The 42,456-nt window shown below is 37.2% G+C and carries 33 protein-coding genes and 1 pseudogene; 17 read left to right on the forward strand and 17 right to left on the reverse strand.

Annotation, left to right across the window (positions count from 1 at the left end):
- From F6K15_RS14895 to F6K15_RS14905, 3 genes are all read right to left on the reverse strand, one after another.
- A partial coding sequence (locus F6K15_RS14895; protein ID WP_293061939.1) for a Uma2 family endonuclease occupies positions 1-418 on the reverse strand: 418 nt, incomplete at its 3' end.
- A 78-nt stretch (positions 419-496) separates the two neighbouring features.
- Positions 497-1,402: a RimK family alpha-L-glutamate ligase gene (locus tag F6K15_RS14900; RefSeq protein ID WP_293061941.1), complete on the reverse strand. Its 906-nt coding sequence runs from the start codon at positions 1,400-1,402 to the stop codon at positions 497-499.
- Between the two features lie 742 nt (positions 1,403-2,144).
- Positions 2,145-3,416 (reverse strand): hypothetical protein, encoded by a 1,272-nt coding sequence (locus tag F6K15_RS14905; protein ID WP_293061943.1) that lies wholly within the window; start codon positions 3,414-3,416, stop codon positions 2,145-2,147.
- A gap of 104 nt (positions 3,417-3,520) precedes the next feature.
- Here F6K15_RS14905 and F6K15_RS14910 point away from each other — a divergent pair, with 104 nt between their 5' ends.
- The 3 genes from F6K15_RS14910 to F6K15_RS14920 all read left to right on the forward strand — a co-directional run bounded on the left by F6K15_RS14910 (position 3,521) and on the right by F6K15_RS14920 (position 7,076).
- Positions 3,521-4,285, forward strand: a complete 765-nt coding sequence (locus F6K15_RS14910; RefSeq protein WP_293061945.1) for a DUF1995 family protein — start codon at positions 3,521-3,523, stop codon at positions 4,283-4,285.
- Between the two features lie 915 nt (positions 4,286-5,200).
- Positions 5,201-5,998, forward strand: coding sequence for a metallophosphoesterase family protein (locus F6K15_RS14915; protein ID WP_293061947.1), 798 nt, complete (start codon positions 5,201-5,203; stop codon positions 5,996-5,998).
- Positions 5,999-6,386: 388 nt separating this feature from the next.
- Positions 6,387-7,076: an RNA methyltransferase gene (locus F6K15_RS14920; protein ID WP_293061949.1), complete on the forward strand. Its 690-nt coding sequence runs from the start codon at positions 6,387-6,389 to the stop codon at positions 7,074-7,076.
- 233 nt (positions 7,077-7,309) lie between these two features.
- Here the strand turns inward: F6K15_RS14920 and F6K15_RS14925 are convergent, their stop codons facing one another.
- Both F6K15_RS14925 and larC read right to left on the reverse strand, forming a co-directional pair.
- A complete protein-coding gene (locus F6K15_RS14925; RefSeq protein WP_293061951.1) occupies positions 7,310-8,491 on the reverse strand; it encodes a GNAT family N-acetyltransferase in 1,182 nt (393 codons plus the stop codon).
- A gap of 1,154 nt (positions 8,492-9,645) precedes the next feature.
- A complete protein-coding gene (gene larC, locus F6K15_RS14930; protein WP_293061953.1) occupies positions 9,646-10,959 on the reverse strand; it encodes a nickel pincer cofactor biosynthesis protein LarC in 1,314 nt (437 codons plus the stop codon).
- A gap of 369 nt (positions 10,960-11,328) precedes the next feature.
- Between larC and F6K15_RS14935 the strand changes: the two genes are divergently transcribed.
- The 3 genes from F6K15_RS14935 (at position 11,329) to F6K15_RS14945 (ending at position 15,107) form a co-directional block, all read left to right on the forward strand.
- Complete coding sequence (locus tag F6K15_RS14935; RefSeq protein ID WP_293061955.1) at positions 11,329-11,985, forward strand: L-threonylcarbamoyladenylate synthase; 657 nt, start codon at positions 11,329-11,331, stop codon at positions 11,983-11,985.
- A gap of 557 nt (positions 11,986-12,542) precedes the next feature.
- Entirely contained in the window at positions 12,543-13,784 is a 1,242-nt protein-coding gene (locus F6K15_RS14940; RefSeq protein WP_293061957.1) for a HetZ-related protein, read from the forward strand.
- Between the two features lie 609 nt (positions 13,785-14,393).
- Positions 14,394-15,107 (forward strand): PHP domain-containing protein, encoded by a 714-nt coding sequence (locus F6K15_RS14945; RefSeq protein WP_293061959.1) that lies wholly within the window; start codon positions 14,394-14,396, stop codon positions 15,105-15,107.
- A 997-nt stretch (positions 15,108-16,104) separates the two neighbouring features.
- Here the strand turns inward: F6K15_RS14945 and F6K15_RS14950 are convergent.
- The 5 genes from F6K15_RS14950 to F6K15_RS14970 form a co-directional block, all read right to left on the reverse strand.
- The gene (locus F6K15_RS14950) at positions 16,105-16,797 is read right to left on the reverse strand and encodes a response regulator (protein ID WP_375341068.1); all 693 of its coding nucleotides are present in this window, start codon (positions 16,795-16,797) and stop codon (positions 16,105-16,107) included.
- A 518-nt stretch (positions 16,798-17,315) separates the two neighbouring features.
- The gene (gene map, locus F6K15_RS14955; protein WP_293061963.1) at positions 17,316-18,161 is read right to left on the reverse strand and encodes a type I methionyl aminopeptidase; all 846 of its coding nucleotides are present in this window, start codon (positions 18,159-18,161) and stop codon (positions 17,316-17,318) included.
- Between the two features lie 664 nt (positions 18,162-18,825).
- A complete protein-coding gene (locus F6K15_RS14960; RefSeq protein WP_293061965.1) occupies positions 18,826-19,140 on the reverse strand; it encodes a PepSY domain-containing protein in 315 nt (104 codons plus the stop codon).
- A 149-nt stretch (positions 19,141-19,289) separates the two neighbouring features.
- On the reverse strand, positions 19,290-19,727 hold the full coding sequence (locus tag F6K15_RS14965; protein WP_293061967.1) for a VOC family protein: 438 nt from the start codon (positions 19,725-19,727) through the stop codon (positions 19,290-19,292).
- A gap of 334 nt (positions 19,728-20,061) precedes the next feature.
- Positions 20,062-20,586 carry a TIGR02652 family protein gene (locus tag F6K15_RS14970; protein WP_293061969.1) on the reverse strand — a complete coding sequence of 175 codons (525 nt, stop codon included), beginning with the start codon at positions 20,584-20,586 and terminating at the stop codon, positions 20,062-20,064.
- Between the two features lie 324 nt (positions 20,587-20,910).
- Here F6K15_RS14970 and F6K15_RS14975 point away from each other — a divergent pair, with 324 nt between their 5' ends.
- The 3 genes from F6K15_RS14975 to F6K15_RS14985 all read left to right on the forward strand — a co-directional run bounded on the left by F6K15_RS14975 (position 20,911) and on the right by F6K15_RS14985 (position 23,455).
- Positions 20,911-21,438 (forward strand): gamma carbonic anhydrase family protein, encoded by a 528-nt coding sequence (locus F6K15_RS14975; RefSeq protein WP_293061970.1) that lies wholly within the window; start codon positions 20,911-20,913, stop codon positions 21,436-21,438.
- Positions 21,439-21,657: 219 nt separating this feature from the next.
- Entirely contained in the window at positions 21,658-21,783 is a 126-nt protein-coding gene (locus F6K15_RS14980; RefSeq protein ID WP_293061972.1) for a photosystem II protein Y, read from the forward strand.
- Between the two features lie 100 nt (positions 21,784-21,883).
- Positions 21,884-23,455, forward strand: a complete 1,572-nt coding sequence (locus F6K15_RS14985) for a sodium:proton antiporter (RefSeq protein WP_293061974.1) — start codon at positions 21,884-21,886, stop codon at positions 23,453-23,455.
- Positions 23,456-23,878: 423 nt separating this feature from the next.
- Here the strand turns inward: F6K15_RS14985 and F6K15_RS14990 are convergent, their stop codons facing one another.
- The gene (locus F6K15_RS14990; RefSeq protein WP_363268002.1) at positions 23,879-24,118 is read right to left on the reverse strand and encodes a Uma2 family endonuclease; all 240 of its coding nucleotides are present in this window, start codon (positions 24,116-24,118) and stop codon (positions 23,879-23,881) included.
- A gap of 199 nt (positions 24,119-24,317) precedes the next feature.
- Here F6K15_RS14990 and F6K15_RS14995 point away from each other — a divergent pair, with 199 nt between their 5' ends.
- From F6K15_RS14995 to F6K15_RS15015, 5 genes and pseudogenes are all read left to right on the forward strand, one after another.
- Positions 24,318-24,593, forward strand: a complete 276-nt coding sequence (locus F6K15_RS14995) for a DUF1778 domain-containing protein (RefSeq protein WP_293061975.1) — start codon at positions 24,318-24,320, stop codon at positions 24,591-24,593.
- 317 nt (positions 24,594-24,910) lie between these two features.
- On the forward strand, positions 24,911-26,233 hold the full coding sequence (locus tag F6K15_RS15000) for a transposase (protein WP_293061977.1): 1,323 nt from the start codon (positions 24,911-24,913) through the stop codon (positions 26,231-26,233).
- Positions 26,234-26,269: 36 nt separating this feature from the next.
- Positions 26,270-26,614: pseudogene (locus tag F6K15_RS15005) on the forward strand (element excision factor XisH family protein); the annotation flags it as partial.
- Entirely contained in the window at positions 26,599-26,928 is a 330-nt protein-coding gene (locus F6K15_RS15010; RefSeq protein WP_293061979.1) for an element excision factor XisI family protein, read from the forward strand. The pseudogene F6K15_RS15005 and the gene F6K15_RS15010, both read left to right, overlap by 16 nt.
- Before the next feature lie 82 nt (positions 26,929-27,010).
- Positions 27,011-27,277 (forward strand): aspartyl protease, encoded by a 267-nt coding sequence (locus F6K15_RS15015; RefSeq protein ID WP_293061981.1) that lies wholly within the window; start codon positions 27,011-27,013, stop codon positions 27,275-27,277.
- A gap of 30 nt (positions 27,278-27,307) precedes the next feature.
- Here the strand turns inward: F6K15_RS15015 and F6K15_RS15020 are convergent, their stop codons facing one another.
- From F6K15_RS15020 to F6K15_RS15040, 5 genes are all read right to left on the reverse strand, one after another.
- Positions 27,308-30,235, reverse strand: a complete 2,928-nt coding sequence (locus F6K15_RS15020) for a tetratricopeptide repeat protein (protein ID WP_293061983.1) — start codon at positions 30,233-30,235, stop codon at positions 27,308-27,310.
- A 42-nt stretch (positions 30,236-30,277) separates the two neighbouring features.
- Positions 30,278-30,775, reverse strand: a complete 498-nt coding sequence (locus F6K15_RS15025; protein ID WP_293061985.1) for a hypothetical protein — start codon at positions 30,773-30,775, stop codon at positions 30,278-30,280.
- A 358-nt stretch (positions 30,776-31,133) separates the two neighbouring features.
- Positions 31,134-32,222 carry a nicotinate mononucleotide-dependent phosphoribosyltransferase CobT gene (gene cobT, locus F6K15_RS15030; protein ID WP_293061987.1) on the reverse strand — a complete coding sequence of 363 codons (1,089 nt, stop codon included), beginning with the start codon at positions 32,220-32,222 and terminating at the stop codon, positions 31,134-31,136.
- Positions 32,223-32,681: 459 nt separating this feature from the next.
- A complete protein-coding gene (locus tag F6K15_RS15035) occupies positions 32,682-33,341 on the reverse strand; it encodes a DUF2232 domain-containing protein (RefSeq protein WP_293061989.1) in 660 nt (219 codons plus the stop codon).
- A gap of 499 nt (positions 33,342-33,840) precedes the next feature.
- Positions 33,841-34,545 carry a Crp/Fnr family transcriptional regulator gene (locus F6K15_RS15040; RefSeq protein WP_202222707.1) on the reverse strand — a complete coding sequence of 235 codons (705 nt, stop codon included), beginning with the start codon at positions 34,543-34,545 and terminating at the stop codon, positions 33,841-33,843.
- Between the two features lie 647 nt (positions 34,546-35,192).
- On the opposite strand from F6K15_RS15040, the gene F6K15_RS15045 reads away from it, so the two are divergent.
- The 3 genes from F6K15_RS15045 to F6K15_RS15055 all read left to right on the forward strand — a co-directional run bounded on the left by F6K15_RS15045 (position 35,193) and on the right by F6K15_RS15055 (position 40,755).
- Entirely contained in the window at positions 35,193-36,917 is a 1,725-nt protein-coding gene (locus tag F6K15_RS15045; protein ID WP_293061995.1) for a hypothetical protein, read from the forward strand.
- 353 nt (positions 36,918-37,270) lie between these two features.
- Positions 37,271-38,932: a hypothetical protein gene (locus F6K15_RS15050; RefSeq protein ID WP_293061997.1), complete on the forward strand. Its 1,662-nt coding sequence runs from the start codon at positions 37,271-37,273 to the stop codon at positions 38,930-38,932.
- A 296-nt stretch (positions 38,933-39,228) separates the two neighbouring features.
- Entirely contained in the window at positions 39,229-40,755 is a 1,527-nt protein-coding gene (locus F6K15_RS15055; protein ID WP_293061999.1) for a tetratricopeptide repeat-containing serine protease family protein, read from the forward strand.
- 898 nt (positions 40,756-41,653) lie between these two features.
- On the opposite strand, the gene F6K15_RS15060 is transcribed toward F6K15_RS15055, so the two are convergent.
- Positions 41,654-41,836 (reverse strand): hypothetical protein, encoded by a 183-nt coding sequence (locus tag F6K15_RS15060; RefSeq protein ID WP_293062001.1) that lies wholly within the window; start codon positions 41,834-41,836, stop codon positions 41,654-41,656.
- Positions 41,837-42,456: the final 620 nt, after the last annotated feature.

Below are 42,456 nucleotides of genomic sequence, written 5' to 3' on the forward strand. Positions count from 1 at the left end.
TTACCAACCAAACTTCAACAATATTATTCTCAGCATATAAAGGAATTTTTACTTCTTGGTCATATTTAACTGTTGTATCTGACACTTCTATAAGGAGAAATACATCTTCTGGTTGAGGATGTTGAGTCCTATAAAAATCTGGTCGTCGTTGCAGCAAAGCGATATCTGGTTCAGGTTCAGAATTATCATTCAATCTCACAGGATTTTGAATTCTCACAGTAACAGTTTTTGCTAAACGCAAAAAGAATAGTTCGTTAATACGGTCCACACAAGCTGCGTGATGAATACCAATAGGGGACATTTTGACAATTTCTCCTCGGATTAGTTCTACTCGTTCATTTTCTTTTAATACTCCTGCTTCCAGCATTTTATAATATTGGTCTACAGTAAATAGTCGTCGCAATAATTGTACAGACATTTTCAACTCCTTGAAAATAATTATATGAATTTGTTTATGTATAACAATTATATTTATTATAAATATTCTTGCCTAACTTTAACTTGTTAATAATTCTATCAAGTCTTCAGTTATCGGACAACCTGTTTCTCTTTCAAAATGAAGAAACATCGGACTAAAATTCGCCTCCAGGAAAACAAAATCTCCATTAGGTTTAAATCGCCAGTCAATACCAGTCCATTTTAATCCAAATGCTTTAGTAATAGTTAAACATTGTTGTTTCATATCCTCTGGTGTTTCTAAATAGATTAATTTTGCTCGTTTATCTTCCCGAAAATCTAGAGAACTACTCCTAATTTCAGCAGAATAAACTTTTTCGCCAATCACATAACTACGAATATTTGTACCGGGAATAAATTCTTGGATAGTTACGGGAGAAATGCTTAATGCTAATTTCATCCGATTAATTTCTAAATGTTCTTTGGTTAAAAATTGAGTATGAGAACCTCCATAAACAGGTTTAAAAATTACATCTTTAAATACTTGAGAAAATTCTAAAATTTCATCAGCATTATTAGTAATAAGAGTCGCTGGAATAGTCACACCTATTTTATTAGCTAAACTTAATTGCAAAGGTTTTTCTTTATGAAATTCATAAGCCTCCCAACCATTCACCCATTTTTCAGGTTTAGACCGCATAAAAGAACGTAATAAACCCATCGAATCATTAACTGCTATTCTCTCCTGATATAAATCAGTTAATTTCGGAACATTAACCCCGGCAAAAGTCCGCCAAAAAATTTTATTTATATCTGCTAAATTCCATTTTCTGCCATCTGGAAATATTAAACATCCCGTGTGAGTAATAGGTTGCCAAGAGATTTTTAACTTAGTGGGAAATAAACGAGTATCTAAATAATCAACTGTTATTCCTTTTTCTGTGAGAGACTTTTTGAGATGGGCAGCATGAATATCTTCTTCACTGCCCAGGATTAAAATATTCATTAAAGTTATATGAAATACTAAAATTTTTGCTACAAATAGTTAGGCTGTTTCAAGGAGTCAGTCCTCAGGAGTCAGGAGGCACGGAAGGAATAGAATAATACAATTTATCAAAAATTTTTCTACGTTTTATTGAGTAGGGGAGTAGGGGATAATTAAATAATTAATAATTTAGAATTAAGAATTTAGAATTACCTCTCCTTTAAAACGGAATTGATTGACTCAAAGGAAATTTTTTCTTTTTATCCCCTTAAAAAGGGAGGCTTTATACCACAATTTTTCGGTAAACATAAGAATAATTAATTATAGCTATGGCGCTAATTATCAAAAAGGTGACTCTTTATGTGTTAATGACTTAATAATTGAAGTGCTGCTCAGGAAGAAAAGGAAGACTTGAGAGAAAAAAAGCGTAGATATTATGAATTTGAATATATTTCTGCTTACAAGTTCGCTTTCTCCCTTTGTCTACTTTGTCTGAATTAACTAGATTAACTAAATTAGGACTTACCTAATAATGAATAATTAATAATTAATAATTAATAATTAATAATTAAACAATTCAGCTTTATTAGCCTCCCCTTTCAAAGGGAAAAAAGATTTTTTTCCTTGAGATTCAATCCTCTTCCTAAAAGGGATAGGTAATTATTAATTGTTAATTTTTAATTGCTGAAGCACTGACAATATATAGGATTTTGTGCGTTACGCTATGGCTAACACACCTACCAATAGCTTTCCCGTTTATTAACTAAATAAAATTCAGGTTTAAATTGTCTAGAGATGAAACACCTTCTACGATCGCAATCAAATCTCCTGATAGAGTAGATATATTAACTGAATTATTAACTATTTCAAAACTATAATCATTCAAAGTTCCTGATAACTGAATTCGATCTAAAGGAGTATCAAAATTTTGAATTAAAGCAAAGTCTGAATCACCAAAACCAAGATAAAAAGGCGACCCTGGGGAAGAACCAAGTATAAATTGATCTACTCCTTCTGTTCCGGAAGTACCAACTAATATATCAATTTCTCCCGTTCCCGAATCACTAGGTATAATTCGGTCATTGATGATGTCATATCCAATAACGCTAACACCAACAATTCTGGTATTGTTGCCGAAAGCATTAATAATATCATTACTATCATTGTCAGTAAAAAAACCAATGCGTTGAATTTCAAATTGTCCAAACTGAATGTAATGTTCTAAACCAGAACTAAATACTCCTGTGTTGATAGCAACATCAATATCAGGATAAGATTGCCGATAAATTTCTTCATTAAAATCTCCACCTTCTTCTCCTATTGCCAAAGTAGTGACATCACCTTCTTCCGAACCTACTTGAGTGATAATTTCATTATTAATAGGAGGAGGAAAACCACCTTCCTCTCCTATTGCCAAAGTAGTGACACCACCTTCTTCTCCTAGTGCTAGAGTTGTTGCTATCCCTTCTTCAGAGCTTGGTTGAGTAATAGTTTCATTACTGATAGGAGTAGCACCACCTTCTTCTCCTACTGCTCTAGTTGTCGGTTCTACGGGTGGCACTCCTATTGGAGTCATACCACCTTCTTCTCCTATTGCTTGAGTGGTTGCGAAACCTTCTTCAGAGCTTGGTTGAGTAATAATTTCATTATTAATAGGAGTAGCACCACCTTCTTCTCCTATTACTTCAGTTGTCGGTTCTCGGGGTGGCACTCCTATTGGATCGATACCACCTTCTTCTCCCAGTGCTAAAGTCGTTGGTACAGGAAGATTACCACCTTCTTCTCCGATGGCTAAAGTTGTTGGTATAGGTTCACTGGAACCACCTTCTTCTCCGATGGCTAGAGTTGTTGCTATCAGTTCGCCACCATTTTCTAAATCATCAAACGCTGTTGTTATAGCACCACCTTCTTCTCCGATGGCTAAAGTTGTTGCTATCAGTTGAGATGGGTCATTAAAAGTATTAGGGTTAGGTTCAACTTGAATTTTTTGTAAAGACTCAAGAACATTTAGGTCATAGTCAAATGGATGTGTCATATTTTCCTTTTGTTCAACTTTTATTTATGATGGAAAGTACTGAAGATTGTTGAATATCTTCTATCAATTACAGTATAGTTGAGAAATATCGATCGCTATTATAGATGAATAAACTACCCAATGACATAGATGAGGCACTCACTCAAGCCATAGAAGCTACTAAAGCAGCTCTCCAAGATGGTTACAGTAGAATCCAAATCGAAATAGTTATTCCAGAAATTGAACTTCAAGCTCAATCTCTAGCAGCACAATTTATTCCTGCTTTACTAGAAGAAGGCATTCAACCAAAAGTATTCTTTCCTGATACTGGTGCTGCAGCATTGGCAAGACGAGATTGGCAAGAAGCACCCTTTAAAGTAAAAGTAGAAGATATTGGTACAAGTAGGTCTCCAGTTGACAGCAAAATTGCACCGGAAGACGAATTTTTTCTGTTAATTGCCCTTTCTTCTGTAGAAGTGGCCCAGGCTGAAAAATTGTGTAATTTGGCAGGCGATCGCCCAGTTGTGATGTTAATTCCCAGATTAGAGGATGTATCTATTGTGGGAATTGGTTATGCAGCACGTCAACTCCGGGAAAGATTTCTGACAACTATTGAATCTTGCTACTATATCAAGTCTTTTGGTGAGGCTGCATTGTATCGTTGTTATCCTTCTCCCTGGCAAATTTGGCTTGAGTCAAATGGCCAATATAAATTAATTGCAGAGCGACCTGAGAAACCGATGGGAGATGCAGTGGAAATAATTTTAGCTGAAGCTACTGCTACAGTTAAAACAGATAGCTCTACTTCTGTTAATCAAACTCCTGCTACACCAAAACGGAAAGGATTTTTAGCTGAAATTCAAAAATTCCTGCGTGCTTTAAGTAACTAAGTTTTCCGCAGACATGAACTTATACCGTTTCACGGAAGTCATAAGTCATAAGTTAGAAGTTGGAAGTGAAAATTGATAGACTTAAAGTTATTGACTATAGCAATTCCCAAAAAGCGCGAGGTACAAAATTCCTTGGTTTTAGGGAGTAGGGAGTAGGGAGTAGTAATTCTGGTTCCGTAGGAATCGATAAATAGGGTTTGCGCTTCACTAGTCTTTTAGTCGGGGTAGGAGACAGGAGACAGGAGACAGGAGACAGGAGACAGGAGACAGGAGACAGGAGACAACCCACCCCTCGCCCCTCCCCCGACCGTGGAGGGGAGAAATGGCTCGGGAGCGAGGAGGTAGGAGTAACAATTGTCAATTTGGGATTTTTCTGCCCAACTATGAGCCTAAAATACGCTCCATGCATGAGCGTTTTAGACTGAAACAGGCGTACTTTTTAAAGGCCCCAAAAAGGCACTTGTCTTTATATGTCAATGCTTTTAGATTTAATCAGCAAGCCCTAAATCAGAAAAACAACTGTACCTCATTAGCTTGGGAAATTCTATATACAATAATTTCAGCCTATTATTCCACATCATCAGTTGCTGACTATTTGTGACATTCTTAGAGTGAATTAGTATTACTAAAAGTATTTTTGTCTAAGGTGAGCCGACCCCAATTTTGATCGAAGCTACAATTTATTTCAAATTAGCTACATTCTGGATTTACCTGAAAATTAGGGTCGGTTGACCTCAGAAACTATGTGTTATTATAGATATAAATAAAATGAATAATATATTAGATGTTTTAATTAAATTTTATGACATTAAAATCACATTAAATTTTGACAAAAAAAAGTCGATTTCGCCTAACTTAATGCAATTAAGTAGATAGAGTAAAACTAGATATTATAGGAAATCTTGAGAAGTAAAAATGAAGCAGAGACGTATTATAATTGGCGATGTACATGGGCATTATGATGGTCTGATGATTTTGCTAGAGGCGATCGCCCCTGGAAAAGATGAAAAGGTGTACTTTTTAGGGGACTTAATAGACCGAGGCCCGAAAAGTTCTCAAGTAATAGAATTTGTCAGAAATAACTCCTATCAGTGTCTCCTAGGAAATCACGAACAAATGATGATTCAAGCTCTTTCAGATAAAGGAGGCAAAAAAGGAGCATGGGAAGCTTGGTTTTACAGTGGAGGGAATGAAACGGTAGAAAGTTATAGAGATACAGGAATTATGCCTTATGAGGATGTAGAATGGATTCGATCGCTACCTCTATATCTAGATTTAGGAGATATTTGGTTAGTTCATGCAGGGGTAAATCCAGAACTACCTATTCAAAAGCAAACTTATCATGAATATTGTTGGATTCGCAAAGAATTTCATTCTATTGAAAAACCTTACTTTTCCAATAAGTTAATGATTATAGGTCATACTATTACTTTTACTTTTAATAATGTTGAACCTGGAGAGTTGGTTTGTGGGGCAGGTTGGTTGGATATTGACACGAGTGCCTATCATCCTCGTAGTGGATGGCTAACAGGATTAGATGTTGATAATAATATTGTTTATCAAGTTAATGTGAATAATAATGAAATTAGGAAAATGGCTTTAGAAGAACTTGTAAAACCTTATACTCCCAAGCCAACTTTAAAAGAAATAATGCAAGAACGTTTATTAGCTAAAAAAAAGTACAAAGAGAAACTCAAGGTTAAGATAAATTGATGAAAATAGCAGCTTCTCTTTCAACAATTAACAATTAATAATTAATAATTGCCTATTCTTGTAAATTAAGAGGGTTAGCTAAAAGGATTTTTTTGATTTTTTCTCTATGAATGGAGAGGCTTTATACCAAATTGATAAATTTTTGCTACAAATCAGCTAGGATATTTCTGAGTAGTCAACCCACCCCCGCCCCTCCCAGGAGGGGAACTCAGGAGGACCGATTCAGAATGAATGGCTTTAATACCAGTTTTTAGGTCGGAATTTATCTTTTTAGTCCAAGAGACATATCCGATAAAGTATTTTAATTGCCCTGATTATTCGTAACATTCTTTTTCCAAATCAGTATTATACCTTAATTTTTCGGTAAATATAAATAGATTAATGATGAATGCAACTAGAAGAAAAACAACAATTAATTAGTTATTTAGGTCAATTTGTTACCCATGCTCGTTGGGAAAAAATAATATCTGTTTTGCAGCAAAGAACCCGTCATATTACTGTTATTTTAGAAGATATTTATCAACCCCACAATGCTAGTGCAGTACTCCGAAGTTGTGACAGTTTTGGGGTACAAGATGTACATATTATAGAGAATAAAAATATATTCACAATTACTCAAGGTGTTAGTGTTGGTTCAGACCGCTGGTTAACATTATATCGTTATAACCAACAAGGCATAAATAATACTCAAGAATGTTTAAAAAGATTAAGAAGTGAGGGTTATATCATAGCAGCAACAACCCCCCATACGAAGCAAATAACTATTGAAAAATTATCTGTAAATACAAAAGTAGCGTTAATGTTTGGTTCAGAAATTAATGGGTTGTCAGAATATGCTCAAAACAATGCAGATGTATCGGTAAAAATTCCAATGCAGGGATTTAGTGAAAGTTTTAATATTTCAGTGAGTGTTGCTTTATGTTTATACGATCTGACAAATCGTTTGCGCCGACAGCATAATAATTGGGAATTAACTGAAACAGAAAAATTAGATTTGGAATTAAATTGGCTGCGGAAATCTATTAAAGCTGGAGAACTTATTGAGAAGAAATTTTTCAGAGATATTTTTCAACAATGAATAATGAATAATTAATAATTAATAATTACCTCTCCTTGAAAAGAAGAGGATTGACTAATGAAGATCGACAGTGAAGATCGACAAATTTTTGACCAAATCAAAATTCTACTAAAATTTAGTCATAGCAATGTATTCAACATGATATGGATCTAAAATCGACAAGAATATTTTTAAAACTTGTCGATCTTCGACAATATTATTTAGCTGACCGCTGATTGCTGAAGTGCTGAATGCTAAGAATTACTCTGACTAAAAGGTAAATCTTCATTAATTCTCTCCATTTCTAACTGTTCCATTTCATTCACTTGCCCAATGTAAGACAAGAAGATTTTTGACAAACGATTATGATAAAATTTATGCAAACTATGATTAGGTGTTGCTGGAAAACCACGCCGTTTTTTATGACGCCCACCAGCACCAGGGTCAAAAGTATTAATACCATGGTCGATCGCCCATTCTATCGGAGCATAATAACAAGCATCAAAATGTAAACAATCTATTTCATAGGTGCTGCCCCAGTAACGACCGTAAAGGCGATCGCCCTTAGTAATACAAAACGACATTCCCACAGGTAAGCGGTCGTCCTCCTCACTGTAACCTGCCACAAATAATACTCGATGGCGAAAGTCGTGATGTAATTGTTCAAAAAATCGCTTCGTCAAATATTTACTACCCCACCAACCAAATTTATCGCAGGTACTCTCGTAAAAACTGTACATCTTAGAAAACAGAGCTTTTGGTATTTCATCTCCAGTAAAAGTCTGCATTTGTAAACCAGCTTTTCCTACTGCTTTGCGTTCCCGCTTAATATTACGACGTTGATTAGCATTAAATACTTTGAGATAGTCATCAAAAGTCTGATAACCTTGATTTTGCCAAATGTAACTATGGTGTACCCAACTGCTAAAACTATTACGTTGCAGTATAGGATGCCATTCTGGATCGACATAGAGAAAATGACATCCAGAAATATTATGGCGATCGCAAAAACGATCAATTTCACTGACCATCAAGGCTGTCATTTCATCCTCATCCTCCCCAGGCGCGATTAAAAATCTATACCCCTCAGCAGGAGTAAAAGGAGACATTCCCAATAACTTTGGGTAATATTCAATACCTAAGCGGTAAGCTATATCGGCCCATTGATGGTCAAAAACAAATTCACCTTGACTGTGCCCCTTGATATAAAGTGGAGCTGCTGCTATCAATTGTCTATCTCGCCATACCGTTAAATGTTGGGGTAGCCATCCACTTCTACCACCCACACTACCAGAAGTTTCCATATTATGCAGCCAGTCCCATTCTAGGAAGGGAGTTTTTAAAGGTTGGGCTAGAGCATCCCACTCTGGTTTAGGGACTTCAGAAATTTTGCCAATCCAGGCTAGAGAATATTGGGGTTTAGGCTGTTGAATCATTTTCACTCTCTTTGGCGTGTCCGATATCTAAGTTAATCTATTTGTGCATTTGTTGGGTGTGCTTGAAAAAGTAGTCAGGTAGGGGAGCCGTCGGATTGGCGACGTACAGCAGTTATAGCAATGAGCGCTGGTATATTTACAAATTGCAGGAGAGGCCAAATAGCTAAAAGTCTTATATTATCAGCAATTTATTTCCCCTTCCGGAGCTGTTGCCTGCGCACAGCGCTATATATCAAATCCAGTAGCATCGGGGGATGGGGAGATAGAGAAATATTGGTTCATTAATTGATAATTGATAATGGATAATTGATAATTACCTCGGGTTTTAACCGCTACGGAATTGAATATAAGGAAATATTATTTCTTTTCTTGGTCTCATGGATATGGCGAGGAGACCTCGCCATCCCACCCAACGGGGAAGCTCCGAAGATAGAACTCCGTTCCGCTGTCGCGTTTCGCGTCAGCGTTGCGAAGCAAACGACCGCTGTCTTGGTCGATTGGATATGGCGAGGGGACCTCGCCATCCCTCGACCGCTTTTTTCCCCTTAAAAGGGGAGGCTTCAAGGCGCGAATTATTTAATTTAGGACTTAGGCAGATACGCTATATATAGTACTCATAACTATTGTCCAATAGTTACTTGACTCTATACACAGTGTCTTTGCGTAAGTCCTGTAATTATTAATTATTAATTATTAATTATTAATTATTTGGTAATGGTTGAAAATGGAACATTTTTTTATATCGAATTAAATGGATTTGATATTATTCAACAGCTATCTTGACTTTTAGCTTGATGAGCGCAAGCCCTAATTAGCAAAAAGGTTATTCGACCTGTGTTGATTACTTAATAACTGAAGTGTTACCTAAGCATAGCATTAATGCATGGGAATTGGTATAATATATGTTGATAATTCTATAATTACTTCAATCCCCCCATCCCCCCATCCCCCCATCTCCCCATCTCCCCCAACCATATAATAAGTATTCAAGCGAACATGATATGACTCGGTCTTCCTGACTACTAAATTGAAATGAACAGGACTTACGCAGAGACTCTACATATAGCTAGGGCGAATACCATTCGCCCCTACAAATGGTGCTTTAAAAGTCAATTTGCGTAAGTCCTGATGAAGTTATTCAACCGGATTTGATATTATTCGTACCAAGCTTGTAATACCATTTTCTGTATTTCCATCAAAGGAATATTCTGCTGTCTGGCTAATGTGGCACAATCTTCATATTCAGGTTGCACATTCACAATTTGATTCCCCATCTTTGCCACTTTTAACCGTACTGCTCCATAGTCTGTCTGCACCTGATTAATTGTTCGCTCCAAAATAGCCCGTTTTTGAGTAGAGCGACGAATACCCAGAGTTGTAGTCTCTCGAAATATTACCTCCTCACAAGCAGACAACTTTTCCGGTAGACAAACAACAGTAAGTAGCACTCCTAACCTAGATTTTTTCATTGTCACAGGTTGGGTAAAAACATCTAATGCACCTACTGCAAATAAAGCATCAAAAGTATAAGCGATCGCTTGAGGAGTACAATCATCTATTTGAGTTTCCAACACCATTACAGTTTCCAGGTGTGGATGTGGGGAACTAGAAGAATCATATTCTGTAAGTTGAGAATGTGGAGTATTAACCTCCCCTGCTCCGATCCACAAACGTAGAATATTAGGAATAGCTAAATCCCGGGAACCCGCACCCAAACCCACACATTGTAGAGACATTGACGGTGGCGAGCCAAAACTACTGGCCAGAGTACAAGCGATCGCGCTACCTGTAGGAGTACATAATTCTTTTTCAATGCCATTACTATAAATCGGAACCTGATGCAACTCCCAAAGTTTTAGCACTGCTGGTACAGGTACAGGTAACCGACCATGAGCCGCCCTCACAGTACCCCCACCAGTGGGCAAAGGCGAACAATATAATTGGTCAATATTCAACCAATCGAATCCTAAACAAGTCCCCACTATATCAACAATGGCATCAGTTGCCCCTACTTCGTGAAAATGTACCTTCTCTGGGGCAATACCATGTACAGCACCTTCAGCTTCGGCCAATTTGTGAAATACAGCCAAACTCCAAGTTTCAGCACGTTGGGGCAATCCTGCTTTTTTGATTAATGCTTCAATTTCTGGCAAATGACGGTTGTGAGAATGATTGTGTTTTTCTGTACTTTGGTCATTTTCTGAATGGTGAGAATGATGATGGTGGTGGTCAAAAGTCAGAGGTTCACCTTTTTCAGGATTTGCAGAAGTTAGATTGACATGAAATTTCGTAGCTAGTAAACCATTACGATGCACTTTTTCAGTGCTTAACTGATATTCCTGGGAAATGCCGAGAAGATTGAGTTTTTCTATCAGATATTCTAGGGGAACACCCGCATGAACTAAAGCACCCAGACACATATCGCCCGCAATGCCAGTGGGACATTCAAGGTAAGCTATTTTTTTCATAAATTGAGTTAGGTGGTGGGTGGTATAGCACTACATCAATAGGTTACGACATTGATAAACCTTCAAACTCAGTCAGAGATTACTTCTGACTTCTGACTTGCGCTATAGGTGGTAGGTCTTAGGTGGTATAGCAGCAAATAGGTTAGGACATTAATTAGGTATAAAAAAATTGTCTAATATCCATAATTGAATTGCCAAATCTCGACCTTAGAAGATCGGATTTAATATGACCTATGGCGTATAGCCTAAGTGGTAAAAGTTGAAATGGCAAGCCATCCCATAAAAAGCCTTCCTCCGCTACGCTAAAGGACGGGTCTTTGAACCCCATTTTTTGGCCAATTTTTCTATCTAAAATCTAAAATAAAAATTATGGCAATATTCTATGAACTTCATCCTGATACACCCCAGCAAAGACGCGTAGAACAAATTATTAGCGATCTGAAAAATGGGGCAGTGATGCTTTATCCCACGGATACCGTTTACGCAATAGGTTGCGACCTTTATGCTAAATCCGCTGTGGAGCGAGTTAGACAAATTAAACAACTGTCTAATGATAAACCTCTGACATTCCTCTGTTCCTCTCTGTCCAATATCGCCAATTATGCTATTGTGAGTGACTCAGCCTACCGAATCATCAAACGTTTAATTCCTGGCCCTTACACATTTGTGTTGCCTGCCACAAAGTTAGTCCCACGACTGGTGATGAGTCCTAAGCGAAAAACAACGGGTATTCGGGTTCCAGACAATCAATCTTGTTTGTCTTTGTTGGAAACTTTGGGCAATCCCATCATTTCAACATCAGCTCACATTACCAGTGATGCGGAAGGAATGGCCCCAGTAGATGTAGGAGCAGTTACTGGTAAAGCAGAATTATTTGATTGTCTAGAAAATTTAGTGGACATTATTGTTGATGACGGTTCTGACCCTGGATATCAAGTATCTACTATCCTGGAATTAACTGGCCAAGAGCCAAATCTAATTAGGCAAGGTCTTGGAGTTGAAACTGTAACAGCTCTGATTGGTTAATATAGCAGGAGGCAGAAGGCAAAATCTGGCTCTGTACGGAGGTTCCATGCAACTTCCCTACTCCTTGCTCCCTACTTCCTACTCCCTAATATTTAAAGAGACATGATATTAGGTAGTAGGTCCTAAGATTTTCCCTTCTTCCCTCTCTCTTCCTTCTTCCTTCTTCCCTCTACCCTCTTCCTTCTTCCATAAAACCTACGACTGTGCCACTTGTGTTTTTGTTACACGGGTGGCACTGCCAATTTGAATATTGTCACAGTCTCTTTGAGTTGGATAATTCTGTTAAGTAAAGTTCTGATTTTCAACGTATATATAGCTTTCGTTCGTTTTAGACCTAAATCCGGAAAATATACTTTTGATAGTGAACTCCAGAATTGGTTAGTAACAGAAAAACCACATCATAAAAGTGTAACCTTCCTCCACAAATAGTTGGGTGAACTTTCCTATAGTCGTAAGTGTAGAGGAAAGAAAGGAATCACACAGATTTCAACCAACACTTAATCACTCTACATGATTACTTCGTACACCTACTGTGCATTATCCAAAGGTAAAATCAAATGACTGTTAAGATTGCTCACTCCCCCAACTCCCTGAACACAAACACTGCTATCGCTCCAGAAGTTAACAACAGCAAAGTTGAAGATCGCACTACAGCGAATACTGTACTAGAAATGAATACTGAAACTTTAGCTGCTGTAGTTTTGCAAGAATTACAAGATACTTTGAAAACTAAGCCAGCAAAAGTTGAAACTGTCACCTTTCGCATCGCCCAAGAAGTAGAGCGTATTTGCCAAAAGAGTAATCGGATTCAAAATTCTGGTGAAGTTCAATCTTGGCAACTTAGTTTGGCTCGTCATCGCTGGCAAAAGTGCGTACAATACTACAAACTTGGTTCTAAGCAAGGTCGGGTAGAATTACACTCTCTACTTGCTTCTATGATTTATCGTCATATTGCTTCTTTTAGAGCACAGTTAAGTTTCCAAGGTCGCTATAACTTAATTGAGGATTTTCTGCAAGGTTTTTATATTGAGTCTCTACGAGCTTTCCGTCGGGAACACTCCCTCGATCAAGACTATACTCCTAGAGTGAAATTAGAATTAGCAGAATATATGGCATTTACTGAACAGTACGCCAAGCGTCAAATAGGTTTGCCTGGCCGAAATCGTCAAAGATTGATTGTACTCCGCGCTCAAAGTTTTGCTAAGGGTCAACCCCCTGAAACTTCTCTTGATATTGAAATGGCAGTTGAGTCTCCCAAAGGTGAAGATGCAGAAGCTTTTAGTCGGTCTTCTGCTGTGCAACAGGTACGGGAGCAAATGGTTTCTGAAGCTGTTGACCCTGCTGAAGCTGTATTACGCGATCGCGTAGTTTCTGAATTAATCAATTACTTTGAAGCTCAAGGTCAAGACCAATGTATTGATTATCTGCGTCTCAAATTGCAAGATTATCAAGCATCTGATATTGATAAGGAGCTAGGTTTAACTTCTCGTCAACGGGATTATTTACAACAACGTTTTAAGTATCATGTTGAAAAATTTGCTTGTTCTAAAAATTGGAAGTTAGTGCATCAATGGTTAGGTGCTGATATTGACCAAAAATTAGGTATGACTTCTGATAAATGGGAAGCTTTCCAAGCAACTCTTTCTCCTGAACAACAGCAAATTTTACAACTCAAGCGCAATGGTGAAGATGAACAAGCGATCGCGAAGACTATTAAATGTACTCCGAAACAGTTACAAAAACGTTGGGCAAAATTGTTGGATATGGCTTGGGTATTTCGCAATAACGACCAAAGTTAGTATGGTATTAAAAATGAAACAGATTCTTTTTACTCATCCATCAATTAAAGTTTGCGATATGGGTCATCCTGCTTCTGTCTAGGGTGGGCATTGCCCACCTTACGGAAGTCAGAAGTTAGAAGTTAGAAGTGAAATTAGTATTACATTCAGTCTGTTGAGGATTTTTATGTTATTTAAAATACAAATAAATTGGGACTAATATAGTGTTCATATCGGCAATTATTATTAGATTTAGTAGCCAGTAACCAGTTAGAGGAGTTGTTTGATTAGCGACGTACAGTAGTCATTAACTATTTTGAATTTAGCATTACCACTCCATCAAATAATGAAGATGTTTTAACTATAGCCAATTACCAATTATCAGTTATAAATTACCAATTACTTACTTTTACAGATACAATCAGTATTTAACCACACATAATTTAATAAGTATAAATACTCTCTTATTTTCCGATAAAATTTTTCCCATCATTACCATAAAATTAATACTATTTAATCAATTAGATATTTTTAAATATAAAATTTTAATATATTAGTTAGCTAGAGCTAATTAGCAGTTTTGGATAAAAATTAGATATATTGGATTAAAGTAACGATTTATTAAAATATATGTCTATCAATATAGCCTTGGCTCCTGATTGGACTAACCGAGTGGCCAAGAACTACTCTCAAATTAAGCAAATCTTTGAAACTATTGATGCTCATAGCTGTCCATACTCTTATAACTTTCATCTGCATACAATTTACTCGGATGGACAGTTAAAACCTGAGAGTTTGATAGAACAAGCAATTGCGATCGGCCTTAAAGGTTTGGCCATTACCGATCATCATACTGTTGCTGGTTATCAAGTAGCTAAAAGTTGGTTAGAAAATTGGAAATCTACTAATGAAGACTGCGAGCATTTAACACCGACTTTGTGGAGTGGAGTAGAAATTAACGCCAACTTAATTAATATTGAGGTACATATTCTAGGATATGGCTTTAACCCAGAACACTCATGTCTGCAGCCTTATTTGACAGGAAAAGCTGCTCAAGGTCAAGAATATCAAGCAGATAATGTTATTGCTGCTATTCAACAAGCTGGTGGTTTGGCCGTACTTGCTCATCCCTGTCGTTATAAGCGTTCTGCTACCGATCTAATCAAAGCAGCAGCTAAGTTAGGTATTGATGGTGTAGAAACTTACTACGGTTATACTCACACTAAACCCTGGTATCCTAGCCCAAAACAAACAGAACAAGTGAAACAACTCAGTGCTACTTATGGTCTACTTAATACCTGTGGTACTGATACTCATGGAAAAAATCTTTTAGTACGTTTATAGGGTGGGAATACCTCTACCCCACCCCAATAGTTAATTAAAGCTGTATTGACATACTCCTGACTTTGTACTTAGGCAAAACTGTAGAATTTAATCCGCGTGCGGAGTCACTGTTTATACACCAGGGTCTTCTACCTGTATTTTTGTTAGACTTGTTGCTTATTCTATTATGAACTTCCTTTACTAGAGTTCACGGAAATTATTACTGTTTCTGTTGACATACTCCCGACGTTGCGCATAGCGCGACAACGCGGGATTCTTCAGTCATAAAAAAAAATGACCGCTGTTTTAACAGAGGTGATGTCCTCCCCCTGTGTTGACGTTGATAATAACATGCATACCTCCTAGCTTGTCAAGGATATAGGAAGGTTTTATTTGTGGAGGTATCCGACTATTGGCCCTGGCTTTCCCATACGACGATCCCCTTCGGGAGAGCGCGGGACTTCCCGCCAGGGAAGTTAAATTGAATTGCCAGGCCTCTTTATTTTAGTTAAAGGGGTCTGCTGTTTTTTTAGCTTCCATTTGCTATCATGATTGTTGTCACAAGCATTACCCCAAAGCTCATTAGCAACAAAACAATTCCTAGAGATATTGATTGGCCAAGATGTAATGATGATTTTGATACTCTCATAATTTTTGTAAAAGTTTTTTAAATTGATGTATTTAGGATAACAAGTGTTGTAAGAATTCGAGGCAAATGTTAATATTTTGTGATTAAACGTATATTTTCTTTATATTAATCTCACCAATTTTTCATCTTGATTTCCACTATTCAACTAGAAAACTAAGAAGAGCGAGTGAGATCAAATCTATTTATAGCAGTTTTGGAGTTGATGAGATACAAAGTTTTACGAGTTTAGGAAATAGGGAATTAGAGTTTTCCTAACTTATGCAAGAAATCTAATTATTTTGGCCAAGGACAAAAGTAGTGGGAGCATCTTGCTCCCACGAAGCGCCGTTGTTCATCCTCTTCTACCATTACACGAGCAGGACTATCATATTATTTAGTTAACCCATGTTCTAGAGCATAACGAACTAATTCTGTGCGGCTGTTTGTACCAGTTTTAGTAAATAGTCTACTCACATATTTTTCTACATTGCGGACACTGGTGTTTAGGTCTCTAGCTATTTCTTTATTCATTAGTCCTCTGGCTACTAAATCTAAAACACTTTGTTCTCTTGGGGTTAAATCTATTTTAATTGGTGATGGGGTTTGAGCGATCGTATTTTTACCCATCAACATGGCTTTAATTTCGGCAATTTGACTTGCTAAAACAGCTATATCTGAAGTATTTTCACCTTCATTGGTGGTTTTCGCTACCATTCTACGTTCTAACAAATTTTCGACTATAGCTACTAACTCTTCAGGATCGAAGGGTTTAGAGAGGTAAGCATCACAACCTGCTTGATAACCTTGAATGCGGTCTGTAGTCATTCCTTTGGCTGTCAAAAATACTACTGGTAAAGCTTTAAATCTTGGATCTTCTCGTAATTTTTGCAGAAATTGATAGCCATCTATTTGAGGCATCATAATATCTGTAATTACTAAGTCCGGTAAATATGATTGTAGGATATCCCATCCTTCATTGGCATTACTAGCAACGTCTACATTAAATCCACTATCTTCTAAATAAGCTTGTACGGCTTCCCGTAATCCTGGTTCATCATCCACTAATAATATTTTTCCTGACATTTTTAATTTTTCCTCTAGCACATTTTCGGCTTGAATTGTTTGAGATATCATAATTTATTTTAGTTTTACTACTTTTTTATAATTTAGCTAATTTTCATTATTAAAGGGGTGAAAATAATATAAGGTTAACAATACTTGATTAAAATTTGTTTTTGTGGTATTGTGCTGTGCGCAGGCAACAGCGGTGCGACCCCGCGACGACGCCAGTCGCAAGCGGTCGGACCCCGCGACGACGCCAGTCGCAAGGGAACGCTGACCAAGAGAGGGAACGCCGACCAAGAGAGGGAATGCGCACTCCTGTGAGGCAACAGCTCATCTGGGGGAATAAAAAACCGATAATATGAGGCTTTTAGCTATTGAACAGTTCTTGTAATTTGTACATAAGCCAGCGCATATTGCTATGTCTAGTTATCTTTGTTGGTTTGGTTGAGGAAGAAAACCCATTACTTATAAAAGTCTTTGGGTTTCACTCCGTCTAACTCAACCTACCTGCTAATTAGCTGAAAACTGTTTTACACCTAACATCTAACTTGGGAGCGATCAGTCAAAATTTCATAACCAGTATTTGTTACTAATACTGTATGCTCAAACTGAGCTGAAAGAGAATTATCAACAGTAACAGCAGTCCATTTATCGGATAAAATTCGTGTAAACCTAGAACCAGCATTCAGAATTGGTTCAATAGCTAAAGTCATACCTGCTCTTAGTTTTACATTTGGCAAACTGTTAGTTCTAGAGTTAAAAACTGAAGGTTCTTCGTGTAAATTTCTTCCCACACCGTGACCTGTAAATTCTTCGACTATACGAAAACCATTTGCTTCTACATGATCTTGAATAGCTCCTGCAAGATCGAGTAGATAAGCACCAGCTTTTACTTGTTCGATACCTTTATACATTGCTTCTTCTGCTACACGAATTAGTTTGGCTGCTTCCGGAGCAACTTCCACTACGCCAATAGTAATACAAGAGTCTCCATGAAATTCTTGATAGTAAGCTCCTGTATCTACTTTTAAAACATCGCCAACTCTAATAACTTTTTTCTTACTGGGAATGCCGTGGACAACTTCGTTATTTATGCAAGCACAAATAGAGCCAGGAAAACCATGATAACCTTTAAAACTTGGTGTTGCTCCCATTTCTCGAATGCGTTTTTCTGCATAAGCATCTAGGTCAGCAGTTGTCATTCCTGGTTTAACAATCAGAGAAATTTCTTTGAGTACTGTTGCGACTATTTTACAGGATTGTCGCATAATTTCTATTTCTCGTTGAGATTTTATTTCTATTCCTCGACGTTGTTTTTTCTTAACAGTAGGACGTGGTTTAGGTTTTGCTGGAGCTGCAAGTATATTACTAAAAATGTTCATGTTTTCTGACAAGTTGTTAAATATTATCTTTAATATCTTAAAGTTTAGGTATAACTAAAGTCAAATGTCAAATATATACCTGAACCGAGACAAGATAAATTGAGAATATTTGAACCAAACTTGGAATTGATAGATTGAGTTTTTTTTGGCTACAATATTATGAAATTATTGGTTTACTTACTTTTTTTTGATGATATAGTGTTTTCCAATGAGATGTAAATCTAGATAGAGTTTTTTCTAAGAAAAAAAGCTAGCCGACTGATTACCGAATAATTAAGGTTTAAAGCCTCTCCTTTGAAGGAGAAAAGCGGTCGATATTCTGAGCTTCCCGTAGGGTGGGATGGCGAGGTATCCTCGCCATCCCACCATCGACTTGAAAAGAAGAGGTAATTATTAATTATTAATTATTAATTGTTGAATTTATATCCTGATATTTTCTACTATTTAATGCTGTTTTATCTCCTCTACTATTCCCTATTTCCTTTTTAATCGTACTTGTTTTCCACATCTTAGATCAAAACACTATAGCGTTTCTCAGTAAGCGTGAGGTGCACTCTTGTCTTTACTTCACTATTGCCTTCCGGAGCTGTTGCCTAAAGCCTAGAGTTTTGTACCTCACTCTTTTTGGGAATTGCTATATATCTACTCTTAATTTTTAATAATTCTATGATTCTACTGTAGTTGTTTTTGATTCTGTATTTTGCTTGGGTTTCTTTTGATTAAATAAGCCACTCATAATAATACCTGTTACTAACATCCAGATTAATCCGATACCATTTAGGAGTACATAAAAAGGTTTAATGTCTTCTCCAAGAAATCCAGCTTCGTGAATTACCATTAAAATGTGTGCCTGGTCTTTGGATAAACCAAACCAATTTCTACCAAGTCGGTAAGCTATTCCTGTAATGGTAGTGACAAATAATGGTAGAAAAACTATTGGAGCGAGTATTTTATGTAATTTACGGAATGTTTGTTTCATAATTTCCTTTAAAGTTTAAAATTACCAGAAATGAAGTAAAGTATGTGACCCTTTGCTTTGTGGTATTTTTTTCTAGAAGCAATACTGTCACATACAACAATAATTGAATTCTGCATTTTTAAAACCTTTAGAGCATTTTGCAATGTATTCTAAGGATTTAACTTTCTAATAAATTCTAGAGGTAAACCATCACAGTCAGCAATAAAAGCAACTTCATAAACATTATTTCCAATCATTTGTTGAGTAGGTTCTAAAAGAATTTTCAATGGCTGAAACATTTCTGGTTGTGCTGCAGAAGTCGCATCAAATTGCTGTTTTAAATCATTTAACCAACCAGGTAAATCTGTAGTATTTTGAGTCAAATCAAACGATAAATGATAATATCCAACATAATGCTCGTCCCCAAAAGCATCAGGAGCAGGTTTTGGTTGGGGAATTTCAATCAGTTCAATTCTGCCATGTAATCCCTCCATCCAACAAGCTAAAGTATAGCCTGTACTAAAGCGTTCGCAGACTGTAAAACCTAGTTGTTCATAGAAAGCGATCGCCCGATGAATATTGGCTGTCCGAATCGAGGCATGGTGCATTCTAGTTTAATATTTTTAACCTGATTTTCAGTATTAATTTTACACCAAATAGAACCAAGCTAATACCCATTTATTTTGGCAATAAAAAAGATAACTTTTAAACAGAAAAGGGAAATACTTTTCAACTATCAACCATATTCAATCAATCAATATTTATCTTTTCTTTTGCGGGTTTAATACCCCACCGTCTACACAGTGCTGAAAATTGTTTGGGGTTTGTAGACACAAAGTGGCCTGTCGAAGACTATCCATAAGCAAAGCAGTTTTCCCTTAAGCATAGCTGCCTTCAGCATAGCTGCCTTCTTCAAGGTATCCAATGTAAATGCTGAATAGCTTATTCAAACAATCGAAAATAGGGATATCGAACGGGTACTCCTGCTTCTTGATCCAATTGAAAATTGATTACTTCCCAGCAAGGTTCATCCTTGGGGTCGGGACTAAATTCTACAGGTAAACCATAAAGTTTGGGCTGACAGGAAGAGTCTGAATTAGAACGCCAGGGGGTGCTACGTTCCAAATAGGTACTAACTAAGTCCTGATATCTTTGAGCAATAATCACACGAGTAGCTCTATATCCTTGAGTATAAAGTCGATCCAGAGCTTCATGGATTTCAAACCTAATACCGTCGGGATGAGTATGTTGCCGATACCACTCATCATTCCATAAACGCCAGTGACGGCCAGACTGAAGATGATACAACTCACCAGTATTTGGGTCAACCTCAAAAGCTCCATGACGAGGACATAAATAAGTATCTGTCAAGGTGAGAGCTGGTATGGCCTGGCGACAGTGAGGACACTGAATTTCAGGGCCAAACATGGGATATTGGAGGGCAGGATTAATAGAGAATTGGGTCATAGTTTCTAGAGAACTGTGGTGACTTAATTATAGTTAGCTTGGTCAAAGAATCTGAGCAAAATAGCTACAGGATAGTTACTAAAGTACTACATCAAACTCTTAACCTACTACTATGGGGTAGAGAGTTTGTGATGTTTCAACCAGGACTCAGGAGTTAAAAATTTTTTAGCCGATAGCAAGGAACCAGTTGGTTAGGATATGGACTAATGATCAATCTTAGATTAGGTAATGTTTTTCCCACTGTTGCCTGTTGCCTGTTGCCTGTTGCCTGTTGCCTGCTATAAAATTCCAATCAAGCAAACATCACTAATATTAACGAAGATCATGTCAAATCAGCCCTCTTTTTGGCCTCCTCCAGATTTGTCCCAAGCTGCTTTTGTGGCAGATAACGCTGTAGTTATGGGTGTTGTTGAAGTAGGAGTGGGAGCTAGTATTTGGTATGGAGCTGTTGTCCGGGGTGATGTAGAAGGGATTATGATTGGAGACCATAGTAATGTCCAGGATGGGGCAGTGCTTCATGGAGACCCTGGTTTAGTAACTGTTTTGGAAGATCATGTGACAATTGGACATCGAGCTGTGATTCACTCAGCTCATATAGAAAAAGGTTGTTTGATTGGTATTGGAGCTGTAATTTTGGATGGCGTGCGGGTAGGAGCAGGTAGTATTGTGGGAGCTGGGTCTATTGTCACTAAGGATATACCGCCATTGTCTCTGGTAGTAGGAGTACCTGCAAAAAAAGTTAGGGATATTTCAGAGTCAGAGGCTGCTAATTTAATTGAACACGCTCAACGTTATGAAAAGTTAGCTTTAGTCCACGCTGGCAAGGGAGCTGATGTTGGATTTACCAAGTAAAGTCAAAAGTCAAAAGTCAAAAGTCAAAAGTGAGTTTGAAGATCATATTATTGAAGCAAGATAATCAACCTTTTTCCTCTTTCCTTGTTGGTTCTTCCTTTCTTGGTAAATGCTGCGCAAACCAGTGAAAAGAGTTAAAAATTTTGCTCAAAAAACTTAATTTTAGATTAAGATTATAAGACAATGATAAATCTTTAAAAATCTTCAGGAGGGGAGTAAATGGAATTTGACTTTCGTTTGTTAATCGTTCTATTACCTATAATTGCTGCTGGTGGCTGGGCGGTATACAATATTGGAGCTTTAGCCATTCAACAAGTGCAAAAGTTCTTAAACAAAGAAACTTAGATTCAATCTCAACTCTTTGCTAAAAAGCCGACTGTTTCTTACACTCAGACAACAGTCGGTATTTTATTGATTAATTTTATACAAAATTTAGGAGTAATATATGGCTTTAGAAACTGCCGTAAATGAAACAGTTATTGAGCAAAATATAGAACAATTTCTGTTAGTTCTTTCTGTTTCTCTGAGCGTAGCAACTCTCTCACGAGTTTTTAGTTGGCTCCGTCGAATTCCCTTTACATTATTATTAGTAATTGTTGGATTAGTTCTGGCATTCATTGATGTGAGATTAGTCAATTTATCTCCTGAATTAATCCTCGAAATTTTCTTGCCTCCCCTATTATTTGAGGCTGCTTGGAATTTGAATTGGCGAGACTTAAAACGAGATTTAGTTCCAGTGGGATTTTTTGCAATTATCGGTGTAATTATTTCGGTAGTTGGCATTGCTTATGGTTTAAATTTTTTCACCGGAATTCCTTTAGCGATCGCCTTTCTAGTCGGAGCTAGTTTATCAGCAACAGACCCTATTTCTGTAGTAGCTTTATTAAAAGAATTAGGAGCAAGTAAACGCCTACGCACCTTAATGGAAGGAGAAAGTTTATTTAATGATGGGGTGGCGGTTGTTGCCTTTACTTTGCTAGTAGGAATTCCATTAGGAACAGTGGATAAATTTTCTATTTCAAATTCTCTATCCACTTTTCTCAGTTTTGTTGGCATCGGTGTCGGTATAGGTTGCTTAATTGGTTTTGGTATTTCTTACCTCACCCAACGTTTTGATTTACCTTTGGTGGAACAGTCACTAACTTTAGTTTCTGCTTATGGCACTTATATAATAGTAGAAAAATTAGGGGGTTCGGGAGTTATTGGGGTTGTCACTGTTGGGTTAATTTTAGGTAACTTCGGTTCCCGCATTGGGATGAACCCCCGCACTCGGTTAATAGTTAGTGAGTTTTGGGAGTTTGTGGCATTTTTTGTCAACTCCATAGTGTTTCTGTTAATAGGCGATCAAATTCAATATTCGATTCTGGCAGATAATATAGTATTGATAGCAGTAGCTATTGGAGCAGTTCTTGTTACGCGAGCAATTTCCGTTTATAGTTTGAGTGCTTTGAGTAATTTGGTAGCAAAGTCAAATATTGGTTTAAAAGAACAAACTTTACTTTGGTGGGGAGGTTTGCGGGGGTCTGTTTCTATTGCTCTAGTGTTAAGTGTACCTGTGGTTTTGCCTGGACGAGATGAAATTACGGCAGTTGTATTTGGGGTGGTATTATTTACATTGTTGGTACAAGGTTTAACAACTCAGTCAATGTTGCAAGTATTGGGTTTAATAGGTGACCAACCGCTGCGTCAGGAATATATGGAAACTATCGCTCGTCGTGTAGCTTTAAAGCGGGTGCTTAATTATGTGTCTGAGTTGGTCAGGTTGCAAGAAATTGACCCAGAATATTATCGCTATCAGGCAGAATTTTTGCAAAACGAATTGAAACAGTTGCAGGAGAAAATTGATAAGATGCAGGCGGAACATTCTCAGTTAGTGGCGATGGATATGGAATTATTGCGGAAAGAGTTGGTGGATATCGAAGCAGAAACTTACGCTGAATTTATTCGAGCAGGTAAGTTGAATAGTAATGTATCGCCATTGTTGGCAGAAGTATTTGAGGAACAGGAACATGAATAATATCATGTCCGGTTGAATACTTATAAATAAACGATGGAGGAGTCAGGAGTCAGGAGTCAGGAGTCAGGAGAGAAGAAAGAAGCAAGAAAAAAGAGGAGGAAAAGGAGAAAGTTTTTTTATCACTATGATTTTGGGTTAGGAAGTAGGATAATGCTTTGTTCACAATAGTCTATCTATGTAAAAACTGCGATAAAAAGCGATCGCGAAATCTATTTTATTAGGACTTACGCATACTTCGTAACGCCCCTACAGGTGATGTATAATTTGATATTTTGTGTAAGTCCTGTTTATATCAAATCTGCTTAATTCGCTAAAAATTTTCTATCTGAGCGCCATTGCCATGCCGTTTCACGGAAGTCAGAAGTTAGATTGGATAGGCTAAAAACTTTGACAATACAATAGTTTCAGACAATTATTTGACATTTAAAGGAGCGAAACTATTACCCCTAGTTTGGCATCTGCCATTAATACTTTACACCCTTTACCCTGCAGATGAATTTTTAAAGCTGTTGCCAAATTAAGAGCAATCTCATTATGAGGAATAGTTCCCCCAGTCATAGCAAAAATTCGACCGTTTATATATTCATATTTAATTGGTTGTTTTTCCTCCCAGTCGAAGTATTCTTGGGGGGTCATTTTTTCGGGTTTGGGAACTGCTATCATTGTTTTTCTCCTGGCGGTCTAGGTTCGATATAATTTTAACATATTGGGGTTGCCTCTTGCTTTCTGTATGGGGATCGCCGTGTTTTCTAGTAAATAGATAAAGCGATCGCTTATTTCTCAAAACTGTTGACAATCTGGGGAAGAAGAGGTAAAATATAGAAATTGTTATGTTCAAAAATCGTTAAATAGGTGAAGTCTTATGTCAGCAACGACCAATACTAAGAAAACAACCATAACTTTAACTCTAGAACCAGAACAAAAACAACTTTTAGAGCAGGCGGCTGCTTTGAGACGTTTGACTGTCAGCGAATATTTGCTACAACTTGCTTTAGATACTGCGACTAAGGAAACAGCAGAACCAGAAGTTATTGTAGCGAGCGATCGCGACTGGGAAATAATAGAATCGGCAATTTTGAATCTACCCCCTGCTAAGGAAGCTTTGAAGGCAGCAATTAACGAGAATCAGCAAGAGTAAGGAGAGGCTTTAAACCTTAATTATTCGGTAAACTATAAGAGCTGTTTTATTTTATTGTTGGCACTTTTCATTAATGTCTAGACAGGATGATTTACATTTGCCACTACGTCATACTTTAGAAAAAGACGAGTGGATTATTACCTAGAATCACCAGAAGGCTAGCACTATAATCTTTGATGAGCTTGCCTAGATGAATGGTGAGTATATAATTATTATTCTATGTCATAATTATATACAAATATTAATAGTTTATCCAGTATAAATTTTAGGTAAATTTAGTTATAATAATAAATGTAGTCAGGGAATTAACAACAGCTTTGCTAGTAATTGAGGCCAAATTAAAAGGCAGTCAAAATCAGTACAAAGTTTTAGATGAAATTATTCTCACAGGTCAATTCATCAGGAACAGTTGTTTGCGCTATTGGATGGATAATAAAAACGTCAAGCGCAACGACTTACAAAAACTTTGTTCTGTACTAGCAAAGGATAGTAATTTTCCTTGGGTGAAAAAGTTAAACTCTCAAGCAAGACAAGCATCAGCCGACAGGACATGGCAATCAATACAACGATTCTACAAAAATTGTAGACAGAAATTACCAGGTAAAAAGGCGGTGCGACCCCGCGACGACGACAGTCGCAAGGGAACGCGTACCAAGAGAGGCTATCCAAAATTCAAGAAGTTCACTCGTTCAGTAGAGTACAAATCGACAGGTTATAAACTATCTGCAGACAGAAAGAAAATTGAGTTTAAAGATGGTTTTAAAGCTGGTGTATTTGAGTTGTGGACAAGTCGTGATTTAGTTTGGTATTCAGAACAACAAATAAATCGTGTAAGAATTGTTAGACGTGCTGATGGTTATTATTGTCAATTTTTAGTAAATTCTCAGAGAAAAGAAACTCATAATTTTGAAGGCAATGTAGTAGGAATAGACTTAGGTTTAAATGCTTTTTATACTGATAGTAATGGTAAAGCGGTAGATAATCCTAAATATTTGAGAAAGTCACAAAGGCGGTTGAAAAAGCTACAGAGGATAGTATCGCGTCGCCATGAGAACGGTAAGAAACCTCAGTCAAATAACTACCACAAAGCCAGAAAGCAATTAGCTAGGCAGCACCTCAAAATCAGTAGACAGCGTAAAGACCATGCAGTAAAGACGGCACAGGCGCTAATCCAATCTAACGATTTGGTAGTATACGAAGATTTGAAGGTTAGTAACCTAGTGAAAAATCATCATTTAGCTAAGTCAATATCTGATGCAAGTTGGTATCAGTTCACGGAATGGCTAGAATATTATGCTAAGTTGCATGGAATTGTTTGTGTAGCAGTGCCTCCACATTTCACAAGCCAAAATTGTTCAAATTGTGGTCAAACTGTTAAAAAATTGTTGTCTGTTAGGACTCACAAATGTCCTCACTGTGGTTATATAGCAGACCGTGACCATAACGCTGCAAGGAACATTTTAGCTAAAGGTGTAGAAATGTTAGGAGCAATAGTCAACAGTACCGAGGGGCACTCGGAATCTGGGGGAAACCCAAAAGCTACGGGAGAGTCAGACCTCTGGATTAGTAATAGCAATATTTCTAATTTAAGTTGTCTCTATGAGCGTAGAATCATCAATGATGAGAATCCCGCATCATAATCTCTGATTTGATGCCGGGAGTATGTCAAAAAAGACCCATTAATCTTAGTGTTAGAACAAACAGCATTAAAAGTAGATTTAGGAGCTGAAAAGTTTTTTGCAGCAGAAAAAGAAGGACGGAAAATTGCTGTGGAAATAAAAGACTTTGATTCTCCTTCACCTATTAGCGAATTGGAAAAAACAATAGGAAAGCTTCAGCTTTACCAATTAGCTCTCGAGGTTCAAGAACCAGAAAGACAGCTATTCCTAGCTATTAGTCAAGCCAAATACCTTGAACATTTCCAAAAACCAATTTTTCAGCTAGTTGTCCGAGGTAATAGAATTAATTTATTAATTTATGAACCAGAACAGGAGATTATTGTTCGATGGATTCCTCACTAAATTATCTAGATATCCTCAAAAAAACTGTGCAAGAAGCAACTCGCGACCAACCGAGTTTACAACAGATAAAGCTATATCCTATCTGCGATTTTGATTCTGGTCACTTCCTTGTAGTGGCGACAGGTTTAGATAAGCAAGGATGGAACGACTTCATTCTCTTTCATGCTCGTGTGGTCGATCGCCAAGTCATCATTGAAATGGATAACTTTGAAGATGGGTTAACTTCTTCTCTGATTGACGCTGGTATCCGAGCGGAGGATATTATCTCTGGTTTTAATTATCACAGAAGGAAAGAGGTTCTAAACTTCAACTGATATCATGTTCGGTTGAATACTTACAGTTTGAAAAAGTGTTTTGTCACAAGAGAAATTATGGAAACTATTCGGAAAGTAGTCTATGTCGGGAGCGATCGCCAATCCGACTCAAGATATAGAAGCTTTAGGGTGGGAGAAAATTCGTTCAAATATAATGTTAAGTACAGCTCAAGGGATGGCATATTTTGATATTTATGAGGGTCGGATGATAATGGACGAGCAAGAATTTACAATTCCAGTTCATGCAGGGGATAATTTACCAGAAATATTGATAGGTGTTCTTTGGTTAGATGTAGTACGAATAGTTATAGATAAAGTAGAAGGAATTTTAACTATGGAAGTTAAATAATTAGATGATTTGAGATTCACTGAAAATTGATCAAAATAATTGTGAGATAATCTGCAAACTCATTTCATCAGATAACTCCCCTTGCCGATTTTCCCTGGCGACTTTTTGCAAAAAACATCGATAATTCCGCCAAACAGTCTTAGTATTCGGATGCTCTTTTCCTAGTTGTGAAAACAAAATAAGTAAAGCTTGCACATACAAAGGTTCAGCTTCGGTGTATCGCCCTTGGGAGTAGTAGAGATTTGCCAAGCCGTTGAGACTGGAGGCAATATTTGGATGTGCTGACTTTAGTAGTTGTTTATACATCTCTAATGCTTCTATTAACAGGGGTTCAGCTTCGGTGTATCGCTCTTGGGAGTAGTAGAGATTTGCCAAGCCGTTGAGAGTGTAGGCAATATCTGGATGTGCTGACTTTAGTAGTTGTTTATACATCTTCAACGCTTCTTTATACAAAGGTTCAGCTTCGGTGTATCGCCCTTGGGATTTGTAGAGACTTGCCAGGTTGTGGAAACTGATGGCAATATCTGGATGTGCAGACCCTAGCAGTTGCTTTCTCATCTCCAATGCTTCTATTAACAGGGGTTCAGCTTCGGTGTATCGCTCTTGGGAGTAGTAGAGATTTGCCAAGCCGTTGAGAGTGTAGGCAATATCTGGATGTGCTGACTTTAGTAGTTGTTTATACATCTTCAACGCTTCTTTATACAAAGGTTCAGCTTCGGTGTATCGCCCTTGGGATTTGTAGAGACTTGCCAGGTTGTGGAAACTGATGGCAATATCTGGATGTGCAGACCCTAGCAGTTGCTTTCTCATCTCCAATGCTTCTATTAACAGGGGTTCAGCTTCGGTGTATCGCTCTTGGGAGTAGTAGAGATTTGCCAAGCCGTTGAGAGTGTAGGCAATATCTGGATGTGCTGACCCTAGCAGTTGCTTTCTCATCTCCAATGCTTCTATTAACAGGGGTTCAGCTTCGGTGTATCGCTCTTGGGAGTAGTAGAGATTTGCCAAGCCGTTGAGAGTGTAGGCAATATCTGGATGTGCTGACCCTTGTAGTTGTTTATACATCTTCAACGCTTCTTTATACAAAGGTTCAGCTTCGGTGTATCGCCCTTGGGATTTGTAGAGACTTGCCAGGTTGTGGAGACTGATGACAATATATGGATGTGCAGACCCTAGCAGTTGCTTTCTCATCTCCAATGCTCCTATTAACAGGGGTTCAGCTTCGGTGTATCGTCCTTGATCATAGTAGAGAAGTGCCCAGCCATTGAGACTTTGGGCAATATCTGGATGTACCGATCCTAGCAATTGCTTTCTCATTTCCAATCCTTCTTTATACAAAGGTTCAGCTTCGGTGTATCGCCCTTGAGCAGAGTAGAGATTTGCCAGGTTGTTGAGACTTTGGGCAATATCTGGATGTGCCGACTCTAGCAGTTGCTTTCTCATTGCCAATGCTTCTAAACACAAAGATTCTGCTTCCGTATATCGTCCTTGGAAGCGGTAGAGAACTGCTAGGTTGTTGAGGCTGGAGGCAATAGATGAATGTGCCGGCCCTAGCAGTTGCTTTCTCATTTCCAATGCTTCTATTAACAAGGGTTCAGCTTCGGTGTATCGCCCTTGATAATAGTAGAGAAATGCCAGCTTGTGGAGACTGGTGGCAATAGATGGATGTGCTTTGCCAAACCGACTTTTAGTAATATCCAAGCATTTTTCATGCCAAGATTGAGCTGACTGATAAAATCCCTGACCTTCATAGAATCTGCCCAAACCAAGAAAAGGCGAGATTAAATCTTTATCAGTTAACCAGTCGGTCAAATTTTCTGCTACTTCCTCAAGATGGCGAATAGCAGGTTCAACCGCTAAAATCTCCTCCCTAACAGGTTTATCAGGAATTTCCTTCGCCTCTGCCACCATCACCCGACAAATACCCCGTTTCATTTCCTCAACGGAGTCAGACTCAGACAACTTCCCTCTGAAAAATTCTCGAATCAGTGGATGCAACTCATAACTCCCCTCACCCACTCGTTGCAGCAGACTTAAATTCACCAACCCATAATCTCGCCTATCCTCCAAATCTTCCTCATCTACCTCTGGCAAACACCCTGCCACCAAAGACCAAGGAATAGCTGCCGGAGCAAACAGACTCAACAACCGCCCCAACTCCCGCTCATCCTCATCCAATTCTTGCCAACTCAACTCAAAAGCAGCCGCAACTCCCCGCTTCGCAGTCATATCCTGAGAATATATTTCCATAGATTTATGCTCTAACCGTTTTGACTCCAACCGTTTTCGTGCTTTTGCCAAAGACAAATCTGATTTTCGCTCCAAATAACGCGCCACCAACTCCAACCCCAAGGGCAAAAATCCCAAATCTGCACACAACACCTTTGCCTCTTCCATCTCCCGTTGTATCCGCGTCTCCCCAACAAAGGAAACCAACAATTCCAAAGCCGCATCCTCATCCAACACCTCTAACTCCAACCTGTGGAAAGATTGCGTCAAGTATTTTTGACGGGTAGTTATCAACACCTTAAACCGAGCTTCCCCAGGAGGTAGAAAATCCGAAATCTCCTCATATTCAACCACATCATCAAAAATTACCAGAACATCACCCTGCAACCAATTACGCCAACAGTAAGCCACTTGAGTCTTCAAGTCATCATCTTTTGAAGGATTTAAGTTTAGTTGCGACTTAGCAAAATTAACAATCTGAATTCCTACATCCACACCACGCCCCTCCAACCAACAAACCCCGCCGGGATAAGTCTTTTGCTGGAGGTGATCACGAGCATATTGGAGAGCAAGTTCAGTTTTACCGATACCACCCATACCAGTAATAGAAGTAATTGCTACTCGTTCAGTTGTTTGTAACTGTTGGTGTAGGGTATCCATTACCTCATCCCGACCAACAAAATTCTTAGCGCCACTCCGGCGACTAAAATTTTCAGGAATGCCTTTTGGCACTTGGGTACTTTTCTTTGTCGGTGCCTCTCCCGACGACCCCAGTCAAAAGATTACGTCACCACTAATGGTATTACCTTTAAACGCTTCTGGACTACCTACAATAGCCGCAGTATCAACAATATTTCCACTCTCAACAATATTACCCCCACTCATAGTGCTTCCCTGAAACAAAGCATTAATTTTCTCAGCAGTTACTCCTTGAGACTTAATTTTTTCAATCTCAGCCTCAATATTTTTCACATATTCTGGACTTTCCTGTTTTGCCACTTCAACCACATCAATAACAGCTTGCTTAACTTCCCGGTCTTCATTAGCAGCAGCTTCCAACTCTTTTATGGCCTGATTAAAATCTACAGGAAAAGCTTCTGTTTCAGCAGATTTCAAGACTGGCAAAGTTCCCACAGGCTTTCGTTGTATGAGTTGCCAAAACTTATCCACCTGCTCCAAAGTCTTTTCCCCTAAACCTTCTCCTGTCTTTTCCACATATTTAGTTAAAAAAGAATAGGCGATCGCTGCTAGGCCCAATTCTATAGGTTCCATTTTCTATACTCCTTGTTGAAATATTGATAATTATAAATAATATTTATCTGGACTGCTACTTTCAAGTGTGGGGAGTAGGAGAGATTGAAGTAATTATAGAATTATCAACATATATCAGGGAACAGGGAACAGTAGGAAAAACATTTCCCTGTCTTACGGTTTATCATCCGCATAAGTCAAACACCAACTCGTTTTTTGCTATCTGGTCAAGCCCCCGCGCATCCCCCACCCATTGGGGGACTTTTAGAGTTTTATTCCCCCCGCGCATTGGCTTGCTCGGGTAGCTCTGCATCATACCCATAATCAGCAACGCCTAATTTCTAACTTCTTCCTTCTTCCTTCTTCTCTCTTCCTTCTACTACACAAATAAACTTTCAACAGCTTGAAGCAACTGACTTTGACTCCAATCTTGATATAAATGAGCCGCGATCGCACATCCTCCACAACCCACACCTTCTTTAACATATCCCTGTTCATAAGCTCGTAGTTGAGGATAACAAGACTCAGCAAAACTAAGTTGTGTTGCCATCAAAGGCACAAAACCAATTTCTCTAGCCAACCCCACAGTATCTCCCGTCAGGTCTTCAGCAACCCATCTAGTTGTTCCCACCACAATATTCTCAGGCAACCAAGATAAAGAATATTTTGCAGCTAATGCTTGCATCAAAGCATAAACAGCTAACATTTGTGTACCACCAGCTAACATCACCCCTACTTTGAGACTTGCTGTCATTGCCATTCCTGCTACTACTATTTGCATCGGGTCTCCCACCGCAGCGACCAATTTTAGAGGTTGTGCAAGCGGAGGTACAGAATTAAAACCAGAAATTTGTAAACCCTGGCGCACCACAGCCAACTTTTGAGCATGATTACATTGAGGATGACTGCTATTAACTTTACCCGCAGCCGCAATACCTAAACCTAACAAAATTGCTAAAGCAGTAGTTGTACCTCCAACCACACATTCTCCTAATATTAAATAGCTATCTTTTGCTTCCGCAGCTAACTTATATCCCCAACTCTTGCCAACTTCTAGTAAATGTTCAACAGTTGCTATATCTAAAGCACGACCAGAAGTTAAACAACGAGCTGGAGTACCACCCAAATCAATTGTTGGTACAGTAGGTTGATGAGTTAAACCAGCATTAAATAAGTAGAGAGGAATATTGAGAGCATCAATAATTGCTTTTGTGATTAAAACTGGTGAAGCACCTGCATCAAGAGGTGGTAATGGATATTTGGGTTGTGGTTGAAAACCATTATATAAAAATTCTACATCTGCCAAACAAGTATATTGGCGGTCTTTTGGAGTCGCCCCTGCTGCAGAAATTCCTGGTATTAGACCTGTATCTGTAAATCCTAATATACAGCCAAAAATTGGTTGGCGTCTCCGATACCTTTGCAGCCAATTTTTTCCCTGTTGCACCTGAGTATAAACACGAATCATTATTATTATTGAGTAAATGTAGGTAATAGATTATTTAGATATCTTCAGAAAAGAGGGAATAGGGAATAGGGAACAGGGAGAAATATTAAAATATTTATGGATAACAATTGATTTGATTTTGGAGTGGTGGTGCATTGTCATAATCGTACATTGTAATTATTTTTGTTACCAGAGACGGTAGTGGGAGCATCTTGCTCCCTCGCTTTGAGGATGCCCACGCTAGGACAGGATGCCCGCACTAGAAATTGTTCATTGTTCATCTGGATATATCATTATTATTCAGAACTACCTATTTTTGATTTTTGGAGATGTCTATATGGAGAGGAGAAAAGTTTACCTACAACCTAATACCTAAACCTACAGAAGAGTTTGCTCAGTTACGCTACCGCTAACACACCCTACCACTTTTGAGGGCGAATGCCATTCGCCCCTACGACTTTTGACTTCCGCATAGCGGCACTACTCATAATCAAGCAACACACTTACCCATTTAGGAGGTCTAGGAATAGAGTTACCGATGCGGTCTAGTAATAATAAAGCTACCAAATGTACAACAAATAAATACACAACATTATTCACAAATACCATGACTAAAGCAAGTACTTGAATTAAAGGCAAACTAGGTTGAGCTAATAATCCCAATTTGATAAATACCCATTCTAGGAATTCTGTAACTTGTGTAGTTAAATATATCCAGAGGTCTTGTCCCAACAAAAGTGAAAGTAACCAAAATCGAAAAAAGAAACCAAAAGAGCCGAGTATAGAACCTAAACCAATAGAAGTGAACCAATTTCCTCCTCGTTTCCACACCCCTCCTAACATTACTCCCATCAAACCAAAAGGAATAACAAATAAAATACTACGAGTTGGCCCCATAAGCACAGATAAAAGTAATCCTGATACTGTTGCGCCCATCCAAGCTGCACGGTTTCCCCATCGTAAATATAGTAAGGCAATTGGTACTGGAAAGAAAACTCTTAATAAGGGTCCCAAGGGAAAATAATAATTGATAAACCAAATTAAACTAGCTGTACTGGCCAGAAAGGCTGTTTCTACCAGAACTATTGGTTTATCTTCTTTACTGGTGGATGATGGTATTCGATCTGAAGTTGTTTTCACAGAATTGGTTTGGCCTTATAAATTTTGGCTAGTGCCGCTACGCGGAAGTTAAAAATCAAAAATCAAAAGTCAAAAGTATTTATTGGTAAGGCTTTTAGGATTTTGTAACTGGTTAGTTATTTCTGCCATCCTGCACTAGTGAACTTTAATAGACTTTTAATTTACTTCTTGATTAAACGGCATTGCTGATTTGATGTATGAAATTCAATTAGTGGTAAATTTTCACCCAAAACAATAGTGGGAATTATATCTATATTCTGACTCTAAAGTCACCGAAAAACTCTTTTCTGACTCCTGTCTCCTGTATCCTGACTTATGAGCAAAAAATAAGGTCCATAGCCTCCCCTTGGCTGCGCCGCGAGCTATCGCTCTACAAGGGGATGAAAAAAAATAAGGTTCAATATTTCAATTCACTTTACTTTCCTAGGTCATGCTGCGCAAACAGGCAAAGGTACTGATAACTGATAACTGATAACTGATAACTGATAAGCAACCCCGATTAAACAAGTGTACGTTCCAATGCGTGTATATCAGGAATACATAATGTATCGCGATCGCGCTTGATTAATGACTTTTTTTCTAACTTACTTAAGACTCTAGTTACTGTCTCTCTGGCCAACCCACTTAAACTACTTAGTTCTCTATGAGGTAAATTAGGAATTTCTTTTCCTTGTTGAGAATCTATTCCTTGTCCCTCTGCTAAAAATAGTAAAATATCTGCTACCCTAGCCTGAGCATCTGCTTCTCGTAGTCTGAGTCGTCGATTCACTTGTCGTAAACGTCTGGCCATTAATTGGGCTAATCGAATTCCCGCTGTGGGTTCAGTATGAATTAGATGAGCAAAATCTTGAGCTGGCATATTACCAATTAATGTGGGGGCTAAGGTAATTACATCAGTAGAGCGAGGTACTTCATCTAAAGCAGCCATTTCTCCAAATAATTCGCCTTTACCCAAAATATTCAGGGTTACTTCTTTACCATCCAAATTATAGGTGCGAATTTTTACCCACCCATCCAGAATGAAGTATACAGATGTCCCCCAATCATTTTCCAGCAAGATTACCTGGTTTGGTGGATGTTGACGACTGACCACATGAATGACTGCTTTTTCTAATGCTTCTTGTGGTAAACCTTCAAAAAATGAGGTAGAAAGCATTAATTCTTTAATATTTAATTGGGGGTCGCGATTATACCTTTCTTCCATAAAGTTATTTTTTCAAAATCTAAGAGGGCAGTATATTTAGCCCAAAGAGCAACTATAAGTTAATAATTAAAATTAATATATATATTATATTATTAGCCAATTGGCCGACTTTAAATATCCTGAAAGTCAACAACTTTGTGGAAGTTATGACAGGGCTTTTACAGTATGGTAGTAAACAGATATCAGTACAGGATTTGTCAAAAATTCAAAATATCAATCATAAATTCAGAAACTTTTACTACTACTTCCAGTAAAGTGCTCCTTGATGGGTTAAACATCCACAGGGTCATCATACTGTTTCCTAGTCCTAAAAAATTTTCTAAACAGCTCAATTTTAGGACTATTATAGTTAATAAATATTATTATGTATGTAGTAGGTATAGAAAGCAAAACTCTTTAAATTATTAATTTAATAATATCCTGCTATTGCTACATCAGGCTGTACATTAGACTAAAGAGTCTGAAAAAAATCTTAACACTTTTAATTCAATTCATCCCCAATTTGTACATCTAGTATGAAAGACTAATTTTACAGTCAGTTATGCTCTCATCAGTTTTATAATTCTTAATGAAGGTGAGCGACAGAGGTGAAACTCTTGAATTTCCAGAATAAGCAAATCAAATCAATAATCAGGGAAATAGATCAGGTGCTAAATCAGTCTAGCACTGAAAATTCTCCTAAAGTCCTAGAAAAAACACTCAGAAAATCTCAAAAGATACTAAAGCAGGTTTTGAACTACCTGAGTCAGAATGTGGATACAATCTCCAGTCTACAGCTACTCTCTGTTGACCCACCTTCAAATTCGGAAAATATTATTGACCAGACGACAAAGCAACATCCAGAAAAGCTAGAAGAGTTTTTGACTCCTATTAATCACTATCTACAAGAAGATTTTCAAGTTCTTAAAGAACAACGTCAAGCTTTGCAAGAAGAAATTAGGCAACTGGAGAAGCAAAGACAAGATAATTATTCTCTAGCTCAACAATATGCTAAACAGGAGCAAATTATCTCTGAGTTTTCTCAAGCTTTACTTGGCCCTGTACAAGAAACATTGGTGGAACATTTGTCTCAGTTAACTAACCAGCATCCATATCCAAGTCAAAGTCAGACTGCTTTATCTCTTAACCAAAATCTCGATCCACAAACTTCTAAAAATATTGAATCTTCTGAAATGGTGGCAAGTTCAGAGGATAGGTTTAGAGAAGATTATAACTTCGATCGGCCATTTGTTGATGACTTTAATACAGAGGATAGTGAAGAAACACAGCAAGAGCCAGAAAATTTTATAGTATCCTCCAATGTTAGTCCTGAAAATATTCAAAATCAAAAACTATCTCCTCAAATAAATGAATTATATGAGCTTACCGATAAAGATGTATTACCTTATCCAGGATATGAGTTTGTGGCTAAAGTAAATACAGAATCAAAAACAACTGAAGCAGATAACTCAAACCCTCAAGAATCATCTATTCAAAATCAATTTAATCTTGATAAACAGCAAGATTTAGAATTTGTTAACAGTCAAAACCAGCAAAATCAAACTTTTGCTCAATTAGAAGCTCCCAGTTTTGAAGAGAATGAAACAGATTGGCAAAAATATCAAAATTATACTGCTAAAATAGAAGATTCAGAAATAGCAAATACGATGGAATCATCACTAAATTCAGAGTCAAATTTAGACAACTCAGAAAATGTAGAAAGCTCTGAAATTATCGAATCTCTAAGTAATCTATTCGGTGAACTAGAGATAAATGAGGCAGAAACTCAGCAATTAATTGCTTCTTTAGAATCTAAACAAGAACAAACAAATTGCAGCAATAAATCAGAAGAAAAAGAAGAGTATCTTCACGCATCGGCTAAAGAAAGTCTCTTGCCAATACAAGAATCAGATGAAAAACAAGATATAGAATTATTATTAGATACTAATCTACTCAATAATTTGCGTTCTGATTTAGAACATTTAGAAGAATTTGACGTAGATGAATTAGCAGAAGATTCACAACAAACTGAGCTTCAATTAGGAGAATATTCACCTGAATCTTTAGCAGAAAGTAATCTTGAATCGACTAATGATTCTGTTACTTCGACTTCAGAAGCAGAAATTACTAACTTAGAGGGTTTATTTATAGATATTGATGATGTTTCCGGAAAATCAAATCTAATGAACCAAGAAAATACTCACAATTCAGCAGAAAATACAGAAAATGAACAAAGTTTAGAAGATATTTTAGATAGCTTAACATCTTCAACAGAAGTGGAATCAACAGACACAGACGACCGAGAATTTTTACCGCTAGAAACCCTACTTCAAGACACTCCAGAGACAGAAAAAAAAAATTTAATTCCTCACAAGAGACAGATAGAAAACTAGAGGAAACAGCTTCACTATGGTATTTAGGAATTGACTTTGGTACTACAGGTATTTCTGCAGCATTATTTAATCGTAGCAGCTGTGAAATTTATCCTATATATTGGGAGAAAGTAGCAACTAAACAAGAGTTAGATATTACTGAAACAAATCAACAATTTACCCTCTCAACAAAAATAGACCAAAGAACTTTCAGCGCTACCAAAAAAATATATCACTTACCATCAACTTTATACATACATCACAAATCATCTCAAGAGAAAACTATACAAGAAAAACCCTTTTTACTACACAACTTTAAAACTGATCTAAAAGTTACTATTCCTTACCTTTCAATTAAATTTGAAAAACAAAAATTGCAGGAAAAGCTAGACGAATCTTTTCTTCTAGATTCTAACTTTGTTGCTACAACTGCCCATGAACCAATTTTACAGTTGTCTGAACATCAACAAATTCCTCTAAAATTAGTTCATCAAGGATTAGTAACTTTATTGACAACTCTTCAGACCCAAGCTTTTGTCCAAGACTCCATTTCTCTAACTGATGGAGAAACTCACACAATAATTACTTTACCTAATGATTATATTTGTGGCGCAGTAGGATTAGACCAAGAAACATTTGTTTCCGCTTTGGCACAATTAAAATCTGTGTTGATGGGTAGTCCAACTAATTGGCCAGAAGCTTATCGCTTCAATCTCAGAGAAGCAGTTTTAGAAGCAGGTCTTGTCAAAAATGTCAATCAAGTAATTGTGGTTGAGGAGGCGATCGCTACTGCCTTATCAGAATTAACCTCACTAACAGAAGATCCAAAAACATCTACTATCTCAGAATTTAGAAAGGGCAAAATTTTAATTGTAAATGTGGGAGCAACCACAACAGAAATGGCTTTAGTTAATTTCCCTGATGATGGCCAAAATTTAACTTACTCTCACTTCCATTGTCATAGTTTTGCTTATGGGGGTCATGCTCTAGATCAAGATATTGTTTGTCAACTATTACTAAAAAACGAAAATATTTCGCCCCAGACCCAGAAAGAAAATAATCAAGAACAATCTACTCAATTATGGCCACGGCCAGGCTACCCAGATTTATCAATTAGGTATCAACTACAGCAATGGTTACAAAGTTCATCCTACAGACAAGAATTATTAGCAGCAGCTCGTAATTTAAAAGTAATTCTGCCATCTGAAAAAGAATTTATTTTGAATATAGGCGATCGCCAATGGCATTTACAGCAACAAGATTTAGAAAAGAAAGTATTAGAACCTTTTATACAACAATTAAATCAGGAGTTAAATAATTTTTTGAGTAGGGTGGGAATATCTCCGGTGGGAATTAACCGCGCTTTATGTACTGGAGGTAATGGGAGTTGGAGCAGGATATCTCGTTGGTTACGTCAAAAATTGCCTAATGCAATTATTGTTCAAGATCCAAAAGTTAATTCTGAAAATGTAGAGTTAGGGGAGGAAGAGCTACAGGGAGCGGATAATTGTTTATCTGAGATTGAAGATATTAAGCTAACTATAGGTAGGGTCGCTTATGGTTTAGCTATTTTACCTCTTTATCCACAAATTATAGATATACCTCAGCAACAGTACAACGACTATTTTTTACTTTGGGAAATACTGCGAGTTTTTCCAGATCGTGCTTTATCCCTCAGAAAAGTTTATCAATTATTAGAGGAACAAGGAATAAATACTCGTGTTTGTCAGGAGAACATTAAGACTATTTTAGAAAGTAAACTACCTCCTGGTTTGATACCTTTGGAGGAAGATATAATGTTATTGAGTGAAGTTTCTCGACAAAATTCTGACTATCAAAGTTTGAGAGCAAAGCCACTTTTTTGCCAAGAAACTGATGGTAGTGGATATCGTTTGAGTAACGAACAAGCAGAATATGTAAAAGAATACTTACATAAGCTAGTGGCTAATACTAGGCAAAAATTTGAGGAACCTTTGCTTAAGTCTCTTGATACTTTCGCGATCGCGGAGCGCGGTGTCAACCATATCGCTTTCTGATTTTTTTCACTATTATATCTTGTTAATTTGTATTAAGCGCAGCTTCATGGACAATTGGTATTTTCATTAATTGATAATGGATAATTACCTCTGGTTAAAACCGCTACGGAATTGAATATAAGGAAATCTGATTTCTTCTCTTGGTCTGATGGATATGGCTCTGAGACCTCGCCATCCGGAGACCGCTTTTTTCTCCTTAAAAGGAGAGGCAATAAAGCCGAATGGATCAATTATCAATTATCCATTATCCATTGGTAAAGAATTATTTCTTACTTCTGAATTTTGAGTTATCAAATATGAACTTTAAAAATTATCTATGGACTTTTGTGAATTTATTATTTCCAATTCAGCCCCTATTTCTAACTTCTTCTCTCTTACTTTTTCCTTCTACAGCAATTGTTTTAATGCAACCTGCTGCTCAAGCTTTAATGGCAGATGAAATTAATCAAATTGCTACAGAATTTACAGTATTAATTGACTCAATAAATCCAGCTTCTGGGGTAATAATTTCTCAAAACAAAAATACTTATTATGTTTTAACTGCCAAGCACGTTGTAGAAACCCAAGATGAATATGCAGTTATTACTAAAGATGGGGAAAGACATAAAATTGATTATCAAAGAATAATTAAATTACCAGGAGTAGATTTAGCACTTTTAGAATTTCGGAGTCAGAAAAAGTATCAAATAGCTAGTTTAGCTGATTATGATTATCAAGCAGAATTTCGTCATATTTTTGTGTCTGGTTGGCCTGCATCGAGATTACCTTTTGCCGAAAGAGAACGTTTATTTAGTCCGGGATTATTAATTAATCAAGATTATGAATTAGCTTTTATCAAAGACCCGGTTTCTAATGGTTATGAACTTTTTTATAACAATATTACTGAGTTAGGTTTAAGTGGCGCACCTATTTTAGATACTCAAGGAAGAGTGATTGGAATTCATGGTGCTTCTGAAGGTACAAAAATTTATGATGAAAAGTCTAATTCAGTGGAGAGAGTCAGTATTGGTTTTAGTTATGGAATTCCTATTAATACCTTTTTACAGTTAGCAGATAAGTTCAATATGAGATTAAATTTTCAGTTGGAAAATTTCCCACCACTACCACTAACTCAAAAAGAAGCTTTTTCTATAGAAGCTTATTTAAAAGTTCCAGAAACAACAGATATTTCTAGTGCAGCAGCATGGGCAAACCGTGGGAATCATTTGTATAGATTGGAGAAATTTGAAGAAGCATTAATAGCTTTTGAACGTGCAATAAAAATCAGAGAAAATTTTTATCCTGCTTGGTATGGAAAAGGAAATGTATTGTCAGCTTTAGGTAGACATGATAGAGCAATTGATGCCTATCAAAAAACAGTAAAAATCAAACCAGATTTTTATTTAGCTTGGCGAGACAAAGGCGCTTTATTAACTTATTTAGACCGACCCCACGACGCATTAATATCTTTTAATCAAGTAATTAGATATAAACCAGATGATTTTGTAGTTTGGTATCTGAGAGGAAATATTTTAACCATACATTTTCGGGAATATAAACAAGCGATCGCTGCTTATGATAAGGCAATTCAATTAAAGTCTGATTTTGTTGATGCTTGGTTGGGAAAAGGAGAAGTTCTTTATCGTTTAGAGCGGTATCAAGAAGCTAGAGAAGTAGCTCAACAAGCGTTGAAACTTAAGCCTAACGACCCAGAAATTTCGAGTCTTTTAAATGCTCTAGATGAAAGAAATTTACCACCAGACTCTGTTGAATGGAGACCAAATCAAAACCAAGTAGAAAGAAGAAATTATCCTCCCAGAAGACCACCTAATTTATTATGGTAATCAATTATATATAGTAGGGAATAGGAAGCAGGGAGTAGGGATTAGGGAATAGAAAATATCAAGCTTGAAAAAAGAATGTTACCGAATAATTAATCATTAAATAATTCTGGTTTAAAGCCGACTTTTTAAGGAGAAAAAAAGCGGTCGTTTTGCTACCCAACATGTAAAGCGCAGCTTCCCGTAGAGTAGGATGGCGAGGTCTCCTCACCATATCCAATCGACCAAGAGAAGAATAATATTTCCTTATATTCAATTCCGAAACGGTTAAAACCAGAGGTAATTATCAATTATCCATTATCAATTATCCATTAATGAAGGATAATTAGAGTAATTTCTAAACTTTACCTATAGTGTTTCTTTGATTAAAAATCAATCTGATCCCTAATACCAATTTGAAAAAAGAATGCTACAAAAAGGTAGACCTTGCTCGAATATGCTTAAAAATAGCTAGTCCAGTTTATTTTAGATAGTTATTTATATCGTTTTTCCCTTTTTTTCAAAATTTATCCCTTCTTCCTTCTTTCCTCTTCCTTCTTTCGTACGGACTATGCAACGTTCCTACCATTTGTAACAAACATTTATCACGCTTGGTATAATAGATATCTCCAGAAAAGAGGGAGGAGGCAGTAGGGAACCCACCCCTAACCCCTCCCAGGAGGGGAAATAATTGATAATTTCTGTGTGATAATTGATTTTATTTTTGATTTTTGGAGATGTCTAATAAATGCCGATAAACCCTTCCTTCTATACATCGTCAATTCGACATTTTTACTACCTAAATCTTAGTAATAACTTTGCTATTTATAGCAACTATTTATCAAACTGCTAGAACAGGAAATAGGGAAAGATAAAGTGATCTTTTTCTTTTGGGTTTAATACTCCGCCGTCTACACGGTGTTTACAATTGGTTGGGGTGATAAGACATAGAAATGGCAGGTCGTTGACTGTCTCCATCCACTTTTCCTTTTTGTTTCTTCCTTCTTCCTTCTTCCTTCTTCCTTCTTCCATCTTTTAAGTCATAGGACAAAAAGATTATCAATCTAGCAATCTTAATTAATTTGATAAAAAATATCTCTAGCATTTACCATTCGACTGATGTAATAGGTTTACCTGAAAAAGCCCGGAACATTATTACGTATTTTTGATTCTATAAAATCAACAATCATATCTCAATCATCAAGTTTTAATATCCTATAGATTAACCCACAAATATCAAGGATATTATGACAAACTTCTCATGGCTTTTTCAAATTATTAACCTACCACCTACAACTTTCTTCAAAGTTTATTTAGGTATAGCAGTCGAAGCAAAGGTTAGGACAGATCAAAAGCTTAAAACTCAGATAACGTAAGATTTTTCCTTCTTATTTCTTCCTTCTTCCTTCTTCCTTATATCTAGCATTTATCATCCGATTTATATAGTAGGTTTACCTGAAAAAGCCCGGAACATTATTACGTATTTTTGATTCTATAAAATCAACAATCATATCTCAATCATCAAGTTTTAATATCCTATAGATTAACCCACAAATATCAAGGATATTATGACAAACTTCTCATGGCTTTTTCAAATTATTAACCTACCACCTACAACTTTCTTCAAAGTTTATTTAGGTATAGCAGTCGAAGCAAAGGTTAGGACAGATCAAAAGCTTAAAACTCAGATAACGTAAGATTTTTCCTTCTTATTTCTTCCTTCTT

The sequence above is a fragment of the Okeania sp. SIO2B3 genome (genome assembly GCF_010672525.1).
GTDB lineage: Bacteria > Cyanobacteriota > Cyanobacteriia > Cyanobacteriales > Microcoleaceae > Okeania.

Coding starts and splice junctions, on each gene's coding strand:
- F6K15_RS14950 (WP_375341068.1), bottom strand. CDS start 16,797: ATGTCAGGAAAAATATTATTAGTGGATGATGAACCAGGATTACGGGAA.
- F6K15_RS14965 (WP_293061967.1), bottom strand. CDS start 19,727: ATGCACCATGCCTCGATTCGGACAGCCAATATTCATCGGGCGATCGCT.
- F6K15_RS15025 (WP_293061985.1), bottom strand. CDS start 30,775: ATGGAACCTATAGAATTGGGCCTAGCAGCGATCGCCTATTCTTTTTTA.
- F6K15_RS14925 (WP_293061951.1), bottom strand. CDS start 8,491: ATGATTCAACAGCCTAAACCCCAATATTCTCTAGCCTGGATTGGCAAA.
- cobT (WP_293061987.1), bottom strand. CDS start 32,222: ATGATTCGTGTTTATACTCAGGTGCAACAGGGAAAAAATTGGCTGCAA.
- F6K15_RS14900 (WP_293061941.1), bottom strand. CDS start 1,402: ATGAATATTTTAATCCTGGGCAGTGAAGAAGATATTCATGCTGCCCAT.
- F6K15_RS14915 (WP_293061947.1), top strand. CDS start 5,201: ATGAAGCAGAGACGTATTATAATTGGCGATGTACATGGGCATTATGAT.
- larC (WP_293061953.1), bottom strand. CDS start 10,959: ATGAAAAAAATAGCTTACCTTGAATGTCCCACTGGCATTGCGGGCGAT.
- F6K15_RS15010 (WP_293061979.1), top strand. CDS start 26,599: ATGGATTCCTCACTAAATTATCTAGATATCCTCAAAAAAACTGTGCAA.
- F6K15_RS14995 (WP_293061975.1), top strand. CDS start 24,318: ATGTCAGCAACGACCAATACTAAGAAAACAACCATAACTTTAACTCTA.
- F6K15_RS14990 (WP_363268002.1), bottom strand. CDS start 24,118: ATGATAGCAGTTCCCAAACCCGAAAAAATGACCCCCCAAGAATACTTC.
- F6K15_RS14920 (WP_293061949.1), top strand. CDS start 6,387: ATGCAACTAGAAGAAAAACAACAATTAATTAGTTATTTAGGTCAATTT.
- F6K15_RS14910 (WP_293061945.1), top strand. CDS start 3,521: ATGAATAAACTACCCAATGACATAGATGAGGCACTCACTCAAGCCATA.
- F6K15_RS14975 (WP_293061970.1), top strand. CDS start 20,911: ATGTCAAATCAGCCCTCTTTTTGGCCTCCTCCAGATTTGTCCCAAGCT.
- F6K15_RS14980 (WP_293061972.1), top strand. CDS start 21,658: ATGGAATTTGACTTTCGTTTGTTAATCGTTCTATTACCTATAATTGCT.
- F6K15_RS15060 (WP_293062001.1), bottom strand. CDS start 41,836: ATGCTAGAGATATTTTTTATCAAATTAATTAAGATTGCTAGATTGATA.
- map (WP_293061963.1), bottom strand. CDS start 18,161: ATGAACATTTTTAGTAATATACTTGCAGCTCCAGCAAAACCTAAACCA.
- F6K15_RS14905 (WP_293061943.1), bottom strand. CDS start 3,416: ATGACACATCCATTTGACTATGACCTAAATGTTCTTGAGTCTTTACAA.
- F6K15_RS14960 (WP_293061965.1), bottom strand. CDS start 19,140: ATGAAACAAACATTCCGTAAATTACATAAAATACTCGCTCCAATAGTT.
- F6K15_RS14985 (WP_293061974.1), top strand. CDS start 21,884: ATGGCTTTAGAAACTGCCGTAAATGAAACAGTTATTGAGCAAAATATA.
- F6K15_RS14970 (WP_293061969.1), bottom strand. CDS start 20,586: ATGACCCAATTCTCTATTAATCCTGCCCTCCAATATCCCATGTTTGGC.
- F6K15_RS15055 (WP_293061999.1), top strand. CDS start 39,229: ATGAACTTTAAAAATTATCTATGGACTTTTGTGAATTTATTATTTCCA.
- F6K15_RS15015 (WP_293061981.1), top strand. CDS start 27,011: ATGTCGGGAGCGATCGCCAATCCGACTCAAGATATAGAAGCTTTAGGG.
- F6K15_RS14945 (WP_293061959.1), top strand. CDS start 14,394: ATGTCTATCAATATAGCCTTGGCTCCTGATTGGACTAACCGAGTGGCC.
- F6K15_RS14940 (WP_293061957.1), top strand. CDS start 12,543: ATGACTGTTAAGATTGCTCACTCCCCCAACTCCCTGAACACAAACACT.
- F6K15_RS15040 (WP_202222707.1), bottom strand. CDS start 34,545: ATGGAAGAAAGGTATAATCGCGACCCCCAATTAAATATTAAAGAATTA.
- F6K15_RS14935 (WP_293061955.1), top strand. CDS start 11,329: ATGGCAATATTCTATGAACTTCATCCTGATACACCCCAGCAAAGACGC.